At 48.2% G+C, this 57,671-nt stretch carries 53 protein-coding genes, 1 tRNA gene and 1 pseudogene (1 of these 55 running past the window's edge); 36 read left to right on the top strand and 19 right to left on the bottom strand.

What is annotated here, in order from left to right; all coding sequences use genetic code 11:
* The 8 genes from dnaJ to galU form a co-directional block, all read left to right on the top strand.
* Positions 1-133: the final stretch of a molecular chaperone DnaJ gene (dnaJ, locus tag AC4IFB_RS05875; RefSeq protein WP_490778266.1), read on the top strand. The gene continues 1,004 nt to the left of window position 1, outside the view; the window shows 133 of its 1,137 coding nt (coding positions 1,005-1,137); its start codon lies beyond the left edge, outside the window; its stop codon occupies positions 131-133.
* Between the two features lie 82 nt (positions 134-215).
* On the top strand, positions 216-1,019 hold the full coding sequence (gene dapB, locus AC4IFB_RS05870; RefSeq protein WP_490778267.1) for a 4-hydroxy-tetrahydrodipicolinate reductase: 804 nt from the start codon (positions 216-218) through the stop codon (positions 1,017-1,019).
* 33 nt (positions 1,020-1,052) lie between these two features.
* A complete protein-coding gene (locus AC4IFB_RS05865; protein WP_490779650.1) occupies positions 1,053-1,544 on the top strand; it encodes a hypothetical protein in 492 nt (163 codons plus the stop codon).
* 59 nt (positions 1,545-1,603) lie between these two features.
* A complete protein-coding gene (locus AC4IFB_RS05860) occupies positions 1,604-2,635 on the top strand; it encodes a flagellar hook-length control protein FliK (protein ID WP_490779649.1) in 1,032 nt (343 codons plus the stop codon).
* 423 nt (positions 2,636-3,058) lie between these two features.
* Positions 3,059-3,343 (top strand): LapA family protein, encoded by a 285-nt coding sequence (locus AC4IFB_RS05855; RefSeq protein WP_490778270.1) that lies wholly within the window; start codon positions 3,059-3,061, stop codon positions 3,341-3,343.
* A gap of 111 nt (positions 3,344-3,454) precedes the next feature.
* Positions 3,455-4,630 carry a lipopolysaccharide assembly protein LapB gene (lapB, locus tag AC4IFB_RS05850; protein ID WP_490778271.1) on the top strand — a complete coding sequence of 392 codons (1,176 nt, stop codon included), beginning with the start codon at positions 3,455-3,457 and terminating at the stop codon, positions 4,628-4,630.
* Between the two features lie 51 nt (positions 4,631-4,681).
* A complete protein-coding gene (pyrF, locus tag AC4IFB_RS05845) occupies positions 4,682-5,389 on the top strand; it encodes an orotidine-5'-phosphate decarboxylase (protein ID WP_490779648.1) in 708 nt (235 codons plus the stop codon).
* Positions 5,390-5,520: 131 nt separating this feature from the next.
* Entirely contained in the window at positions 5,521-6,405 is an 885-nt protein-coding gene (galU, locus tag AC4IFB_RS05840) for a UTP--glucose-1-phosphate uridylyltransferase GalU (protein ID WP_490778273.1), read from the top strand.
* Positions 6,406-6,451: 46 nt separating this feature from the next.
* Here galU and AC4IFB_RS05835 read toward each other — a convergent pair.
* Positions 6,452-6,526: transfer RNA gene (locus tag AC4IFB_RS05835), tRNA-Glu, on the bottom strand.
* A gap of 154 nt (positions 6,527-6,680) precedes the next feature.
* Between AC4IFB_RS05835 and pcnB the strand changes: the two genes are divergently transcribed.
* From pcnB to panD, 6 genes are all read left to right on the top strand, one after another.
* Entirely contained in the window at positions 6,681-7,991 is a 1,311-nt protein-coding gene (pcnB, locus tag AC4IFB_RS05830; RefSeq protein ID WP_490778279.1) for a polynucleotide adenylyltransferase PcnB, read from the top strand.
* Between the two features lie 7 nt (positions 7,992-7,998).
* Positions 7,999-8,481, top strand: coding sequence for a 2-amino-4-hydroxy-6-hydroxymethyldihydropteridine diphosphokinase (folK, locus tag AC4IFB_RS05825; protein WP_490779647.1), 483 nt, complete (start codon positions 7,999-8,001; stop codon positions 8,479-8,481).
* Positions 8,465-9,118: a deoxynucleoside kinase gene (locus AC4IFB_RS05820; RefSeq protein WP_490778275.1), complete on the top strand. Its 654-nt coding sequence runs from the start codon at positions 8,465-8,467 to the stop codon at positions 9,116-9,118. Before folK ends, AC4IFB_RS05820 begins: the two co-directional genes overlap by 17 nt.
* Positions 9,119-9,132: 14 nt before the next feature.
* A complete protein-coding gene (gene panB, locus AC4IFB_RS05815; RefSeq protein ID WP_490778276.1) occupies positions 9,133-9,933 on the top strand; it encodes a 3-methyl-2-oxobutanoate hydroxymethyltransferase in 801 nt (266 codons plus the stop codon).
* Complete coding sequence (gene panC / locus AC4IFB_RS05810) at positions 9,930-10,787, top strand: pantoate--beta-alanine ligase (protein WP_490779646.1); 858 nt, start codon at positions 9,930-9,932, stop codon at positions 10,785-10,787. Before panB ends, panC begins: the two co-directional genes overlap by 4 nt.
* Positions 10,788-11,119: 332 nt before the next feature.
* On the top strand, positions 11,120-11,500 hold the full coding sequence (gene panD, locus AC4IFB_RS05805) for an aspartate 1-decarboxylase (RefSeq protein WP_490778278.1): 381 nt from the start codon (positions 11,120-11,122) through the stop codon (positions 11,498-11,500).
* 215 nt (positions 11,501-11,715) lie between these two features.
* On the opposite strand, the gene glgA is transcribed toward panD, so the two are convergent.
* Positions 11,716-13,170: a glycogen synthase GlgA gene (gene glgA / locus AC4IFB_RS05800; protein WP_490779645.1), complete on the bottom strand. Its 1,455-nt coding sequence runs from the start codon at positions 13,168-13,170 to the stop codon at positions 11,716-11,718.
* A gap of 469 nt (positions 13,171-13,639) precedes the next feature.
* Here glgA and pgi point away from each other — a divergent pair, with 469 nt between their 5' ends.
* Positions 13,640-15,292: a glucose-6-phosphate isomerase gene (gene pgi, locus AC4IFB_RS05795; protein ID WP_490777481.1), complete on the top strand. Its 1,653-nt coding sequence runs from the start codon at positions 13,640-13,642 to the stop codon at positions 15,290-15,292.
* A 125-nt stretch (positions 15,293-15,417) separates the two neighbouring features.
* On the opposite strand, the gene glgB is transcribed toward pgi, so the two are convergent.
* The gene (glgB, locus tag AC4IFB_RS05790) at positions 15,418-17,589 is read right to left on the bottom strand and encodes a 1,4-alpha-glucan branching protein GlgB (RefSeq protein WP_490777482.1); all 2,172 of its coding nucleotides are present in this window, start codon (positions 17,587-17,589) and stop codon (positions 15,418-15,420) included.
* Between the two features lie 227 nt (positions 17,590-17,816).
* Here glgB and glgC point away from each other — a divergent pair, with 227 nt between their 5' ends.
* From glgC to malQ, 3 genes are read left to right on the top strand one after another with little or no spacing between them, the layout of a single operon-like run.
* Positions 17,817-19,082, top strand: a complete 1,266-nt coding sequence (gene glgC / locus AC4IFB_RS05785; RefSeq protein ID WP_490777483.1) for a glucose-1-phosphate adenylyltransferase — start codon at positions 17,817-17,819, stop codon at positions 19,080-19,082.
* A complete protein-coding gene (locus AC4IFB_RS05780) occupies positions 19,072-20,787 on the top strand; it encodes a glycoside hydrolase family 57 protein (RefSeq protein ID WP_490779644.1) in 1,716 nt (571 codons plus the stop codon). The genes glgC and AC4IFB_RS05780 overlap by 11 nt, the downstream gene beginning before the upstream one ends.
* A 43-nt stretch (positions 20,788-20,830) precedes the next feature.
* Complete coding sequence (gene malQ, locus AC4IFB_RS05775) at positions 20,831-22,324, top strand: 4-alpha-glucanotransferase (protein WP_490777485.1); 1,494 nt, start codon at positions 20,831-20,833, stop codon at positions 22,322-22,324.
* A 655-nt stretch (positions 22,325-22,979) separates the two neighbouring features.
* Here malQ and AC4IFB_RS05770 read toward each other — a convergent pair.
* A complete protein-coding gene (locus AC4IFB_RS05770; protein ID WP_490779643.1) occupies positions 22,980-23,189 on the bottom strand; it encodes a hypothetical protein in 210 nt (69 codons plus the stop codon).
* A gap of 35 nt (positions 23,190-23,224) precedes the next feature.
* Between AC4IFB_RS05770 and purL the strand changes: the two genes are divergently transcribed.
* Entirely contained in the window at positions 23,225-27,112 is a 3,888-nt protein-coding gene (gene purL / locus AC4IFB_RS05765) for a phosphoribosylformylglycinamidine synthase (protein ID WP_490779730.1), read from the top strand.
* A 238-nt stretch (positions 27,113-27,350) separates the two neighbouring features.
* Entirely contained in the window at positions 27,351-28,589 is a 1,239-nt protein-coding gene (locus tag AC4IFB_RS05760; protein ID WP_490779642.1) for an NAD(P)/FAD-dependent oxidoreductase, read from the top strand.
* A 60-nt stretch (positions 28,590-28,649) separates the two neighbouring features.
* Here AC4IFB_RS05760 and AC4IFB_RS05755 read toward each other — a convergent pair whose 3' ends face one another.
* The 14 genes from AC4IFB_RS05755 to AC4IFB_RS05690 all read right to left on the bottom strand — a co-directional run bounded on the left by AC4IFB_RS05755 (position 28,650) and on the right by AC4IFB_RS05690 (position 40,442).
* Complete coding sequence (locus tag AC4IFB_RS05755) at positions 28,650-29,321, bottom strand: YdcF family protein (protein WP_490777487.1); 672 nt, start codon at positions 29,319-29,321, stop codon at positions 28,650-28,652.
* Between the two features lie 67 nt (positions 29,322-29,388).
* Positions 29,389-29,787, bottom strand: coding sequence for a hypothetical protein (locus AC4IFB_RS05750; protein ID WP_490777488.1), 399 nt, complete (start codon positions 29,785-29,787; stop codon positions 29,389-29,391).
* Between the two features lie 87 nt (positions 29,788-29,874).
* Positions 29,875-30,621, bottom strand: coding sequence for a glycosyltransferase family 2 protein (locus AC4IFB_RS05745; RefSeq protein ID WP_490777489.1), 747 nt, complete (start codon positions 30,619-30,621; stop codon positions 29,875-29,877).
* A gap of 2 nt (positions 30,622-30,623) precedes the next feature.
* Positions 30,624-31,343 carry a 3-oxoacyl-ACP reductase FabG gene (fabG, locus tag AC4IFB_RS05740; RefSeq protein ID WP_490777490.1) on the bottom strand — a complete coding sequence of 240 codons (720 nt, stop codon included), beginning with the start codon at positions 31,341-31,343 and terminating at the stop codon, positions 30,624-30,626.
* Entirely contained in the window at positions 31,340-31,792 is a 453-nt protein-coding gene (locus AC4IFB_RS05735) for a hotdog family protein (RefSeq protein WP_490777491.1), read from the bottom strand. Before AC4IFB_RS05735 ends, fabG begins: the two co-directional genes overlap by 4 nt.
* A complete protein-coding gene (locus AC4IFB_RS05730; protein WP_490777492.1) occupies positions 31,786-32,574 on the bottom strand; it encodes a beta-ketoacyl synthase chain length factor in 789 nt (262 codons plus the stop codon). The genes AC4IFB_RS05735 and AC4IFB_RS05730 overlap by 7 nt, the downstream gene beginning before the upstream one ends.
* Positions 32,571-33,752: a beta-ketoacyl-[acyl-carrier-protein] synthase family protein gene (locus AC4IFB_RS05725; protein ID WP_490779729.1), complete on the bottom strand. Its 1,182-nt coding sequence runs from the start codon at positions 33,750-33,752 to the stop codon at positions 32,571-32,573. The genes AC4IFB_RS05730 and AC4IFB_RS05725 overlap by 4 nt, the downstream gene beginning before the upstream one ends.
* Positions 33,753-33,915: 163 nt before the next feature.
* Positions 33,916-35,268 (bottom strand): AMP-binding protein, encoded by a 1,353-nt coding sequence (locus AC4IFB_RS05720; RefSeq protein WP_490779641.1) that lies wholly within the window; start codon positions 35,266-35,268, stop codon positions 33,916-33,918.
* Positions 35,250-35,915, bottom strand: coding sequence for a COG4648 family protein (locus AC4IFB_RS05715; RefSeq protein WP_490777495.1), 666 nt, complete (start codon positions 35,913-35,915; stop codon positions 35,250-35,252). Before AC4IFB_RS05715 ends, AC4IFB_RS05720 begins: the two co-directional genes overlap by 19 nt.
* Before the next feature lie 70 nt (positions 35,916-35,985).
* Complete coding sequence (locus AC4IFB_RS05710) at positions 35,986-38,292, bottom strand: MMPL family transporter (protein ID WP_490779640.1); 2,307 nt, start codon at positions 38,290-38,292, stop codon at positions 35,986-35,988.
* A 93-nt stretch (positions 38,293-38,385) separates the two neighbouring features.
* The gene (locus tag AC4IFB_RS05705) at positions 38,386-38,982 is read right to left on the bottom strand and encodes a LolA family protein (RefSeq protein WP_490779639.1); all 597 of its coding nucleotides are present in this window, start codon (positions 38,980-38,982) and stop codon (positions 38,386-38,388) included.
* Positions 38,966-39,871, bottom strand: a complete 906-nt coding sequence (locus AC4IFB_RS05700; protein ID WP_490779638.1) for a lysophospholipid acyltransferase family protein — start codon at positions 39,869-39,871, stop codon at positions 38,966-38,968. The genes AC4IFB_RS05705 and AC4IFB_RS05700 overlap by 17 nt, the downstream gene beginning before the upstream one ends.
* Before the next feature lie 2 nt (positions 39,872-39,873).
* Positions 39,874-40,176, bottom strand: coding sequence for an ApeI family dehydratase (locus AC4IFB_RS05695; protein WP_490779637.1), 303 nt, complete (start codon positions 40,174-40,176; stop codon positions 39,874-39,876).
* A 2-nt stretch (positions 40,177-40,178) separates the two neighbouring features.
* Entirely contained in the window at positions 40,179-40,442 is a 264-nt protein-coding gene (locus tag AC4IFB_RS05690; RefSeq protein ID WP_490777500.1) for a phosphopantetheine-binding protein, read from the bottom strand.
* A gap of 528 nt (positions 40,443-40,970) precedes the next feature.
* Here AC4IFB_RS05690 and speB point away from each other — a divergent pair.
* Together speB and speA are read left to right on the top strand one after the other, a co-directional pair.
* Positions 40,971-41,879 (top strand): agmatinase, encoded by a 909-nt coding sequence (gene speB, locus AC4IFB_RS05685; protein ID WP_490779636.1) that lies wholly within the window; start codon positions 40,971-40,973, stop codon positions 41,877-41,879.
* A complete protein-coding gene (gene speA / locus AC4IFB_RS05680; protein WP_490779635.1) occupies positions 41,872-43,785 on the top strand; it encodes a biosynthetic arginine decarboxylase in 1,914 nt (637 codons plus the stop codon). Before speB ends, speA begins: the two co-directional genes overlap by 8 nt.
* A 27-nt stretch (positions 43,786-43,812) precedes the next feature.
* Here speA and AC4IFB_RS05675 read toward each other — a convergent pair whose 3' ends face one another.
* Positions 43,813-44,517, bottom strand: coding sequence for an endonuclease (locus AC4IFB_RS05675; protein ID WP_490779634.1), 705 nt, complete (start codon positions 44,515-44,517; stop codon positions 43,813-43,815).
* A 464-nt stretch (positions 44,518-44,981) separates the two neighbouring features.
* On the opposite strand from AC4IFB_RS05675, the gene AC4IFB_RS05670 reads away from it, so the two are divergent.
* The 14 genes and pseudogenes from AC4IFB_RS05670 to AC4IFB_RS05605 all read left to right on the top strand — a co-directional run.
* Positions 44,982-46,595, top strand: a complete 1,614-nt coding sequence (locus tag AC4IFB_RS05670) for an XrtA system polysaccharide chain length determinant (protein ID WP_490779633.1) — start codon at positions 44,982-44,984, stop codon at positions 46,593-46,595.
* A 379-nt stretch (positions 46,596-46,974) separates the two neighbouring features.
* A complete protein-coding gene (gene glyA / locus AC4IFB_RS05665) occupies positions 46,975-48,231 on the top strand; it encodes a serine hydroxymethyltransferase (RefSeq protein WP_490779632.1) in 1,257 nt (418 codons plus the stop codon).
* A gap of 68 nt (positions 48,232-48,299) precedes the next feature.
* On the top strand, positions 48,300-48,812 hold the full coding sequence (nrdR, locus tag AC4IFB_RS05660; protein ID WP_490777506.1) for a transcriptional regulator NrdR: 513 nt from the start codon (positions 48,300-48,302) through the stop codon (positions 48,810-48,812).
* Positions 48,809-49,936, top strand: coding sequence for a bifunctional diaminohydroxyphosphoribosylaminopyrimidine deaminase/5-amino-6-(5-phosphoribosylamino)uracil reductase RibD (gene ribD, locus AC4IFB_RS05655; RefSeq protein ID WP_490779631.1), 1,128 nt, complete (start codon positions 48,809-48,811; stop codon positions 49,934-49,936). Before nrdR ends, ribD begins: the two co-directional genes overlap by 4 nt.
* 3 nt (positions 49,937-49,939) lie before the next feature.
* Complete coding sequence (locus tag AC4IFB_RS05650) at positions 49,940-50,596, top strand: riboflavin synthase (protein ID WP_490779630.1); 657 nt, start codon at positions 49,940-49,942, stop codon at positions 50,594-50,596.
* Between the two features lie 353 nt (positions 50,597-50,949).
* Complete coding sequence (locus tag AC4IFB_RS05645) at positions 50,950-51,522, top strand: hypothetical protein (protein ID WP_490779629.1); 573 nt, start codon at positions 50,950-50,952, stop codon at positions 51,520-51,522.
* A gap of 67 nt (positions 51,523-51,589) precedes the next feature.
* Complete coding sequence (locus AC4IFB_RS05640; RefSeq protein ID WP_490779628.1) at positions 51,590-52,006, top strand: hypothetical protein; 417 nt, start codon at positions 51,590-51,592, stop codon at positions 52,004-52,006.
* Positions 52,007-52,102: 96 nt separating this feature from the next.
* On the top strand, positions 52,103-52,531 hold the full coding sequence (locus AC4IFB_RS05635) for a hypothetical protein (protein WP_490779627.1): 429 nt from the start codon (positions 52,103-52,105) through the stop codon (positions 52,529-52,531).
* An 80-nt stretch (positions 52,532-52,611) separates the two neighbouring features.
* Positions 52,612-53,625 carry a restriction endonuclease gene (locus AC4IFB_RS05630; RefSeq protein WP_490779626.1) on the top strand — a complete coding sequence of 338 codons (1,014 nt, stop codon included), beginning with the start codon at positions 52,612-52,614 and terminating at the stop codon, positions 53,623-53,625.
* A 30-nt stretch (positions 53,626-53,655) separates the two neighbouring features.
* Positions 53,656-53,973: a hypothetical protein gene (locus AC4IFB_RS05625; protein ID WP_490779625.1), complete on the top strand. Its 318-nt coding sequence runs from the start codon at positions 53,656-53,658 to the stop codon at positions 53,971-53,973.
* An 81-nt stretch (positions 53,974-54,054) separates the two neighbouring features.
* Complete coding sequence (locus AC4IFB_RS05620; RefSeq protein WP_490779624.1) at positions 54,055-54,549, top strand: hypothetical protein; 495 nt, start codon at positions 54,055-54,057, stop codon at positions 54,547-54,549.
* 499 nt (positions 54,550-55,048) lie between these two features.
* Positions 55,049-56,233 carry a TIR domain-containing protein gene (locus AC4IFB_RS05615; RefSeq protein WP_490779623.1) on the top strand — a complete coding sequence of 395 codons (1,185 nt, stop codon included), beginning with the start codon at positions 55,049-55,051 and terminating at the stop codon, positions 56,231-56,233.
* Positions 56,234-57,053: 820 nt separating this feature from the next.
* A complete protein-coding gene (locus AC4IFB_RS05610; protein ID WP_490779622.1) occupies positions 57,054-57,395 on the top strand; it encodes a hypothetical protein in 342 nt (113 codons plus the stop codon).
* 48 nt (positions 57,396-57,443) lie between these two features.
* Positions 57,444-57,671, top strand: a pseudogene (locus AC4IFB_RS05605) (alpha-amylase family glycosyl hydrolase); the annotation flags it as partial.

The following is a 57,671-nucleotide window of genomic DNA, read 5'->3' as shown; positions in this document are numbered from 1 at the left end:
ACTTACGACCGAACAGGAAGAGCTGTTGAAGCGATTCGATGAAACTATGAAACATGGTGGGGGGAAACACAGCCCCCATTCCACGAGTTGGGTAGATGGGGTGAAGAAATTCTTCGAGAACATGGGTTTCTAAGGTTTTTTACTCTTCAGAACCCTCTTTCAGTGGGATTTTTAATATAAAAAACGGATAACGGCTCCGGACGAGGGGTAAGCAGATGACAAGAATTGCAGTGGTTGGTGCCGGAGGCCGGATGGGGAGAACCCTGGTTCAGGCGGTTCATGAAGCTGAGGGCTTAACTCTGGGGGCTGCCACTGAGCGATCTGAGTCAGGTCTGGTTGGCCGGGATGCTGGAGAACTGGCGGGACTCAGCAGACTCGATTTGGCCATCTCATCTAGCTTGGATGAAGTCTTGGACAATTTTGATGTGGTTATCGACTTTACATCCCCCGCAGCAACGCTGAACCATCTACAGATCTGTCGCCAGGCAGGAAAACGTATGGTTATCGGAACAACCGGTCTAAGTGATGATGATAAAAAGGTGCTGCAAGAGGCATCTGATGAGATTGGCATAGTATTCGCTCCGAATATGAGTGTGGGTGTCAATCTCTGCTTTAAACTGTTGCAGCTGGCTTCTAAGGTTATGGGTGATGAAGCGGATATAGAGATTATCGAAGCTCACCATCGTCATAAAGTCGATGCCCCATCAGGTACAGCTTTGCGCATGGGTGAGGTAATTGCTGAAACCCTTGGGCGGGATCTACAAAGCTGTGCTGTATATGGTCGTGAGGGCAATACAGGAGCACGGGATAGGAAAACGATAGGATTTGAAACCATTCGTGCCGGTGATGTTGTTGGTGAGCATAGCGTCTGGTTTGCAATGGAAGGAGAACGGGTGGAGATCGCCCACAAGGCCTCGAGTCGAATGAATTTTGCCGGCGGGGCCGTCCGTGCTTGCAAATGGATCAGCAGCAAGCCAAATGGGCTTTTTGATATGCAGGATGTATTAAGTTTGCGGTAAACCAAATCCTTGAATTTTTACCCACAGCTCAATATGGCGATAACAGATTTCATGAGTGCTACATACAGATACTCTGCCATTGCTTTGATTGCCCTGGTTATCTTGGGTTGCAGCGATAGTGCAGTCTCTCCCGAAGCACAACTCCGCCAGACAATCAGCGAAGCTGAGACATCTATCAAAGCTCGGGATTTATCTGCATCCATGGCATTTATTGATGCAGGCTATCAGGATCAGAATGGATTTGAGCTTCGGCAGTTGAGGGCAATGCTGGCCGGCTATTTTTTACGTCATAAATCGATTTTTATGTTAACCAAAATCGAAAATCTCGAAATAGTAGACGAGGATAAAGCTAAAGTGCTGCTGTTTGCCGGTTTGGCCGGCTCTCCTCAAGAGAACGCCCCCTCCTTGGCAGCGTGGCGGGGTGACCTGATACGCCTCGAGCTCAAATTTATACAACAGGATGACGATTGGCTGTTAACTCAGGCTGATTGGCGCCGTGCAGGCCCGGAGGATTTTATTCACTGATCTTGGCCCGGAATCTGCTTGTTATCTGTCGACAGGAGACCACACTGACAGGTAACGCCATGGCACAAATACCTCTTATGCCCCAAATGACTGGTGGAAATTCATCTACTGCAATAACCAGTGAAAGCGAGTCAGAGCTATTCAGCCTCTCTGCAGAGGGTATGGTTATCGGTATTCCCTTCGATCGAGCATTACAGGAACTGCTCACCCCTCAGGATAGTGAAGGGGGGGTGCAACTGTTTGCTATGCAGATGCCGGTCGATGTGGAAAACCAGCCGCTGCCTATGCCTATGCCTATGCCTATGCTCACTCAGGATGGCAAGTTGTTGCCGCTGCCACAGCAGGCAGACGGCAAGCCATTGCCGCAAATCAGTGAACAACCTCTATTGACAATACAGGCAACTGAATTACCAGCGCCTGTCTCAGCAACACTTACTCAGAAGGTCCAAACAGAAGTTGCGGCACCAAAATTCGCCAATTTAGTTAATTATATCAACACTGAAAAACCTGTTGATCTGCTCCCCCTGATTTCTGCTGAGAGTAGCGATAGAGCTTCGCCAGAAGTCTCCCGAGGGAGTGATTCAGTATCTCCATTTTCCCTCAATGCATTATCTCAATCAGCCTCTTCTTCAGCTGTCAGTCGACCCGCCATTGCATTACCGCTGAATACCCCTGTGGGGCAACCAGGTTGGGACCAGGCTGTTGGTGAACGTGTCCAGTGGATGGTCAGCCAGAATGTACAGCAGGCTGAGATAAAGCTAACCCCCCCCAATCTTGGCCCGTTGGAGATCAGAATTTCGGTACATAATGATCAAACCAATGTCACATTCATCGCTGCACAGGCACCAACACGTGAAGCTTTGGAGTCTTCAATACCCCGTTTGCGTGAGATGTTCGGTGAGATAAATCTGAACTTGGCAAACGTGGATGTAGGTCAGCATCAGACTGGTGAGCCGGGCCGTGATGGTAGTGCGGAGGCTCAAGCTAGTGGTGTTGGGATTGACAGTGAGAGTTCAATGGAAGGCTGGTCATCTGATTCGAATTCCACACGGATTCAATCAGGCAATGGTTTGTTGGATACTTACGCTTGAATTGATCTTACTAACCAGGCCATAGATATTAATACACTCAGCCGTCGAGTGTTTGCTCACGGCAAGGCATCAAAACGCCGCTGTAGCCCTGAGTCTATTAATATCTATGGCCTGGTTAGTATATCACTACAGTTCAAGGGCCTCATTCTGAGGCCCATATTTAGAAAAACTCCCTGCAGCAGCCCATTTTTACCATTTGTTTATTCATTACGCTTAATGAAAGCTATTTAGAGGGTCATGAAAATGACCTATTTAGGTGCTGGATCAAAGGAATCTTGCCATAATTGCCTGGTTAATATTACTAACCAAGGTACCCTTGGTGCTTCTTAAAACATAAACTGTTGTCAAAATTTAATTTGTTTGGATGAAATATCCTGCACATTAAGCGAAAATGGGTAAAGTGATAGATATGCGGAATGGCAGATGCGATTCATAAAACTATTTATAGTGATTTTTATTATGATGTTCGGTGCTGTATTTGCCGTGCTCAATTCAGATTCTGTGCCTGTGAATTACTATTTTGGCAGCCGGGATCTTCCTCTCTCTCTGGTGTTGACCCTGGTGCTTGGGGCTGGAGTGATATTGGGCCTCATCTCCAGTATGGGGCGGATCGTCGGGCTTAAACGTGAAATACAGAGCCTCAAACGGCGTAGTGAGATGGTAAGCAAAGAGGTGAATAATCTCCGTGCATTGCCATTGAAAGAGTAACCTGTGTAGTGTTCATGGAACTGACTTTACTAATCTCAGCCTCAGGCATCTTCAATCGACACCTGTTTCTGACTGCTGATCGAGCGGGATTTGAACATCAGGGAGCTGTTGATGTATGAGGTGCTGTTACTACTACTGCCGGTTGCGGCCGCCTCTGGGTGGTATGCTGCAAGGCGTGGTATGGCAGTTAAAAGTCAGAAGAAGCCAGCGGAGATATCGCCTGTCTACTTCAAGGGCCTCAACTATCTGTTGAATGAGCAGCCAGACAAGGCTATCGATCTTTTCATAAAGCTGCTTGACGTTGATAGCGACACAGTAGAGACACATTTAGCCCTGGGTAACCTTTTTCGGCGCAGAGGAGAGGTTGAGCGGGCAATACGAATTCACCAGAATCTCATTGCACGACCAAGTCTGAGCAGAGAACAGCGAGCCCAGGCCCTGCTCGAACTGGGACAGGATTATATGCGTGCCGGTCTATTTGATCGGGCGGAAAACCTATTCATCGAATTGACTGAGCTGAAGCTCTACAATGAGCAGGCAAATGTCTTCCTGCTGGAGATCTACCAGCAAGAGAAGGATTGGAAACGTTGCCTTGAAGTAGCTGAAAAAATAACAGTCTCTCACTATCCGGCATTACCAAACTCGATTGCCCATTTCTACTGCGAACTGGCTGAACAACAGTTGCGTCAGCAGAACATGGCTGCGGCAGAGGGCTATCTCAAACGTGCCCAGCAGATGAAGCGCAGCAATGTCAGAGTATTAATGCTTCAGGCTGAGATAGAATATTCCAGGGGTGATTGTCGCTCGGTCATTCGATTGTTGAGACAGGTCGAAGGGAGTGATCCAGCCTATCTTTCCGATACCCTGCCGCGCCTGGTTGAGTGCTATAGGAAACTGAGCCAGCAGCAGGAGATGTATGACTACCTGCAACAGCTTTATCAGCGGCACCACTGTACTGAAGCGATGTTGATTCTTACAGATATGATTGCAGATACGGATGGGGAAGATGCAGCCGTTGAGGCTGTCCTCGACCATTTGGCCGAGACCCCTGATCTGAAGGGTTTGGAGCGTCTGGTCAGACTGAGTCTGCAGCGTAGTGAAGAGAGTCCAAGGGAGACATTGGATGTGTTATTGAGTTCCGTCTCTAAACTGCTTGACCAAGTGCCTGCGTATCAGTGCGAACACTGCGGTTTCACTGCGAAAAAAATTCACTGGCACTGCCCCAGTTGTAAGACCTGGGGCGCGATTAAGCCACTTCAATGTTTGGGTAGAAACATCAAAGGTTGATGCTGCCCGGCTACTCAACAGAATACTAACCCTGGTTAAGGAGTATTAACCATGAATGAAACAGGCTCTAGGGTCATTGTCGCGCTAGATTTTCCGCAACAGCAACAGGCCTTGGATCTGGTTGAACGCCTCGATCCATCACTTTGCAGGCTTAAGGTAGGCAAAGAGATGTTTACCCGATTGGGCCCTCCATTTGTCGAGCAGCTGAGAAAAAAGGGATATGATATTTTCCTGGATCTAAAATTTCATGATATCCCAAATACGGTAGCTGCAGCATGCGATGCCGCTGCTGATTTGGGGATATGGATGATGAATCTGCATGCATCTGGAGGACGAAGAATGATGGTGGCTGCCAGAGAACGCCTGGAGAGCCGTTCCAACAGACCTTTACTGGTTGCAGTAACCATTCTGACCAGTCTTGGCGCAGAGGATATCCACGAAATTGGTTTTACTGGTGAAGCTGCTGAGCATGTTGTGCGATTGGCAAAACTGACCGATGAAGCAGGGCTTGACGGCGTTGTCTGTTCGCCAAGAGAAGCGAGTGAGCTACGTCGTCATTTAAACCAGGATTTTCTGCTGGTTACACCAGGGGTTCGCCCCAGCAGTGCGGCTAAAGATGATCAGCGACGTGTGATGACCCCCGCTGAGGCGATTGGTGCAGGTTCAAGCTATCTGGTCGTGGGGCGTCCAATCACAGCGGCAGAAGATCCGATTCAAGCACTGAAATCAATTAATGCAGAGGTTGCGCAGAGCCTATAGAGAGTAGAGCTGATGCAGATAATCGGGTGTCATCTCAGAAACATCCATTGACAGTCTAAATCTGGCCCCATAGTCTTGTGCATCCATATTCTTATGTTCAGTTGAAACAGTTAGAAAATACAGGAGTTGTAATGGTTAAAAAGATTCGTAAAGCGGTATTCCCTGTTGCTGGATTGGGGACACGCTTTCTGCCGGCAACGAAGGCAAATCCAAAAGAGATGCTGCCGATTGTGGACAAACCTTTGATTCAATATGCAGCAGAGGAAGCTGAAGAGGCAGGGGTTACCTCGCTGGTTTTTGTGACTGGACGAAACAAGCGCTCAATTCCTGACCACTTCGATAAGGCCTATGAGTTGGAAAGTGAACTCAAAGAGGCGGGTAAAACGGCATTGCTGGAAAAGGTTCAGAATGTCTTACCGCCCGATGTCAGCTGTATCTATTTGCGCCAATCAGAGGCGTTGGGACTGGGGCATGCTGTGCTCTGCGCAGAACAGGTGGTTGCTGACGAACCCTTTGCAGTTATTCTTGCTGACGACCTTATTCAAGGGGATGACGGCATCGGCGCTATCGAGCAGATGGCAGAGATCTACGAACGCTATCAATGCAGTGTCATCCTGGTTGAAGAGGTGCCTTTTGAAGAGACCGGTAAATATGGCATCGTAGAGGTAGAGGATGATGATGGAGAGACCGCTACTATCACCTCTATCGTTGAAAAACCAAAGCCGGAAGATGCGCCATCCAATCTGGGGGTGGTAGGGCGTTATATTCTAACGCCACGAATTTTCTCACTGATCAAAGAGACTGGTCGTGGTGCCGGCGGTGAGATTCAGCTGACTGATGCGATCGCTGAGTTGATTAAATATGAAAAAGTCAGAGCTTATCGGGTGAAAGGGAAGCGCTATGATTGCGGCAGCAAGCTTGGTTATCTCGAAGCGACAGTCGAATTAGGATTGGCCCATGAGGAGTTGGGCGAAGGTTTTAAGAGCTATATCAAGGATCTAGCAGAAAAGCTGTAAAATGGATTAATATCAAAAAGGCCGCACTGTTGCGGCCTTTTTGGATTGGTACTCCCTAGGGGACTCGAACCCCTGTTACCGGCGTGAGAGGCCAGCGTCCTAACCACTAGACGAAGGGAGCAGCTTCTTACGAAAGGCGGTATTATACTGACTTGGTTGCCAGGCTCAATGACCTGGCGAAAATATCTTTGGTGAATCGACCCTTGAAACATGCTGCCAATTGGCTAAAAAAGACCTTTTCCAGATTGGTTAATGGCTCAGCCCAAACCTCTGGGCTGGATAATGGTGATCCTGCGTCAGTGTTATTGATACCCAGAGATGAGCATAATATTTCCCGCGCAAATATCAGTAAAAATGCGGTTAAGGTACTTTATCGTCTGAGTAAATCCGGTTATGAGGCCTATCTTGTCGGTGGTGGCGTTCGGGATCTGCTACTTGGCCGGGAGCCGAAAGATTTCGATGTGGCGACTAATGCTTTGCCGGAAGAGGTTAAGGAGGTCTTCAGTAACTGCCGCTTGATCGGCCGGCGTTTTCGTCTGGCTCATGTCCATTTTGGAAGGGAAATCATAGAAGTCGCCACATTTCGCAGTAACCTCAAAGACTCCGACGATGGTGGAGACCGTCGTATGGAAAATGGCAGGATATTGCGGGATAACGTCTATGGCACACTGGAAGAGGATGCGCAAAGGCGTGATTTGACCATTAATGCGCTTTACTACAGTGTGGATAACTTCTCTGTCGTCGATTTCGCAAACGGCATGTCAGATCTTCAGCAAGGGATTATCAGGCTGTTGGGCGATGTGGAGAGTCGCTATCGGGAGGATCCTGTAAGACTATTGAGAGTGATCAGGTTCGCTGCCAAGCTTGGATTTGTGATTGAACCACAAACCGAAGCGCCGATTATCAAACTCGCACCACTACTCAAGGATGTCCCCTCTTCGAGGCTCTATGAAGAGGTTTTGAAGCTGTTTCTGGGTGGTGCTGCCCTGGAAAGTTTTGAAAAGTTAAGACACTACGAGTTGTTTGGACAGCTTTTCCCAGCTACTGAAGAGGCTCTGTCCCACGAAGACCACGAGTTTCCGATCACCTTCGTCAGTCGAGGTATGGCGAATACCGATGAGCGATTAAGGCAGAACAAATCTGTCACACCGGCATTTCTTTTTGCCGTGTTGTTGTGGGAGCCGGTCAGGCTTAGGGCTGAAAGATTTCAGGCACAAGGGGCACATCCTGTGGAGGCGCTACAGAATGCTGCTTCTGATGTACTTTCTGAACAGTCACAGCATGTCTCGATTCCTAAACGTTTCAGCTATCCAATGCGCGATATCTGGCAACTTCAGGTTCGCTTTACGCAGCGTCAGGGTAATCGTCCTCAACGCTTGATGACCCATCCAAAATTCAGAGCCGCATATGACTTTCTGTTGTTGCGTGCAGAGTCTGGAGAGGTTGAACGAGAGTTGTCTGACTGGTGGACTCTCTATCAGGATGCAAACAGTCAGCAAAAGCTCTCTATGACAGAACAGGGAAACAGAGGCCGAGGTAAGCGGCGAAGAAGACGTCGTAAAAAGCCACAAACTATCGATGAGTAGTTGCTAAATGGTGGTTGCTTATATTGGCTTGGGTAGCAATCTGGATCTCCCAAGAAGACAGGTAGAACATGCGCTTGCAGAACTTGCCAGGCTGGATGGCGCTCATCTGGATGGCCACTCATCCCTCTATCGCAGTCAACCGGTTGGTCCACAGGATCAACCCGACTTCATCAATGCGGTCGCCCGGTTATCAACCACTTTAGAGGCTGAAATCCTATTGGATGCTCTACAGGCATTGGAACAGAGTCATCATAGAATCAGAGGGGAAAGATGGGGCCCTCGCAGTCTCGACCTGGATCTACTTTTATACGGCGACCAGGTTATCAAAACACCCCGCTTGAAAGTGCCTCATCCAGAAATTGCCAGGCGTAGTTTTGTCCTCTTGCCACTTAAGGAGATCGCACCAGAAGATCTCTATATACCCGGTGTGGGCACACTCCAGGACATTAAAATTGAAGAAGGGGAGGGAGAAGTTGAGCGACTCACCTGAGATGCCTCAATTTCTTGTTGTGGAGGGGCCAATTGGCGTGGGTAAGACCAGTCTGGTTCGTCGTCTGGCTGAACATTTCCAGAGTGAAACGCTTTTGGAAGGGGCAGAAGAGAACCCATTTCTACAGCGTTTTTACGAAAACCCTCGTGAAGCAGCACTGCCGGCTCAACTTTTTTTCCTGTTTCAGCGCAGCCGCCAATGGAATGGGCTTGTTCAGAACGATATGTTTCGGCAACGCCTGATTGCAGATTTTATGCTTGAGAAGGATCGTTTGTTTGCACAGATCAATCTGGACAGGGATGAGTTGGCACTCTATGAACAGGTCTATCAGCACCTGACTCTGCAAGCGCCACCACCTGATTTGGTGGTCTATTTGCAGGCACCGGTGGATACCCTGATGAAAAGGATAAAAAAACGCGCCAGACCTCAGGAGAAAACCATAGATGCGGACTACCTGAAGCGACTCTGCGATGCCTATACAGACTTTTTCTACTATTATGACCAATCCCCTTTATTGATAATCAATGCGGCGGAAATCAATCCCTTGGAGAGGCAGAAGGATTTTGATTTACTGGTTCGTCACATCAGTAGCGAGGGCGCTGACAGACGCTACCTGAATCCAACGCTATCTCTCTGAACGAGTAAAACAAAATGAGTAGAAAAAATATTACAATCAGAAGCTTACTGGATATGAAATCAAAGGGTGAGAAGATCTGCACACTCACCAGCTATGATGCCAGTTTTACCCGGCTTATTGAGTCAGCTGGCATTGAGGTAATTCTAGTGGGTGACTCTCTGGGTATGGTGATTCAAGGTCAGGAGAGCACTTTGCCCGTGACCCTCGAAGAGATGATATACCATACACGTAATGTGGCACGCGCCAGGCAAAGTGCTCTGCTGATCGCAGACATGCCGTTCATGAGCTACCGCTCCCCCGAATTGGCGCTGGAGTCAGCAGGTCTGTTGATGAAAGAGGGGGGGGCTCAGATGGTTAAACTGGAGGGGGGCGCTGTCCATTTAGAGACAATCAATCAGCTCTCCAGCCAAGGTATTCCTGTCTGTGGTCATTTGGGACTACTGCCTCAATCTGTACATAAACTTGGTGGTTATCGTGTTCAAGGACGCGGAGAGCAGGAGGCAGAGCGAATTCTGGATGATGCCATGGCTCTGCAGAAGGCCGGTATTGATCTGTTGGTGCTGGAGTGTGTGCCTGACAAGCTGGCAGCTAGGATCAGTCAGACATTGGCTGTGCCGGTTATCGGTATCGGTGCCGGAGTGGATTGCGATGGACAGGTATTGGTGCTGTATGACATGTTGGGAATCAACCCTCAACCTCCAAAGTTCGTTGAGAACTTCCTCCACTCTGGAAGAGATATCGAAGAGGCGATCAGGGCCTATGCAACTGCAGTCAAACAGGGTAGCTTTCCATCCAAAGAGCATAGTTTTACATGAATGACGATGTTTTAACTCTTTCCGAAATTAAAACCCTTCGCGATAGGGTTCGCGTATGGCGAAACAGCGGGGAGAAGATCGGTTTTGTGCCGACTATGGGTAATCTGCATGAAGGCCACCTGGCCCTTGTGAGGGAGGCGAAGAAGTGGTCACAACGCATTGTTGTCAGTATTTTTGTCAACCCTATGCAGTTTGGTGCTGGTGAAGATTTTGAAGACTACCCCCGCACCCTGGAGGCAGACCGACAGAAATTATCAGAAGCGGGTGTCGATCTTCTGTTTGCTCCGACAGCAGAAACAATCTATCCGGCGGGAAAAGAGGAGCAGACTCGGGTAGAAGTGCCAGGCATCTCCGATATCCTTTGTGGGGCTAGCCGTCCTGGCCATTTTGTTGGCGTGGCGACAGTGGTATGCAAACTTTTCAATATGGTGCAGCCAGATGTTGCTCTTTTTGGTGAAAAAGATTTCCAACAACTGATGGTAATTCGCCAGATGGTGGCTGATCTCGCTATGCCTGTGGAAATTGTAGGATTGAAAACGGTCAGGGAAGAGGATGGATTGGCGAAAAGTTCGCGTAATGGATACCTGACAGCTCAAGAGCGGGCGTCGGCGCCTAAGTTATTTGAGACGTTACAGCAAACAGCTCATGCGCTTTCGAATGGTGAGCGTGATTTTAAGCAACTCGAAACCGAGGCGCAGGAAATGCTGCTCTCCGCTGGATTCAGACCCGATTATTATGCCATTCGCAGCGCTGACCGGTTGGCACATCCCAGTCAAGATGACTCACGACTGGTTGTACTGGCTGCAGCATATCTGGGTAAAACAAGGTTGATAGATAATCTCATCTCTGAGTAAATGCTGGATTGTGATAAAATCGCAAAATAACTAGTAACATTATGTTTTTATAGTAAAAATTAGATCGTTTTGGTTAACTTGTTTAAGCTCGGATTCTGGGATCTAGCTTGAAAAACGAGTAACTGCAACCATATTGATAAATGGTAAAATTGGAAATAATAAAGAGACGATATTTGACTCGCATCGGCCAATTGCTGCATAGCAGCATTTTTTGATTGATAGCTGAGACGTTTTCACGGATAATTAACTGTAAATTTCAGTCTAAACTAGGGATCTATGGCCCGTTTAGGCAGGCAAGATAGTAATTTTCATCAATTTAAGGTCATGAATCCATGCAGCTGACAGTACTCAAGTGCAAGCTACACAGGGCATGTGTCACCCACTCCGAGGTGGATTATGAAGGCTCCTGTGCCATTGACGCCGAGCTTATGAAGCTGGCCGGTATTCATGAATATGAGCAGATTCAAATCTATAACGTGACCAATGGTGAGCGCTTTACCACTTATGCCATTCTGGCTGAGTCGGGTTCCCGTGTGATTTCGGTAAACGGTGCTGCAGCACATAAGGCTGAGCCAGGTGATCGCATTATTATTTGTGCCTATGCCGGACTGGATGAAGAGCAGATGCAGGGATTCAAGCCTGACCTCGTCTATTTGAACGAGGAGAACAAAGTTATTCGCACAGGTGACTCTATTCCTATCCAGGCTGCGTAATAGCGCTGTAAGTAGGCCTATAGACGATGGCACTTACTTAAGGGGATTTGTTACGTAGAACGAGAATTTTCTGAGGTAACCAAGCTATTTTGGTGGGGGCGGGGCCCCCCCAAACCCCGGAATTGTAAGGGTCGGGGGGGCCCCTGCCCCACCAAAACGGCTTAAGTAAGTGCCATTCGGCCTATAGACCATTTTGCTGGTTACTGACGGGGGAGTTAGAGTCCAGGGTCATCTATTGCTGTACGGTAGAGGTCAAGATAGTGTTGCGCACTGGCTTCCCAGCTCAAATCCTGTTCCATCCCGTTCATAGCTAAAATGTCCCAGTCACTGCCTGAGCGGCGATAGAAGTCGATTGCATTCTCAAAGGCCCCCCAAAGGCTGCTAGCGTCAGCATTATCAAATACAAAACCAGTGGCAGTGCCAGTTGCCAGTGTAGTTTGTGTCACGTTGATCACACTGTCGGCCAGTCCTCCAGTGCGCCGTACTATAGGTACTGTACCGTATCTCAGGCTGTACATCTGGTTTAACCCGCAGGGTTCGAAGCGGGATGGCATCAAGAAAGCGTCGCATCCTGCCTCAATACGATGAGAGAGGCCTTCATTGTAGCCAATGGTCACTCCAACACGACTGTGATAGCGATTGCTGATCTTCTCAAGTGCAGTTTGTAGTCCCTTATCACCTGAGCCCAACATGACCAACTGAGCACCTGAATCCATTATTCCTGGCAATATCTGCAGGATTAGGTCGACGCCCTTCTGATCGACCAGACGACCAATATAGCCAAAGAGTGGAATATGTTCGTCTTCCGGCAGGCCGAACTCACTCTGCAGTGCCAGTTTATTTCTCTGTTTTCTTAGAAAACTGTCGATTGAATAGGTCGTATCGATGTGGGGGTCGGACTGTGGATCCCATTCGTGGTAATCGATGCCATTGAGAATGCCGCTGAAATGACTCTCCCTGTGCTGTAATAATCCCTCCAATCCATAGCCGAATTCTGCAGTTTTAATCTCTTCAGCGTAGGTAGGGCTGACTGTATTAACCCGGTCAGATAGAGCGATGCCCCCTTTGATGAAAGAGAGTTGATCGTGGAACTCAAGTGCGTGATGGGTCCATAGAGAGTCGTCCAGACCCAATCGCAGGAAGGTGGCTTTATCAAATAGACCCTGGTAAGCCAGGTTATGGATTGTAAACAGTGTGGCTGGTCTGTTTGCATGTGGAGTCAGCAGTGGTGCGATCAACCCCGTCTGCCAATCATTGGCATGAACCAGATCAGGCTTCCAATCGAGTTTGGCATTGTCTAGAGCCACAGCAGCGGCAACGCGACAAAAAAGTGAGAATCGATCAGCATTGTCAGGCCAGCTGTAACCTTCCGGGGTGAGGTATGGATTGCCCTGACGATTAAACCAGTGGGGGGCGTCGACAATATAGATTGGAACCTGATGCAAGCCACAACGACCATAAAGCAGGCTGGCCTGGTCATCTCCCAGCTTTAAATCTGCAACCTTATTAATACCATCCGCTTTTTCAATTACCTCTGGATAGCCGGGTACAATCAGGCGACAGTCCATGCCAATATGGTTAAGCGCTGCAGGCAGGCTACCGGCTACATCTGCCAGACCACCAGTCTTGATCAGAGGTACCACTTCGCTGCTGGCATAGAGGATTTTCATTATTCTTCGTTATCCAAAAATTTTACTGCTTAAAAGTGCAATGTAATCACTTTTTCAATTCATTTCGCAACCATATTATCTCCTTGGCAGCCGAATAAGGCCAAATTTAAGTCGGCACGCTTCGGCTGAGAGTAAACTATTTGGTCGCCTGGTTATTACGATGCCATGTATTGGGTATTCATTACCAACACAGATTTTATCTGTTGGTAAGGGAGCCTTAAAATTAAAGTGTCATGATGGGAAGGGTTGAGTGATGAAACCAGAGCATTTACCCGAGATTAATCAGTTATCAGCTTCAACAGTATATCCAGTTGTCATTCCGGGTTAGTATGCGGGACTAAGCCAGCAAAGTGAGCCGTCGTTGGTGATTTTGCCGGCTCTTCCTTGATCTGTAGCGAGTATATTCTTACTATCCCGCAAATTCAGTGAGTATCATCGACCCCAATAAGACGATAAGAAAATAACGAACATGATAGAGATAGATCAAACGGACGAGTGGCAGGCTCTGCAAGCGCACTGGAAGGAGATGGAAGCAGTTCAGATGCGCGACCAGTTTCAACAGACACCTGAGCGCTCTGAGCAGATGTCGATCAGACAGTGCGGAATCCTGCTCGATTATTCCAAGAACCGGATTACCAAGCAGACCATGAACCTGTTGCTGGGACTGGCCAATTCGGTGGATCTGGATGGTTGGCGCAGACGTATGTTTTCTGGTGAGCGGATCAACATCACAGAAGACAGAGCAGTTCTTCATGTCGCACTCAGAAATCGTAGTAACCATCCAATCTGGTTCGATGCCGAAGATGTGATGCCCAGCGTAAACGCCATACTGGAGAAGATGGCAGGTTTTACTGAATCAGTGCGCTCCGGTTCCTGGAAAGGATACACAGGTCAAGCCATAACCGATGTGGTGAATATTGGCATTGGTGGCTCGAATCTCGGGCCCTTAATGGTATGTGAGGCATTGAAGTCGTATCAAAGCCCCGACTTACGGGTTCATTTTGTCTCGAATGTCGATGCCAGCCACATTCTCGATACCCTCAAAACTTTGAATCCAGAGACGACGCTGTTTGTTGTTGCATCCAAGACATTTACCACCCAAGAGACCTTGACCAATGCGCTGACTGCCAAGCAGTGGTTACTCGACAGGGTCAAGGATCCGGTTGCTGTAGCACGCCATTTCGTTGCTGTCTCAACCAATGCTGAAGCGGTTTCTGAATTTGGTATAGATACAGAAAATATGTTCGAGTTCTGGGATTGGGTTGGGGGTAGATATTCCCTCTGGTCAGCAATTGGACTACCCATTGCCCTGGCGATTGGAATGAAGCAATTCTATGAGCTTTTAGAGGGTGCACATGAGATGGATCAGCACTTTCTGCATGCTGATCTCTCCCAAAACATGCCGGTTATCATGGCCCTGTTAGGGGTTTGGTATGTCAACTTCGCTGACTTTCGCAGCCAAGCGATACTACCCTATGATCAATTTCTGAGATATCTACCTGATTATCTTCAACAGGCCGATATGGAGAGCAATGGTAAGCGGGTTACCCGCCTGGGGAGGCCTGTGGAGTATGCAACAGGGCCTGTCATCTGGGGCGCAGCGGGAACTGATGGGCAACACGCCTTCTACCAGCTTATCCATCAGGGAACTCAGGTTATCCCCTGTGATTTCATTATTCCGGTAAACAGTCAAAATGAATCAAGTGACCATCACCAAAAGCTGTTTGCCAACTGTCTCGCCCAGACTGAAGCCCTGATGAAGGGGAAGACCCGAGCTGAGGCTCGGCAGGAATTGGAACAGGCCGGTATGGAGGCTGAGAAGATTGTCGACCTGTTGCCGCATAAGATATTTCCTGGGAATCGCCCCAGTAATACTCTGCTGATCGACAAGATTACACCCTCACGTTTGGGATCATTAATCGCGCTTTATGAGCATAAGATTTTTGTTCAGGGCATGATCTGGCACGTCAACTCATTCGACCAATGGGGCGTTGAGCTGGGGAAACAGCTGGCTGGAGTGATTTTGCCCGAGTTAATGGAAGAGCAAAACGAATTGACCCATGACAGCTCAACCAATGGGTTGATCAACTACTTTCATCGCCATCGGCTGAAGAAGCCCTGAGCTTGGTTCTTGGTTAATAAGGTGCCGGGTTAATAACCAGAATATAGCCTTAACGACACCCAGGGTTAACCATGTAGATTAGAATGCTGTGTAATCCCCTGATGTTCAAGGGATTACTGTTGCTGTTATGGCATTCGTTTCAAAATAATGGCGCCCAAAGGGGGTAGGGTCAGGGTGATAGATTGATCTCGACCCATCCAGGGAGTATCTCCTGATACCAGAATTGATCCGTTACCCATGTTTGTCCCACCGTAGAATTCTGAGTCAGAATTCATTATCTCTTTGTATTCTCCTGCTTGATTGACACCAATTCGATAATCATCCCTGGGGACTGGTGTAAAGTTGAGCACGACAAGTATTTCATTGCCATCTCGATCTTTACGGATATAACTGAGAATGGATTGAGAACTGTCATGACAATCGATCCATTCGAATCCGGAAAATTCGAACTCAACCTGGTGCAGTGATGGGATCTCTTTGTAGAGCTTGTGAAGGTCAGTCAGTAAAGTACTGATACCTCCGTGCTGAGGGAGTTCCTGCAGATGCCAGTCAAGTGATTCATCGTCATTCCATTCACGCCCCTGTGCAAATTCACTACCCATGAAAAGTAGTTTTTTGCCAGGATAGGTAAACATATAGGTATAGAGCAGACGAAGATTGGCAAACCTTTGCCAGTCATCTCCAGGCATCTTGTCAATCATCGACCCCTTACCATGCACTACTTCGTCATGAGAAAAGGGCAACACGAAATTCTCTGTAAATGCGTAGAGTAGACCAAAGGTCAACAAGTCATGGTGGTAATGGCGGTATATCGGGTCCTGTGACATGTAGGAGAGGGTGTCGTGCATCCAGCCCATATTCCACTTCATGCTGAATCCCAATCCTCCCAGCCAAGTGGGTCGGGAGACCTGTGGCCAGGCTGTGGACTCTTCAGCGATCATCATGGTGCCAGGATGGAGATCATGGGTCACACTATTCAGTTCACGAAGGAAATCTACAGCTTCCAGGTTCTCTCTGCCGCCATACTGGTTGGGTAACCAGTCCCCTGGTTCACGAGAGTAGTCCAGGTAGAGCATGGAGGCTACGGCATCGACGCGCAAGCCATCGATATGAAACTCTTCAAGCCAGTAAATAGCGCTTGAAATAAGAAAATTACGAACTTCATTTCGACCAAAATTGAAAATCAATGTGCCCCAGTCACGATGCTCGCCTCTTCTTGGGTCTTCGTGTTCATAGAGTGCTGTGCCGTCAAATTCTGCTAGAGCATGTCGATCTTTTGGGAAGTGGGCCGGCACCCAGTCAAGCAGAACGCCAATTCCGTTTTTGTGCAGATGATCTACGAAATAGCGAAAATCATCCGGTGTGCCAAAGCGACTGGTGGGGGCAAAATAGCCGGTGGTCTGATAACCCCAGGAACCATCAAATGGATGTTCGGTAATTGGGAGCAGCTCAATGTGGGTAAAACCGATAGGTTTTACATGGTCGCATAGTTGATGGGCGAGTTCTCTGTAATTGAGAAAATTACCTTGCCCATCTCTACGCCAGGAGCCAAGGTGAATTTCGTATACAGACATGGGCTGCTGCTGCCAATTGGTTGTGGCTCGTGTTTGAATCCACGTTTCATCCTGCCAGTCATATTGGTCGTCAGAGATGACCACCGCAGCGGTCTCAGGACGTTGCTGGAAGAAATTGCCATAGGGATCTGTGCGCAGTGAAATATGACCCTCTTGGGTACGTACTTCAAATTTGTAGAAGCTGCCTGGCTCGAGTTCTGGGATGAACAACTCCCAAACGCCTGATCCTCCCCTGGATCGCATGCTATGTACGCGACCATCCCACTGGTTGAAATCTCCAACCACAGAGACCCGGGCTGCATTGGGTGCCCATACTGCGAAAAGAACCCCTTCGATATCATTGACTTTATGTGGATGTGAGCCAAATACCCGGTAGATGTGGCGATGCTTCCCTTCTTTAAAGAGGTGCAGGTCAAACTCAGGTAGTTGAGCTTCGAAGCTGTAGGGATCATGGGATTGGTGTGTTTGACCAAATTTATCCTGCCACTCCAGCAGATAGTTCTTTTCAACCTGGTTAGCTGGTAGAGACTCTAAAAAGAAATCTGTACCTTTCACCCGGGATATTTCCTGCTGTGTCCCTGCTAAACGGACCTGTTCAGCATGGGGCAAGAAGAGGCAAATCTGACAAACGCCATCTTTTACATGCTTGCCAAGTACCTCAAAAGGGTCATGATGACGCGCATCGTTAATACGTTTCATGGCTTCAGTGATTGTGTTTGTCATTTTGGTAGTCATCGTTGAGAAAACCTACTTCTTTCAGTACGCCTTGAAGGTAACATGATGTTACCATAGTCCAGGACTTGGCTTGTAAATTACATGATCCAGGTCGAGGTCTTTGCCTGTGATCACTTATTGGGTTGGTCAGGCTCAATCCATTGAGTGCTGGCGAATCTAAACGAACAGTTTTGGCATTAATAAAGTTGGCCAACCCGGCTATGGAGGAACACTCGATGATAGACCAGAGCCAGCGCTTTGTCAGTCGATTGACAAGAAACACTCTTGCGCTGATCTTAGCGGGGGGACGCGGTTCCAGGCTTAAGCACCTGACTAAATGGCGTTCTAAGCCTGCAGTTCCATTCGGCGGCAAATTTCGTATTGTTGATTTCCCACTATCCAATTGTATTAATTCGGGTATAAGACGGGTTGGTGTCTTAACCCAGTACAAGGCACATTCACTGCTGCTTCATATACAGCGAGGGTGGAATTTTCTGCGCGGCGAATTCGGCGAGTTCGTAGAACTACTCCCAGCTCAGCAGCGTATTGAGAGCAGTTGGTATGAGGGTACTGCTGATGCGGTCTATCAGAATCTGGATATTCTGCGTAGCCATAATCCCGATTATGTTCTGATTCTGGCGGGTGACCACATATACAAGATGGATTATGGCACCATGATTGCCGAACATGTTGAATCTGGTGCCGATATGACTGTAGGTTGTTTGACTGTTGACCTGGAGAGCGCCAAGGAGTTCGGTGTGATGACGGTGGACGAAGACAACTGGGTAAGTGAATTCGCTGAAAAACCAGCAGATCCAAAACCAATCCCCGGACACGACAATCTGGCGTTGGCCTCCATGGGTATCTATGTGTTCAACAGGAAGTTTCTCTTCGAGCAACTCATCCGGGATGCTGATACACCTCAATCTTCTCACGATTTTGGTAAAGACATCATTCCCAAGGTAATTGAAAAATATCGGGTATATGCTTATCCATTTACAGACTCAAGTAGTGGTAAGCAGGCCTATTGGCGGGATGTCGGTACCATTGACGCCTTCTGGACAGCGAATCTTGAATTGATCGGTGTCACTCCACCTCTGAATCTCTATGATCGCAGTTGGCCGATCTGGACCTATCAGGAGCAACTGCCTCCAGCTAAGTTTGTCTTCGATGACGAAGAGCGTCGTGGTATGGCGGTTGACTCGATGGTCTCCGGGGGGTGTGTAATATCCGGGGCTAAAGTGACCAATTCACTGCTGTTTTCAAATGTACGGGTCAACTCCTATAGCACAGTGAATGAGACCGTTGTTCTGCCTGATGTCAATATTGGGCGAAATTGTAGAATCAACAAGGCTGTAATCGACCGGGGTTGCGATATTCCAGAAGGCACGATTATCGGAGAAGATCCAGAGTCTGATGTTGAACGATTTTATGTAAGTGAAAAGGGTGTTGTATTGGTGACTCCGGAAATGCTGGGTCAGGTTTTACACCATGTCAGGTAGCAAGAAGCAGGACAATCGCCTGCAAATAGTCTTTTGTTGGCATATGCACCAGCCCTACTACAAAGGGCCAGAGGGTAGTGACTATCTTTTACCCTGGGTATACCTGCACGGATTAAAGGATTATTCCGACATGGCAGCGCATCTTGAGCATGTTCCTAATGCCAAGGCTGTGGTGAATTTCGCACCTGTATTACTTGAGCAGATTGACGATTACAGTGAACAGATTCAGGCTTGGTTAACACGGGGGCGTCTGATAAAAGACCCCTTGCTTGCTGCTTTGGCAGGCCCCGGACTTCCAGTTGATGATGAATCTCGCAAAGCACTGGCCAGTGCCTGTTTGAGGGCCAATGAGCAACGTTTAATTGGTCGTTTCAAACATTTCAATGAACTGGCGGATCTGGTTAAGCATACACTGGAAAATGACAAGATGGTTGGCTATCTGAATGACCAGTGCCTGATCGATCTTCTTGTCTGGTATCACTTGGCTTGGGTGGGGGAGTGCCAGCGGGTAAATGATATCCGTGTCAGATCACTGCAGGCAAAAGGGCATGGATACAATAATGACGATCGTCGACGCATGATGGAGTTGATAGGGGAAGTTCTGAAAGGGTTGCCTGGTCGCTATGCTGAACTAGCGAAAAGTGGCAATGTGGAACTTTCTGTGACCCCCTATGCTCATCCGATCATTCCTTTAATGATCGATATGGATGCAGCCAAAGAGGCTTTACCTTCCATACACATGCCCGAATTGGAGCAATACCCTGGTGGTGAGTCACGTGCACGATGGCATGTACGTAAGGGTTTGGAAGTATTTGAAAAGCATTTTGGCTTCAGACCAAATGGATGTTGGCCATCTGAGGGTGGTGTAAGTGAGGCGACTGTTAAAATGCTGGAAGAGGAGGGCTTCACCTGGGCTGCAACAGGTCAGCAGGTACTCAGTAACAGTCTGATGGCCGGAGGAGGGGACGCGCCCCTGCCCGATAACTGGGTTCACTCCCCATATCATGTGCAGGAAGGGCATCTCAATATGTTCTTTCGTGATGATGGACTATCAGACCTGATCGGTTTTACCTATGGTGAGTGGCATGCCGATGACGCAGTAGGGGATTTTATTAATCACCTGGTAAATATTGCGGATGCCTGTGAAGGTGACGAAGATGCTGTGGTCTCTATCATTATGGATGGTGAAAATGCCTGGGAGTACTATCCCTACAATGGCAGTTATTTCCTTAGTGCAATGTATAAGAGACTTTCTGAGCATCCCCGTTTAAATCTGACCACGTTTTCCGAGGTGTTGGAGCGACAGAAAAAGCTCTCCCCAAGATTATCGAAGGTCGTGGGAGGCAGCTGGGTCTATGGCACCTTTACAACCTGGATAGGCGATCGGGACAAGAACCGTGCCTGGGATATGTTGGGAGAAGCTAAAAAGACCTACGACGCAGTGTTGGAAAGTAAAACTTTTTCTGATGAACAGCTCCAGGAGATCGAAAAACAGCTGGCGATCTGCGAAGGCTCTGACTGGTTTTGGTGGTTTGGGGATTACAATCCTGAATCTACAGTGAGCGATTTTGAGCAGCTATTTCGAAGTCAGCTGTCACATCTTTTTGAGTTGTTGGGTGAGCCCATACCAGACTATCTCACCAAGGTTTTTGCAGTGGGCAATGGCGCACCAGTTCAGGGTGGAGTGATGAAAAAGAATGACTGAATCTTTGCTCAGAATCATAGGGGTATGTCGATGAGAAAATCGTATGAGTGAAGCCGAAGATCCGCAGCTTCAACCTGTTCATCGCTTGCTGACTTCCCGAAGAGCTGGTGTTCTGCTGCACATTACTTCTCTACCGGGACCGGGTCCTGTCGGTGATCTAGGGAGTAGTGCCTACTGTTTTGTCGACTTTCTAGTTGCATCCGGCATGACTGTTTGGCAGATATTGCCGATTGGTCCGACAATGCATGATAACTCGCCCTATCAAAGCAGTTCGGTCTATGCGGGAAATCCCAGATTGATCAGTTTGGAGATGCTTCTGGAACGGGGCTGGTTGAATGAAGCGCCAGGTGAAACGATTAGCGATGAAGACAAATCCGAGGCGATAAAAAAATCCTGCGACAGATTCAATGAGTGTGCCAGTGAGGAGGAGCGTCACGAATATCAACGTTTTATTGCTGAACACAAACATTGGTTAGAAGATTACGCACTTTTTCAGGCGTTGAGTCTGGAAGAGAAGGCTTGTTGGTGGGATTGGTACAAACCCCTGAGGGATCGTGAACCTCAAGCGCTTGCTATGGCAAGGGCTCGTTTGAAAGATGCCATCGAGTATGTGCGTTTCGAGCAGTATCTGTTCTATACACAGTGGATGTGTCTCAAACAGTATGCCAATGAACAAGGTGTGCTGTTATTCGGTGATGTACCGATTTTTGTTGCTCATGACAGTGCAGAGGTATGGGCTAATCGAGAGATTTTCGATCTCATGGAAGACGGACATCCAAGAGTTGTCGCAGGTGTTCCGCCCGACTATTTTTCTGCGACCGGGCAGCGCTGGGGAAATCCGCTCTATTGTTGGGAAAAGATGCAGCTGGATGACTTTAGTTTCTGGGTCGATCGACTCAAGGCCCAAGCTACTCTTTTTGATTTTTTAAGAATCGATCATTTTCGAGGTTTTGAAGCCTATTGGGAGATCCCTGCTGAGGAAGAGACAGCGGAAAATGGACATTGGGTGGAGGCGCCGGGAGATCTTTTTTTTGGTCTGCTTTTCGAGAAGCTACCTCATCTGGAGCTGGTTGCCGAGGATCTAGGCGTTATTACTCCACAGGTTGATGCCTTGCGCACGTCATATGGTATGCCTGGAATGAAAATTCTGCAGTTTGCCTTCTCTGGGGGGGCTGATAACCCTTATCTACCTTTCCACCACACAACAGACTCTGTTGTCTACACCGGCACCCATGATAACGACACGACGTTGGGCTGGTATAAAGCGTTGGACGACGCATCCCGGGAATTTGTTGATGACTACCTGGGTAAACCGAGGGAGGTAATGCCCTGGCCACTCATCAGATCGGCATTGGCTTCACGGGCCAATCTCGCAATCTTACCGTTTCAGGATATTCTGGGACTCGATGGTGAACACCGTATGAACACCCCGGGTACCACAGAGGGGAACTGGGGATGGCGGTTTGAGTGGGATATGATCAAGCCTGAAACCGAGATGCGTTTAAGGCATAGATTGCAAATGTATGGTCGTTTGTGAGCTGAAAGTGATCCGCTGATGGAGTCTCGCTGCTAAAGTGCTATTGGGCCTGGTTTGCGATATGAAGGTGGATAAAAAAAAACCGCTTCGTCATTTCGTCGAAGCGGCTATACCAAAGGAGGATGGAGGAGATAAGCCACCAGAAAAGAAGTGCTTTTCCAGCTGACTTGATCGTATTTCACCATTCCTGCATTTTGCTTTCATTGAGAATAGTCAATATGAGCCAGATAAGATTATCTGTGTGATCTATATCCCAATTCCTCAATGAGTGCTGTAGTTCTCAAAAGATCTCTATTTTTTGATCAAGTGCACAGTTTAAGAGCTTGAACTTATTCTGAACTGGAGTAGGCTAGCGGCTATCAACAGTGATGTTGAACATGGCGTTACGGATTTTTCAGGAAGAGGGACTTAAATCTGCCATTCAAAGGGAATTTGCCTCAGCTATTCTGCATGCAATCCCAATACGAATCACAATCAGTACTCACAGAGTATGGTTTCAGCGTCTGTTCCTGAGCACCATAAGGACTCTCTCTATGAGTTAATCTATTAGTTCACTTATATTCGATTCCCCATCGGAAAGTGCGACTTTTAAAGGACTAACATTGCGGAATTTCATTTCGCTCCTCGAAATATTTCTTGAGTGATGCGATTGATTTTATCCGTTTCTACAGATCTCTATGGAGGAGAACTTTTCGGCATATGCCGAATCATGGTAGTCCATTGTTTCGTTTGTGAGGTGATGGACTACCTTTTTTTTGCCTGGAATATAGTCAATCAGGCGACCCTTTCCCTGCTCGAGGGTATTAACAGCATCCTCAAAACAGTCCAATAGAGTCTGTGGGTAAGGGCCTTTTTCGAGTATCATTAGCCACTTCCTGAATTTTAGATAAAGGCATGACGATGTTGATTCTCCGTGGCGCCCCTGCACTTTCCGATTTCCGTCTTCAGAAACTTTCCAACCGCCTCACGGAGCAACTGCAGATATCTGTGGATGTGGCGTCTGAATATCTTCATTTTGCCAATCTGGAACAGACACTCGAGCCAACTGAAGAGCAGGTTCTGCAGACGATACTGCGCTATGGTCCAGCACTGCCGAGTAGAGAGCCCACTGGGACGCTACTGCTGGTGGTTCCACGGCCTGGAACCCTCTCCCCATGGTCATCCAAAGCAACGGATATCGCTCATCACTGCGGATTGGCAAAGGTGCAGAGACTTGAACGTGGGATTGCCTACTATCTCAGTGCCGAGGGGCAGCCGCTGGATGCCGAGCGTGTTGTTAAGGCTGCAGCAGTGCTGCATGATCGTATGACTGAGATTGTGCTCTCTGATGCAGAAGATGCCAGCTGTCTGTTTAGACAGGCGCAACCCGCGCCATACAACCAAGTCGATGTGCTGGATGGTGGGTTGGATGCTTTGGAGAAAGCAAACAGTGACTTGGGCCTGGCACTTTCTGATGACGAAATTGAGTATCTGGTGGATAGCTTTCAATCACTGCAACGCAATCCAAGCGATGTGGAACTTATGATGTTTGCTCAGGCCAATTCCGAGCATTGTCGTCATAAGATTTTCAATGCTGACTGGATTATTGATGGTGAGGAGCAGGCCCACTCTCTTTTTAAGATGATTCGTAATACCACTGAGGTCTCTCCTGAAGATGTGCTCTCTGCTTACAAGGACAATGCAGCGGTCATTCAGGGGCCAGCTGCAGAGCGCTTCGTTCTCGACCCAGAGACGGTGACTTATGGCTATGGCCGGGAAGAGATCAATATTCTGATCAAGGTGGAAACTCATAACCACCCTACTGCGATATCTCCTGACCCAGGTGCAGCAACGGGTTCCGGGGGGGAGATCCGTGATGAAGGCGCGACAGGTAAGGGGTCTAAACCCAAAGCTGGATTATGCGGATTTTCAGTCTCTAACCTGCGTATCCCCAATGGCGAAATGCCCTGGGAGTTTGATTTTGGTAAGCCTGGCCGGATCGTCTCCGCCCTGGATATCATGCTTGAGGGGCCAATTGGTGCCGCCTCATTCAATAATGAGTTCGGGCGTCCGAATCTGTGCGGCTATTTTCGCACCTATGAAGCTGAAGTACCTGGTCCCGATGGTCGGGAGATTCGTGGCTACCACAAGCCAATCATGCTGGCCGGTGGGCTGGGCAACATCCGCCGGGAACATATCGAAAAGAGCACCTTTCCAAAGGGTTCACCGCTGGTTGTGTTGGGTGGTCCGGCAATGTTAATCGGTCTGGGAGGTGGCGCAGCCTCAAGTATGGCCAGTGGCACCTCGGCTGAGGATCTCGATTTTGCCTCGGTACAGCGCTCCAATCCGGAAATGCAGCGTCGATGTCAGGAAGTAATAGATGCCTGCTGGACTCGTGGAGATGGCAATCCAGTGCTCTTTATTCACGATGTGGGTGCAGGTGGGCTGTCAAATGCACTGCCTGAACTGGTACATGATGCAGGACTGGGTGGCCATTTCGAATTGCGGGCTGTACCCAATGACGATCTGGGCATGTCGCCCATGGAGATTTGGTGCAATGAGTCCCAGGAGCGCTATGTAATGGCTGTCGATGCGGCCAAACTGGAGGAGTTTAAAGCGATCTGTGAGCGGGAACGCTGTCCCTATGCGGTTGTGGGAGAAGCGGTGGATGAGCAGCAACTCATATTGGGTGATGCCCATTTTGATAATAACCCCATCGATATTCCGATGAATCTGCTATTTGGCAAGCCGCCACGCATGCTCAAAGATGTACGGCGAAAGACCTTTAAAAAACAAGAACTCGATTTTACAAATATCGATATCAAAGAGGCTGCACTGAGGGTTCTGAAACTACCCACAGTGGCCAATAAGACCTTTTTGATAACCATAGGTGATCGCTCTATCACCGGTATGGTGGTGCGGGATCAAATGGTTGGTCCCTGGCAGGTGCCTGTGGCTGATGTGGCGGTGACTGCTTCAGGATTGATGGGGCACACCGGTGAAGCCATGGCGCTTGGTGAACGAACCCCGTTGGCCCTGTTGGATGCGCCGGCTTCAGGACGAATGGCGATCGGTGAGGCGATCACCAATATCGCTGCCTCTTCCATCGAAAAGCTCTCGGATATCAAGCTCTCTGCCAACTGGATGGCGCCTGCCGGTCATGCCGGGGAGGATGCAAAACTCTATGATACGGTAAAGGCTGTAGGTCTGGAGCTCTGTCCGACACTGGGTATTGCCATACCCGTTGGCAAAGATTCAATGTCTATGAAAACCGTATGGCAAGAACAGGGTGAAGAGCGTGCTGTGACAGCACCAATCTCCCTGATCATATCTGCATTTGCGCCAGTTTCTGATGTCAGGCGGACTTTAACACCTCAGTTGCGCAGCGACCTGGGGGATTCTGACCTGATTCTCATCGATCTCGGTAAAGGCATGAATCGCTTGGGTGCAACGGCACTCGCCCAGGTCTACGCAGAGATTGGTCACCACGGTGCTGATCTTGATGATCCGGAGGCATTGAAACGCTTTTTCAGCCTGTTGCAGGAGTTGAATCAAAACGATCTATTGCTGGCCTACCATGACCGCTCTGATGGTGGTCTTTTTGCTCTATTGTGCGAAATGGCGTTTGCAGGTCATTGCGGCATTACCATCGACATCGATGATTTAGGAGATGAGGATCTACCGATCCTTTTCAGCGAAGAGCTGGGCGCGGTTATACAGGTTCGTCACAACGATACTGATGATGTTTTGAAGTTGCTCAGTGATGCTGGTCTGGGACGTTGCAGTCATGTGATAGGAACGCTGAATAGCGATGACCAAATTATTTTCAATCGGGCGGGCAGTGCTGTATTGGCAGAGGATCGTAAGGTCTTTCAACAGGCATGGTCTGAAACCAGTCGACAGATGCAGTCTCTACGTGACAACCCGCAATGTGCCGATGAGGAGTATCAGCGGCTTGAGGAGGCAGATCCAGGGGTGCAGGTCAGTCTGAGTTTTGATCCTGATGAGGATGTTACTGCACCGATGATCTCCACAGGCGTCAAACCTGCAATAGCGATTCTCAGAGAGCAGGGGGTCAACGGGCAACTTGAAATGGCGGCAGCATTCCATAGAGCCGGGTTTGAATCTGTTGATGTACATATGTCGGATATCATCGAAGGTCGAACCAGTCTCGATCAGTTTAAAGGTTTGGTGGCTTGTGGTGGCTTCTCCTATGGTGATGTGCTCGGCGCAGGTGAGGGTTGGGCCAAATCAGTGCTTTTCAATCAACGGGCCAGAGAGGCCTTTCACGCCTTCTTCAACCGTACAGACAGCTTTGCGCTGGGAGTCTGTAACGGTTGTCAGATGCTTTCCAATCTACATGATCTAATTCCGGGTAGTGAGCACTGGCCGCACTTTGTGCGTAACCGCTCCGAACAATTTGAAGCAAGATTTGTCACAGTAGAAGTCACCGAGTCACCCTCTATTTTACTGGCTGGTATGCAGGGCTCCCGGTTACCGATTGTGGTGGCCCATGGAGAGGGACGGGCTGAATTCCGTAACCCGGAACAGATGAATCAAGCCCAGGGTTTGATGACTTTGCGCTATCTGGAAAATAGTGGCCAGGTGGCTAGTCGTTATCCGGCAAACCCCAATGGTTCACCGGAGGGAATGACCGGTTTTTGTAACAGCGACGGTCGTGTCACCATCATGATGCCACATCCTGAACGGGTGATTCGAACTGTTCAACACTCCTGGCACCCGGATGGATGGGGAGAGGATGCACCTTGGTTACGCCTGTTCAGAAATGCTCGTGTCTGGGTTGATTGAGGTTTTATGAAGAGTGAAAATAGAGTGCAATATTTTACCGAGGCTATTCTCTACTGGCACTGGTAAGTTGTTCATAAACAAAGTAAAGTAGCATGGCTTGGTGCTTGAGTTCTGAGTGGTATCAGTCAGATTGAACTGTCAGGGATGGCATGATTCGTTCATCAGGATGAAGAAGTATTCCTGGTATGGCCTCAGATTCCAGTAGCCTGGCCCAAGAGTCAACAATCGAAGGAAAATCATGAAGACATATGAAACTGATGTGCTGATTATAGGTGCCGGACCTGCAGGTTCCACGGCTGCTGCCCTGATTCAGAAGGCCGGCTTCGATTGTATGCTGGTTGAAAAGCAGCGTTTTCCCCGTTTCGTGATTGGAGAGAGTTTATTGCCTCGCTGTATGGATCTGTTGGAAGAGGCGGATCTGCTCAGTGCCATTCAGGAGCAAAAATTCATGGTCAAGGATGGTGCAGTCTTTAAACGGGGTGACGAGACCTGCACATTCCAATTCTCTCAGCAATTCACCAAAGGGTGGAAGTATACCTATCAGGTACCTCGTGAGGATTTCGATAAGGTATTGGCTGAAACTGTGGAGGCCCGCGGGGTGCCGATTCTTTGGGGGCACGGTGTCACTGATGTGAAATTTGCAGATGATGGCAGTTCTACATCGATGCTGAAAGATGAGAATGGCGAGGAAGCCACTGTGAGTGCTCGTTTTATTCTGGATGGCAGCGGTTATGGTCGAGTATTGCCTCGTCTGTTGGACCTTGATGAAAGCTCCATGCTCCCTCTTCGTGAGTCCTACTTTACCCATGTGACCGGAGACATTCGTCCCGAAGGTGAAGCAGAAGGGCGGATATGGATCTGCTCCCTTAATGATCCGGACAATGCCTGGATGTGGATAATCCCATTTTCAAACGGAAAGACTTCGGTAGGGGTGGTAGCGAAACCAGATTTTCTTGCTCGTTATCCTGCCGATCCAGATGAAAAATTGCGGGCTATTATCGACGATAATCCAAATACTCAAGCTCGCCTGAAGGATGCGGAGTTTACCTTCTCTGTACGCCGTATAAATGGTTACTCCATATCGGCGAAAAAGTTGTTTGGTGATGGCTTTGCACTGATGGGGAATGCGACTGAATTCCTCGATCCCGTATTCTCCTCTGGGGTGACTTTAGCATTGGAATCATCAAATCGCGCGGCAAAAACCCTGATACGTCAACTGCAGGGTGAGTCACTGGATTGGCAGACAGAGTATGCTGACCACCTGATGATGGGTGTGGATGCTTTCAGAACCTTTGTGACAGCCTGGTATGACAATCGTCTGCCGACTATCTTTTTCAGCGCAGTAAAGCCAGATGAGATGCAGCAGCAGATCTGCTCTGTACTTGCAGGATATGTCTGGGATAGTGACAATCCATGTGTTCGGGATCATGAGCGGACAGTCGATATTGTTGCTCAAGCTTGTGAACAATACGGGTAGCCGCGCCTTTCTGCTTTCTTACCTCATTCCTGGGCATCTCCACGACTGCCCGGAATGGATTCAAGTAATGCGGTTTATCATCCGTTTACTTCGAATCAAATGGGACCAGGTTTTGCCCGTATTAAACCAAAGTACATACCAGCCTTCGATGATCAAGCGAGGGATTAGAATCGGGCTGAACTGAAGAGTCGATTCACTGGCACAGAGTTGATGGGGTAGGCTCAAACTGGAGGCGATGGTAGCGATTCGTGCTAAGTGGTAGCGGTTGCTGATGAGTGCCACAGGATAGGCATCATTCTGAGCGAGCATGGATCTGGCGTGTCGTAGATTTTCCAAGGTATTCTGGGATTCCTGCTCCAGAGTGAGACGATTCTGATCAATTCCCTGTTCGATCAGATAGTCACGACCTGCCTGAGCTTCACTGATATCATCTCCGGGCGCGATACCACCGACCAAAAGTAATTTAGATCCGGGGAGGGCTTGCATGAGGCTGAAAGTTTTTTCCAGTCTTCTTCGGTAATCCTCATCGATCCCCTGTTTTGTCAATCTTTTCCCGAATACCAACAGGCTTTCGCATTGGCACTGGCTCTCTGTAACTTTTGCGATTCGGTAGACATAGGCCAGGCTGATCAATAATGGAATACCTAGACCAAAAAATACCAGCAGAAGGGTGAGGGCAAAAGTCCACAGGCCATCCCAATCGACAGCACCTCGTTCGGGGTCAAACTGCATGGCTTGGTTTTAGGTATTCTATCTGGAAATCTACTCCGCGCCGGTAAAGGCACGGAGTAGAGATAAACTACATGGCAATCAGACGTGATTGAATGGCATTGTCCAGGTTCACGATCCACTTGTTGTACTGCTTGTTGATCTTGGAACCGTCATATTTCAGACCATTACTGCTTTTGTAAACAATACTATAGGTCTTTTTGCTATATGGGATATCGACAGCAGCAGTGGTGCCACGTTTCATAATGGTTGCTACGATATGACCTGGTTTCACCTCCTTCATGCGCCATCCCAGGCCGGCACCAGCAGACATAATAGCTTTCTTGATACTCGTGGAAGAGGTTTTGCCTATGGTATTGACTGGCGACTCTTCAACGTTGTAAACCGCTTCTGTACGACACCCCATCAAGCCCAGGGTAAACGCCAGCACAGCGACGAACAGCAGGTTTCTAAAAGAGACTAATTTCATATCGGGACTCCCTTGCAATAGTAGTTTCTATAAATAAATTCTTTGTACCATATTATTATATCGAGGATTGCATCTCATAGATTGGCACTATGTAGCATGCTTGCGTGGGTCAGCCAAAATGCCGAGACTTCGAAATAGGCCTTGGAGATAGAGTCCTCTACGGATCAATCGCCAGGCAATCATTCGTACGATACGCCAAGTATCTGTCCATGGTTTATAGTGGCTCTGACGCCTTCCTGCGTGATATATCGACTCGACAGGTACAGATACACTATAAAAGCTGTGGCTTGCCGCTTCAATCACAATTTCACTTTCAAAAACAAAGCCTTTTTCTTTTGAGGTATTTATGTGTACCTCCTGAAGCAGAGCCAGAGGATAGAGGCGAAAGCCTGATTGGGAGTCCGTCACGGGATAACCGGAAGCCCAAGAGACCCAGAAGTCTGCGAATTGATTTGCAAAAAGGCGCAATTTGGGGGCGTTGTGGCGCTGTTTGAGGCGAGCAGCAATGATAATGCAGCGAGGGTTTTCCTGCGCCGCCTGGATCAGGTTGGGAATCTCGCCAGGGCTGTGCTGTCCATCGCCATCAAGGGTGATAACCGCATCTACTTTCAGTTTCACTGCCTGATCAAATCCACTCTGCAGAGCAGTGGCTTTTCCCTGGTTCTGCTCATGGCGCACAATATGAACATTAAGATCATCCAGCTGCTTATGGGTTTCATCCACTGAGCCATCATCGACAACAATGACATCGTCTGTCTGCTTCAATGCTGCAGAAACCACTTCCCGTATGGTGGCGGATTCATTGTAGACTGGAATAACGACTGCGGTTCGCATCTTTAGGCCATTGCGCCGTTGATTGAGATAATCTGTCCCGAGATATAGGCCGCCTCATCAGAGGCAAGAAAGGCCACCAGGGAGGCTACTTCGTCCGGGGTGCCAGGGCGTTTCATCGGTACTATCTGTTTGATCGTCTCTTTATCGAAAGTTGAGGAGGCCATACTGCCTTCAATAATACCCGGTGCAATTGTATTTGCCGTCACACTGCGTGAGGCAAGTTCCAGTGCGAGAGACTTGACTGCGCCATGCAGACCCGCCTTGGCGGCTGCATAGTTGCTTTGACCTCGGTTGCCCATCACCCCGGCAATGGATGATAGGGCGATAACCCTTCCCCAACGGGTCGACAGCATGGGCAGCATCAGAGGCTGGGCTACGTTATAAAAACCATTCAGGGAGACATCGATGACCCGGTTCCACTGCTCCGGCTGCATTCCGGCTAGCGGGGCATCATCATGAATACCTGCATTGTGAACCAGAATTTGTATTGGTCCTGACTCAAGAATCTTCTCCAGGGCCTTTTCTGCCGCTACTCTCTCCGTGATATCAAAAACAGAGGTTTCAGCGCTGCCTCCGGATTGCCGAATCTCTTCAGCCACGGCTTCAGCTCTATCGGGATTGCTGTTCGCATGCACGATAATGTGGTTTTCAGATGAACTCAGGCGTCGACAGATTGCAGAGCCGATATCACCACTGCCACCTGTGATTAATGCACGTTTCACTGACTCTTCTCCGAATGTACAATCACAGCTGCTCTTCCTTCTGCTACAGGGGTACGCTCTGTTCTGAGGGCGAAATCATATAGCATGTTTCCTGAATCGGCCAGGAGTTGTTTTGCCTCAACGATCAGCGGGCCATCGAGTATGTCTAGTCGCTGAGTGTGGAGTTTCACACCACGCAAACTGACAAGATAGCCACCAGGTTGGGTTTCACCGGACTTCCGGGCAAGTAGCCCACCATGCAGCGCCATCGCCTGAGCACCATATTCAGCGGCATGCACTGCCGAGAGCTGGTTGTTGCTTCGAAGAGGATTGCTTTGCATCAAATGGGTTTGGGTTCGACAGTCGATCTCACGCTCACTCCAATCGACAACTTTTTCGATGAGGCGCATCTCTCCGGAGTGGGGGAGTAGGGTATAAAGTTCCTCTCCTTCAATTGGATGAATTAGCATGGTGCTGTTTCCGCATGCAGCTTCAGACCTGGGAGATAGGGCAAAACAATTTTCGATGTTGCTTGTTTCGAAATCATCTCAAGCAATGGAAGACTTCGCGCTGCAGGGGCTGAACTACGCAACCCTTCCATAACTGGCTCTGACATTCGGCTCTCTTCGCCATCCGGAGTCAATTCCAAGTTCAATTTTGAGATTGCGCCACCGCTCTCAGGTGTCAGCAGCAAGGCCACGGCGAATGGCGCACTAATGGGCATGAATGGTTCCAGTAGGGATGGCGGAGGCTGGTCATAGCTGACCATCAGCACACTTCGTCTCTCCATTGCACACTGCACGGCGGCTTCCATCAGGCCAGTGGCAAAACTGCCTTCTAGTCCCCCCAGGCTGGTTGAGCCCTGATGGGATCCAGAGCCGATAGACCAGTAGCCAGCCGGGGCGTTATGTACAGAGTTGTGGAACTGAGTGGGAGATACCGGGCGATCCTCCTGGGACAAGGCAAGGCAGATCTGATCAATGATATCGAGATCACCCTCAGATGAGCTGAATACAGAGAGAACGCCTTCACTATCGGAATAGTCGCGCAATGCCTCTTCTGCAGCCTGGAGTGCAATCTTAATTGTCTTGGTCGTACGGCGACGCTCATTCGGTTTCAGCATGGAGGGCTTTAGAAGAGGTAACTCTCCCCCGGCATAATCTGCCTCACCTCTCAGTAGACGGGTTGCTTCCTGCCAGTCGTTAATACCCTGGGCAACAAGGCCGATATTTTGAACGCCTACACTGATCATGAAGATGCTCCAAAAATCAGGCTGCAGTTATTGCCGCCAAAACCAAAGGAGTTACTGAGCACATGCCTGAGAGGAGCCTCTGCGCTACTTAAAAGTATGTTTGCCTGTAGCGCTTCATCCTTTTGCTCGGTTTGTAAATTTTGAGGCAGCAAGCCCTTTTCCAGGCAGAGCAGGGCGAATATCGCCTCAGTGATGCCCGCTGCGCCAAGCGTATGGCCGGTAAAACCCTTGGTTGAGCTGCAACGGGTCTGATCGCCAAATAGCCTGCAGACCGCTCTATCCTCAGAAGCATCATTACTGCGGGTGGCTGTACCGTGAAGATTGATATAGTCGATATCTTCTGCTTTCAGCCCTGCTTGCTGCAGGGCCTGTTGCATGGCATAGAGTGCACCATCTCCGTCAGGGTGCGGTGTTGACATATGGTGTGCGTCAGAGCTTTCTCCATACCCCAGCAGCATCGGGCCGGATGGGGCGTCAGAGGTTTTTTCCAACAGCGCAAAACCGGCAGCCTCACCGATATTGATGCCATTGCGTTGAGCATCCCAGGGTCGGCATGGTTCGGGTGAGACCAGATCGAGCGCATTAAATCCATAGAGGGTGGTCAGACAGAGTGAATCGACGCCGCCAACGATTGCGGCATCACAGACGCCTGCGGAAATGTAGCGATATGCAGCGGCAAAAACCTTGGCGCTTGATGAACAGGCGGTGGAGATGGTGATAGCCGGTCCATTGATACCCAGATATTGACGGATGAAGAAGCTTGAAGAGGCTATGTTATGGGTACTTTTAGGATTGTAATCGGCTGGTAGGCACTCATTTCTACGTTGCCGATAGGCATCTTCTGTAGCTGCTATGCCTGATGTACTGGTACCCATGAATAGGCCGATGCGGTCTGCGCCATATCGGCCGGTGGCATCATTGACTGCAGCGAGGAAATCATCCTGATGCAGTCCAAGTTGAGCGAGACGATTATTGCGGCAATCAAACTCGGTGGATAGGCCATCCAGGGCCATATCCTCCAGACCCGGGACGCGACCAATCCAGGTCGATAGATCAACGTTATCCAAGTCACATGGCCTCAAGCCGCTATATCCAGCAGCTAGTGCTTCAATAGAAGCCTGTCTACCGCGTCCGAGTGCGTTGGTCAGGGTGTAGTGAGAAATAGTTAAGGGGGTCATATGTTTTCGGGTAGCACTCTGCCTGGGTACCTTGAGTTGAAGCCGGATATTATGCGAGTCGTAGCTGAATATGACAATGTTAAACACTTCCTGTGTTTATGGGTAATTCGGCAGGAATATGATTCCTGTCGAATTTACTTTTTATAGCCTATGTTCCAAGCTGCTATTTTAACCCTTTAATAAACGATATGAGTTGTTCGCGAGGCAGCTTGCCGGTGGAATTACGTGGCAGTGACTCAACGAAATAGAGTGGTCTGGGCAGAAAAGCAGCATCAATGGATTGAGATAGTGTAGTGAGAATATGCTGTTTTGTAAGTGAGGGCGCCACGACCAAGGCGGTCAATCGCTGTTTCTCATTGTTGTGATCTGCAGGTGGAACAAAAACTGCGTCAATAATGCCGGGAATCTCAAGAAGTTTTTGATTCAGATCGCCGATGGAAGCGCGCTTGCCAGCAATTTTCAACATATCATTGTCACGTCCACGCAGAAGAAAACGCTTTTTGCCGAGTATCTCGATGTTATCGTTCAAAGGGACTGGTTGGGGTAGATGTCCCCCCTTGGCAAAGGTCTGATTTTCATCCTCAATCAGACTAATCCCTTCATACAGTTTCCAGATATCCTCTTTCAGGGTACGTCTACTGGCAATCGAGCCGGTCTCTGTAGAGCCGTAGATCTCATAAACCTCTGTTTGAAGTTGTTGCTCGACCTCAGCGGCCAGTTCCCTGGTGAGTGGAGCAGTTGCAGATATGATGAAAGATATTTCTGGCCAGCTGATACCCGCATCCAGGCAGGCCCGCAGGTGCAATGGGGTGGTGATGAGTGCTCTTGGGGCACTGGTCAATGCCAGGGCTGATGCAATATCTGCTGGGAAGAGTGGGCGTCCGGTATGTACCGCTATTCCTCCCTGCCAGGGAAAAAATATTGAAGTAGCGAGTCCGTACATATGCTGGGCAGGTACTGTTGCAACCAGTGAAGAGACTGAACGGGATAAGAACGGAAAACGCGCCAATGCACTATCCGCCTCGCTTTTCAGTTCGCCCCAGGTCTTAGGGTTGGCCTTGGGGACACCGGTTGTTCCTGAGGTGAACAGTACTGCAACCTGTTGGCCTGGATCGATTTGTTGAGGCAGAGGCAGTGAGCTATCACTCTCAAGTTGAAGCAGATCGTTAAATAAAAGCTGTTTGGCTTGAATGCTGTTTTGGTACTGATCTGTGAGGCAATAGCTGTCACCCCAATCTTGCAACAGGCTGTTTACTGCACCTGGTGTGTTATTGGAGGGCATCAGGGTAATCTGTTGACGCACGATAGCCGCTGCAAAACTGACAGCAAAGTGGTACCTGTCATCACAAAGATTGATGACCTGTTTCATCTCAGGTAGCTGTGCTGCCAGTTTTGCCACATCCTGAAAGAACTGATCGGCAGAAACTCCTCTCCCATGGTGCCAGGCAGCGATTTGCTGTGGATGATGCACCAACATGCTGCACTGTATTGAGCTGTTTAAAGCAGGCTCCGCCATTCAATTCTCCGAACCAAGCGAACAAAATTCAAAAAACCGGGGTGCTCCAAGTGTGGCAGTTTCACTTCCCGAATACGATATTCTATGAGTAACCCCATGATAACCAAAAGATAGTTTATAAAGTTAGTAAATAGAGACCAGGTTTCTGTCGAGGCATAGTGGGCTAAGAGTGCACTTTCTATGGTCAGAAAAGCGAACATCAGCGACCAGAATAGCGTGACTCGGCGGGTATATTGACGCTCGTAGTCATTCAAGTCACGCTCATCTTTATGCATCAACTCCGCAAAGCGTGTTATCAGTGGTGTCTGTCCGGGTAACAGTGTCATTGTAAATAACGTAAACAGGCTACCATTGATGATTATCGGCGGTAGCTGTAGAAGCTTGACTGTATCTGGCCTGTAAATTAACAGCCAAGCCGCGCCAAAAGCGGCGAATAGAATGATCAGCCATCCGCTAAGACGGCCTTTTAACAGCTCGAGAACACCCCAGACCGCAAGAAGCATAAGCAGAATAAGGCTTGGAGCAAGCAGGCTTTTATTGACAACCCCTGCATGTAAAGCCAGAGGATAGGCGAGTGCCAGCAAAAACAGGCAAATATGGGCCAGTCTGCGTAGTCGGCTGCTTGATTCGGATTGGACTCCGTTCATTTCTATTTTTTAGCTAAGCTCAGGCTGCGTAATCAATCATCTTCAAGAGTCTGAGCTTGATCCTTTAAGTCTATGAAATTCTTCGTGACAGGGCATAGGTGGCAAGATAACTCATTGCTACACCGATAGCGACTGTCTGGCCTATAGCGTGTAACACAGGAATCGAAGAACTGGCCAGGATCGCAAACACGCCAGCAGTGCTCAATGCACAAACACTTAAGGCATGCAGCGTCAATAAAGTCTCTCCCTGCTGCTGCTCACGGCGCCGGAAGAAGAGGCTGTAGTCCATTCCGATACCCAGTACGAGCATCAGCGAGATCAGATGAAACAGATTGAGGGACTCTCCTGATAAATTTAACAGGCCAACTGTAGTCAAAATAGCCGCAGCAATCGGTATCAGTGTGTTAAACGCGGCTTTTAATGAACCCAGACCGTACCAAAGCAGCAACAGCATAAGCAGGCTACCGAAAGCGATTCGTTGCAGAATCTGCTCTCTGAAGTCTCCCACGAGACTACTGATTTCTGATCTCATATTGAGATAGCGAACTTCAGGAGAGGCGTTGTTGAGATAGTTTGCAATTGATTCGGAATCGCCATCCGTGTGTAACGGAATCAATGCAAACCAGTCAGATGGTCCCTGCCTGATCATGCTTTGCAGGCGTGGTTTTAGATCAGTCTCCAATGCCTGGGCATAGCTCAAAGGCGAATATCTTCTGCTCTCCTGGATCTCCTTGATGAAGGGCTTGAAAGCCGTTTCCCGAAAAGGTGTTCCCTTCAGCCCCTGTTGAAGGTTTGCAGATAATTGCTCCGAATCAGGCAGGGCGCGTTGTCTGAGCCTCTGTTTATGCTCACTGGGAAGATAATCACTGGGTAGTTTTATGTCATTGAGAATCTGCCCTTCAGGGTCAGTTTTCAGACGCTCACGCAACGCTTCACTGGTCTGCAGTATCGATTCCGGATCATCACCCCTGATAAGCATTAGCTGGTTGGGTTCTGCGCTAAGCAGCTGCTGGCGTAATTGCCGATCCTGTTTCAGAAGTGCCTGGGGTAGTGGAGAGAGGGTGGCGATGTCATCCTGCCAGAGCGTGTCGTATGAAATGAGCAGGCTTGCCAGACTGATAATCGCTGCAGTAGAAAGCACCAATACCGGCCACCTGCGCTGACCGAGTAACCTGCTCAATAGTGATATTCCCCTGGGTTTTGGTGGCATAAAAGCTACGGGAAAAAGTTGCGGCAGTATAAAACGGCTTGTCAATGCAGCAGTCAGCAGGCCGGTCAGTGTAAAAAGACCCAATTGGCGTAAGCCGGAAAAATCGGTGGTCAATAGAACCAGATAGGCGATACAGGTGGTGTAGACACCTAAACGCATAGTATTCCAGATCTGCAGCATACTTTTTTTAACTGATTGCTCTTTTCGGAGATGACTGAACAGGTGGATAGGGTAATCCAGTGTCACCCCAAGTAGGGTGATTCCAAATGCGAGGGTGATGCCATGCAGCTCGCCGAAAAAAAGTTGGCAGACTATCGCCGCAGCCAGTAGGGCACTGGCTAGAGGCAGAGCGGCTATCAATAGATAGGGTAGAAATCGATAAGCACTGAACAGCAGGAGTGCAATCAATATTGAGGCGATGATGCTCAGGCTTTGACTCTCATTGTGAATAATATTTCTCGATTCAACGCCAAAGGTGCCAGGGCCACTCACAATCAGTTCGTAGGGTTGGCCACTACTGAGACGGACAAATTCAGTCTTGATGAAGGAAAGCACCAGTTGCTGTTGATCGAGATCCATACCTCCCGCCTTGGTCTGAGCCAGAAGCAGAGCCATCTCACCATCCTTTGAGTGCCATACCCCCTGTTCACTGTTGATGTTATGTTCAGCTAACCAGCTGCCCAACATCGACTGATAGGTGCCCAGTGGATCAGCAGGTAATAGATCTTTGAAAGGTGTGGGAAAGGGTGATTTCAGCTCCTCTAATCGCTGCACCAGGGCTGCATTGAGCCTCTCTGCAGAGTAGTTATCGGGTCTGTCATCAGTTGAAATCAGGTATCGGTACTTAAAAAGAAGAGGATCGATCACCAGGGTAGTGGGGGTGCCATTTTCCACCCGCTCGAAAAAGGGGCTGTTACGAAGCTGAGTCGCAAATTGCTGACTGATCTGGGCTCTTCCCGCCGAATCTCCCTGCTTGATCGCTATCATCAGCAATCGGTTGGCCTCTCCCTGATTTATTTCGTTGAGCAACAGTTTTTGATCTGCTGCGGTGCCTTCAGGAAGAAACAGGCTCATGTCGGTGCGCACTTCGATTTGGCTGAATGCCCACCAGCTGCAGAGGAGCAGTGCAGATAACCAAAGCACCAGGGTGTTATATCTGATCTTCATTCTCAGAAACCACTCAATCACAATTACCAATAGAGTGAGTTTTACTGACATGATCCATTTTGAAATGGATGGATCTCAGAAGATGCTTCGGACTCATTTTTGAATAGGTGCGAGGTGGGTGATGATCTGATCGCCGTTGGTTTCAATCACCCGGTAGCGATCTATTTCCAGTTCCCGGCCCTCTATCTCAATTTGAGTTATTTTAGCGGCCAGTTCTTTCTGCTTGGGCTCAAGGGTCAGGATCCAGCCCTTTTTGTCTCCGGACAACTTTGGCGTGAAAAAGGAATTCAATGTTTCAAGATCTCCCCCCAGGACTGATCGGAAGGAGGCACTGAAGGCAAGCAGTTCAGGTAGGTTGTCCAATAACAGGGTCTGTTGTTTCTCTCCCTGCCAAAGAATTAACCGGTTGCCCTCGATCTCGTAGCGGGTATCACTTGGGGGGGCGAGGGTTCTTATCAGCCGATCAGGTGGCTGAAACACCAAGGTTCCTCTCTGCTCTATAGGCTGATCGAGTAGAGCCAGTTCACGAACTTCAGTAAACCGGGCATGTCGATCTCCGCTCGATTGCCACTGTTTCATCATATATTCCAGTGACCAGTCTGACTCTTCGGCCACAGAGATTGGTGCAAGGGTAATCAAAAACAGCCCAAGTAACAGGCGATAGATCAGATTACTATTCTGAAGTCTCATCCTGCCCCCAGAAATCGTAAAAATTGAACCAGTTGTATGGTGACATACGCGCATAATATTCCATTCTGTCCGCGTAGCGTTGTGTCCATGCCTGGAGTGCCTCGTTGCGACGCCCCCTCTCCAACTCAATAACATCAGCAAAATGTTCAATACGTATTTGGTATCTGTTTCCACCCAGGTAGAGACCAAAAAACAGAAATACCGGACATTTCAGAATCGAAGCGAGCAGCATCGGGCCTTGTGGCAGCAGAGTCTCTCTGCCAAGAAAATTACATTTAGCTGATTTCGCACTATCTGTAACGCGGTCACCCAATAGACCAATGATTCCGCCCTGGTCGACGACCTCCTGGGCACGTATCAAGGTGTCAGGCTTACCCAGCTCGATAATACTGTCGCTGAGCGCAGGATTTAGCTCAGAGAATACCCGCATCATCATTTCGTTGTGCTGAGGATACATCAGTATCTTCAGGGGTAACTCCCGCTTTACAATCGCCGTGGCCCTCAGGATTTCAAAGCTGCCCAGGTGAGAACCGAGCAGAATACAACCCCGATTGGCCTGCAGATGCTCCGCAATCATCTTGTGATTGTGGATCTCCAGCTCGAAATAGTCATACCGGTCAGCCATCAGGAATACCCGATCCAGAATGGTAGCTGAGAAGGTGTGGATATGTTTGGCTGTGTCGAGCAGGGTCGGTGGGCGGTCGAGAACCAGATTCAGATAATCTTTCGAGGCACGTCTTTGGGCGCTAGCCGTAACCAGGAAGTAGAGGGTGATCGGGTAGAGCAGGGAACGGGCGGCAAATCTCCCTAGATTCAATGCAATCCAGAGAATCAGACGAAGTGCCCCTGAAGTGCCTCTCTCCCCCTGTCCTTTCCAGCGACTACTCAAGGTTATGACCCGGTCTTGGTCAAGGCCAACTTGCCTGTAACTATGGTGATGTTGCCAACGACACATTTGAAAATGATCAAATCACCTTTTTCCTCAGCGGATAGATCGAAGTCCTGTCCAGGCATCAACGGCTGCATGAACTTAACATTCACTATCTCGTTCACTCTGTGCTCTGCATAGCGCTTGGCAAGCAGCTCTATCACACGCTCAAGAATCAGGGTGCCAGGAACGATTGGGTTGCCAGGGAAATGCCCTGCCAGGCAGGGGTGGTCATCTGCTACGGCTTTAGCCCTTTCGCTCCACACAACTAGAGATTATCCAAAATGTAGCGAGTTAACTTAGATAGAGATGAGAAGATTTCTGTCAGATTCTCGTCATCAGCCTTCAATTGAATGCCGTACTTCTGTTTGATGCCTAACGAAAGTTCCAGTGCATCAATTGAGTCGAGGCCCAAACCGTCTCGAAATAAGGGGGCGTCAGATTCGATCTCATCAGCTGTTACGTCTTCCAGATTAAGGGTCTCAACGATCAACTGAGCAACTTCGAGTTCGGTGGGTAATGCGCTTTCCATCTATTTGTCTATCCAGTGAATTTAGCAAAAACGGTTGGTTTAAAGGAGCGGCTTCTACCGCCTGTTTAATATCTGTCTCTGTATCTTACCGAAAAATACCCGGATACAACCACTATTCTTTAAACCTCTCAAACTGTTGAGTCAGCTCTGACAGGTTCATTTGACACCACTGGAGTGCTTCTCTTACCAGGATCAGGTATCAGTGGCCTCTACCTGTACTGCAGCATCTGAATTATTAGCGCTACGGATCATCATGGCGACTAAGTATGTTGTCTTCAGCCGAAGCGTGCCTGCCTGCGGGGCGCGAGCCGCGCCTTGATCAAGTGCAGGCTTGAAACCCTGAAGACAACATACTTAGTCGCCGGGTTAATAATAACCTCATCCCATCGGGTTGCAGCTGTAAAAGATGACGCTCTGGATTGCGCTCTGGCAGTTTTGCATCACTAAACTCTACTCTTTATGGCCTGAATCGTCTGAGGTTGATCCAGAGGTTCCCTCGATAGCACCATTTCTGGCACACTTCGCGGCATGAAATACCTTGATCTACCCAATAGCAGTATCGATGCAGCAGATGTAGTGATACTACCTGTTCCCTATGAGCGGACAGTGACCTTTCAGGGGGGAACTGGACTTGGGCCTGAAGCTATTCTGACCGCCAGCAGTCAACTGGAGTTCTATGAGGAGGATGGTGGATGGTGTCCCAGTGAATATATGAAATCCACAGTACTTAAGCCGCTATCCACATCGGCTGAAACTGAGGAGAGATTTCATCAGCAACTTTTTGAAACGGTTGCTGATTTACCCGTAGATAATCTACTCATCGCACTCGGTGGTGAACACTCAATAACCCCGGAAATGGTATTTGCCCGCATGCCTTCGGGGGGAACGGTGGTTCAGATTGATGCTCATGCCGATCTTAGATCCAGCTACCAGGGTTCGATCTACAATCATGCCTGCCCGATGTACCGGATCTGGCAGAAAGGCTACCAACTGATTCAAATAGGTATACGCTCCCTGCACGCTGAGGAGGCGAAAATAATCCGCAATGAAACTTCGATTACGACCTATTTCGACCGGCAGCTTCAGCAAGCTGAGTATATGCAATCGATGCTCCATCATCTGGCCTCCCTCAAAGGGCCGGTCTGGTTGACCATCGATCTGGATGGATTCGACCCCGGTGTGGTTTCTGGCGTCGGCACGCCACAGCCCGGTGGTTTGAGTTGGCACCAAGGGGTAAACATCGTTGAAACCCTGTTGAGAAACAGCGCCATTGAATTGGCTGGATTGGACATTGTTGAGCTGGTACCTGAGGCAAACAAGGTTTCCGATATGCTGGCAGCCAAGCTGATGCAAAAGTCTATCTCCTTCTGGGGCAAGTCCCAGGGTTTTAACCATAAGTCCGCTACAGGTTCTCAAATTGGAGTAGTCGATGAGTAGTGATGTAGATTGGGATGTTCATCGAGCAGAGAAGCTCTATCAGGTTGCTCAATGGGGTGGTGGCTATTTTTCGATTAATGACCTGGGTCATGTAGAGGCCATTACCGATGGTATCCGCCGTATCGACCTGAAGGTGTTATGCGAAGAACTTGCCGAGCAACAGTTGAAGCCGCCACTGCTTTTGCGCTTTTCCGACATGCTGAAACGTCGCATGGCCCAGATCAGTAAACGGTTCAGCGTGGCTATTGATCAGGCTGAATACAGGGGTAACTACTTTGGTGTCTACCCGATCAAGGTTAATCAACAGCGTCAGGTCATTGAAGAGATCGTTGAGTTTGGTACTGATTATCACTGGGGGCTGGAAGCAGGCTCGAAGCCTGAATTGCATGCAACCCTGGCAATGCTCGAGGATGTGGATGGTTTGATTCTGTGCAACGGCTATAAGGATCAGGAGTTTGTCGACCTCGCCATGATTGGCATAAAGATGGGTAAACAGGTCTTTGTCGTGGTGGAAAAACTCAATGAACTCGAACTGATACTCGATGCTGCTGAACGACTGAATGTGGAACCTCTCATTGGTCTGCGCTGCCGCATGGCCACCACGAGTAATGGCATGTGGCAGGATTCCGGAGGGGATAACTCAAAATTCGGTCTCTCACCTTCGGAGTTGTTACAGGCCGTGAGTAAACTGAAACAGGTGGCTAAGCTGGAATCTCTCAGATTGCTGCATTTCCACATCGGCAGTCAGGTGCCTCAAATCAGATACATCAAAGAGGCGATGCAGGAGGCGGCACGCTATTACGTCGAAATAAGACAGCTGGGAGCACCAATTGAATTTATGGATGTTGGTGGTGGTCTTGGGGTTAACTATGAGGGGAGTGTTTCTGCAAGCAACTCCTCTGTTGACTATAGTCTGCAAGAGTATGCCAATGACATAGTCTGGGCCTTGAAAAGGATTTGTGACGAGGCGTCTCTGCCTCATCCACATATCATTTCCGAATCGGGAAGGGCGCTGGTTGCTCATCATGCTGTGCTGATTGTCGATGTGATTGGCACAACTCGGCGGACAACTGAGGTTGCGCCAGTGGAGCCCGACCAGGAAAGCCCGCTTCAATTGCGTCAACTATGGGATACCCTGGTCGATTTCGATAATCTGACGCCCAGAGAGGCACTACATGATGTCACTGCCTTTCGGGAGGATATCAATAAGCTCTTTACCCTGGGCCATGCGACCCTTTCTGATCGGGCCCATGCTGATGATCTCTACTGGCGTCTGATCAACAGGATTAGCGGGTGTATGGATGAGACTGAACTGAGTCAGCTTGAACCTGAGCTCTCATCCAAGACCGCCGATCGCTATTTTTGTAATTTCTCAGTATTTCAATCTCTGCCTGATAGTTGGGCGATCAATCAGGTCTTTCCAGTGATGCCAATCCACAGGCTGGGTGAATCCCCCGACAGGCAGGGTATCCTGGTCGATATCACCTGTGATTCAGATGGCAAGATTGAGAGATTTCCTCTACAGAATGGCACATCAAAAACCTTGCCTCTGCATAAGGAACGACCTGGAGAACCCTATCTGCTCGGTATCTTCTTAACCGGTGCCTACCAGGAGATTTTAGGTGACCTGCACAACCTGTTTGGGGATACCCATGCTGTACATGTTCGAATGGATGGTGACCACTATGAACTAGAGCAGGTTGTGGCAGGGGAGTCGGTTTCTGAGGTGCTGGATTATGTCCAGTTTAATGAAAAGGTGTTGCTTGACCGGATGCGTCGTCAGTTGCAGCAGGCGCGTATTCAAGGCCGGATTTCAGCGCGGGAAGCCAACAGCTTCCTGCGCTTTTATCAACTGGGTTTGGATGGTTACACCTATCTGGAAGAGGAGTCGCCCGGGGTGCTCTGAGAGTTACTGGACTTAACCCTCGGCCCACTAGTAAATTTCATAGGTTGAGTGAAGGTGCGGCTGCCGATTGTTTAAACGACTCAGCCGAGCCTGTTCATTTTCAAGTTGTTTCGCTGCTTTATGGGTCAAACCAGGGTGATTTTTTAGCTGATACCCAGCAAAATGGAGTTGAATAACCGTCTCCTGGAGCGTGTTGCGAAGGGAAGAGTTGCTTGAATCCAGATGTTGCGCCAGTTCTTTCAGGGGAATCTCAACATGATGCCCCCTTACAGCCGTCGGGAGTTTCAGCCTGGCAGCTAAATTTAAAAATGGATCGAGCGGTTCCACTTTGGGGGGCTCAGAGTGGTGGGCTTTGCCAGAGTAGACCAGCTCCACATTCTCAGGGATGATTTTCAACTGATCCTGGTAGTGATCGGTAAGTTCATGACTGACCGACTCCTCGCCATTGATAACCCCACGAACAATCTGAGTAATATCACGCGCTGAGCGACAATCTGGTCTGTTTGCCAGTATGGCTGCCATCAGGCGCCGCTGCCCAGTGCTTAATCTGGTTGCCTGGTAACCCGACATATTGAATTGCCGCTGATCTGTCAGATTGCGCAAAAAGGCCTCTGCATATGCGAAATAGCGGGAGGTATAGTGAAACAGCTCTTCCGCGCAGCCACCCCAACCAGGGTGACACTCCGGATAGTACAAGCCATCGACATATTTAGCATGGTGATTCAGATTCATAAGAAAATACCTCTGTTGGAAATATGACCCAGGAGGTACAGCGGTTTCTACATCAAGGATAGATCTAAATTAAGAACAGTAGGCCGGGGAGATAGGTATTTCACATTTTGGCTGAAAAGTGATGCAGTGACATTGTGCACTCAATTGTAATTACCTTGAGCTGCTTTACTTTATATGTCAGAGCAAGTAATTTATTTAACTACATGAAAGATATGAAAAAATAATTTAAGTATGGCTGGGCTGCTGGTGAGGAGATGTGGCTGAGGGGTAGGAAAAATGGAAGGATTCAATTGTTCCATGGTCTAACAGTCAGGCTCAATTTCTTGCGATGTGAATATTAGGCTACTTTACTGATTAGATCTCCTTTAGAATGCGTATCCAAAGTCAGATAACCTTAATAGATCCAGGATATTACAAGGGGACCGGTTTTTGTTTGCACTACAAACCGCAGTAAGCAGAATTAGATGAACGATATCATTTTCAAAATTAAAAACTATATTCGTTCAGCCTGGCGATTTCGTTGGCTGGCGATCTCAATCTCCTGGGCTGTTGCCGTAATGGGTTGGGGCGTGGTGTTTGTATTGCCGGATAAATTTGAGTCCGAGGCCAAGGTGTATGTCGACACCGAGAGTGTGCTTCGACCTCTGCTCCAGGGGTTGGCTGTACAGAATGATATGAATCAGCGCCTGCATCTGATGACGCGCACACTTCTGAGCCATGAGAATCTCAAAAAGCTGCTGATGCTGACTGATCTGGATCACAAAGCGACCTCACGTGAAGAGGAGGAGCAGCTGATTAACTGGTTGAGAAAGACCATAGTCGTTGATGTCAATCGCCGTCCGATTCCAGGTAGCCGTGAAACAGAAAACTTCTACACCATCGCTTTTGAATATGACGACCGTTTCATGGCGCAAAGGGTGGTCAAGGTTCTGCTGGATATCTTTGTGGAAAGTGCCTTGGGTGATACCCGTATAGAGTCTGATGCTGCTCAAGAATTCCTGCAAAAACAGATCGTTGAATATGAAAGCCGTCTCCTGGAGGCGGAGAACAAACTGACAGACTTCAAACGCAAAAATGTTGATACCCTGCCGAGAGAGAATGGCGGTATCTTCACTCGATTGGAGAGTGCCCGGACAGATCTTGAAGAGGTTCAGTTAGAGCTTAAAGAGGCCCGCATAAGGCGTGATGAGCTGAAACGTCAATACACCACAACCCTGGCTGAAGAGCAGAGTCGTAGTGACAGTCTCGGCCTGTCAGCCGCTTCAAACTCGCCAATGGCGCAGCGTCTGTTGGCGATGCAGACAAGACTGGATGATTTACTGCTTCGATATACGGATCAACACCCGGATGTACAGGAGTTAAGATCCAAAATCGAAGAGTTGAGAAAGCAGGCTGCCAACGCACCCAGCAGGCCACCAAGCCCTATCGCTTCAAGTGCACCTGGGGTTTCCAGTGCATTGGAAGAGCTTAAATTGGCCTATCGTCAGTCAGAAGTTAATTTGCGAGCCATTCGCTTGCGTGCCAATGAGTACCAAAGCCGGGTCGATGAGACCAAGAAGAAGCTTGATACCCTGCCTAAGGTCGAAGCAGAGCTGACACGGTTGAATCGTGACTACAACATAAACAAAGAGAATTATCAGGAGCTGGTGCAGAGGCTGGAGTCCGCAAAAATGTCAGAGCGGGCGGATGAGGCTGGCGATAATCTGAAATTCAGAGTGGTCGAGCCACCGACTGTACCCCTGTTCCCTGTCGGGCCAAAACGCCTTCTTCTAACCATCGGGGTATTGATTGTGGCACTGGGTATCGGTGGTGGTATCGCCTTTCTGTTGTCTCAACTCAGGCCGGTCTATTTTGATATGCGTACCCTGGGTACGGAATTGGAATTTCCAGTATTGGGCCAGGTCTCGAGGGTAATGACAGACGAAGTCAAAATGAAAAGACGCATGGCGATCAGCGGCTTCATCACCATGTTTCTACTGCTGATGCTGCTCTTTATAGGCATTGCTGCGATCTACGTTATTGGTTTGAGGGAAGATATCCTGATGATAGCCAAGCAGACAGGGTTGCTTGGCGGCTGAAAGCGCTAAGCCATAGAGACTTTCCAGGGGTGGCTTGCCTCACCCTGGAAAGCTGAGAGCAGCAGATTATTTCCCTGAACAGCTATTAACAAAGTCGAGATCTGACGCTTCAGCTCTTCCATATCATCCTCCGGGTAAATTGAGCCATTATCAGGCAGGATTCAGAACTGAATATTTGATATATTTCGCCCTTGTTTCACGGGTCTGGATGTTTCGTCCGTGAATGTAACTATCGATAGGCGCTAGTTCCTCGAAATCATGGCCGCTGACATGCTGTGACGCATTGATAGTCATTTGCAGGAAATATACTAGAGATCCACAACCATTAATTGAAGATTCAACTGCCCGGGTTACTCCGGTGTGGTGCCGGAGAGGCGATATGTTCCAGAAGAGTATGCAGATTCAAGGTTATGATGACGAGCTGTGGGCGGCGATTCAGGCTGAAGAGCGTCGTCAGGAAGAGCACATCGAACTGATAGCGTCAGAGAATTACACCAGCCCCAGAGTGATGCAGGCGCAGGGCGGGGTGATGACCAACAAGTATGCCGAAGGTTATCCCAATAAGCGCTATTACGGTGGTTGTGAGAATGTTGATGTCGCAGAGCAACTCGCCATCGATCGCGCCAAAGCCCTGTTCGGCGCAGACTACGCCAATGTACAGCCCCATTCCGGGTCACAGGCCAACGCCGCTGTCTACATGGCCCTTTGCCAGCCAGGGGATACGATTCTTGGAATGAGTCTCGCTCATGGTGGACATCTGACCCACGGCGCCAAGCCAAATTTTTCCGGCAAAATCTACAATGCAGTCCAGTATGGACTCAATCCCGAGACCGGTGAGATCGACTACGACGAAGTTGAGCGTCTGGCAAAAGAGCACAAGCCAAAGATGATCGTAGCGGGCTTCTCTGCCTACTCAAGAGTTGTGGATTGGCAGCGTTTTCGTGATATCGCCGACGAAGTGGGTGCCTTTCTGTTCGTCGATATGGCCCATGTTGCGGGTCTGATCGCCGCTGGTCACTATCCCAGTCCAGTTCAGATCGCAGATGTCACCACCACCACCACCCACAAAACCCTGCGCGGTCCTCGCGGTGGCTTGATACTGGCCAAGTCCAATCCTGAGATTGAAAAGAAACTCAACTCACTGGTTTTTCCCGGTATTCAGGGTGGCCCACTGATGCATGTCATCGCCGCCAAAGCAGTGGCCTTCAAGGAGGCAATGGAGCCAGAGTACAAAGATTACCAACAGAAGGTGATCGACAATGCACGGGCGATGGCCAAGGTGTTCATGGATAGAGGCTACGATGTGGTCTCAAAAGGGACTGACGATCATCTTTTTCTGGTGAGCTTCATCGAAGCCGGCCTGACCGGTAAAGATGTGGACGCCTGGTTGGGTGCTGCCAACATCACCGTGAACAAGAATGCCGTACCCAACGATCCCCAATCACCTTTTGTTACTTCCGGCATTCGGGTTGGGACTCCCGCGGTCACCACTCGTGGTTTTGATGAAGTTGAGTGTGTCGAGCTGGCAGGATGGATGTGCGATGTCATCGATGGACGGGGTGACAGTGCAATCATTGAGTCAGTCAAGGCGAAGGTATTGGACATCTGTGCCAAGCATCCTGTCTATGCCAACTGATATCTGCCCAAAAGAGTACCGGGGTGCGGAAGCGCACTGCCGATACAGCAACAGATAGCAGCTGAATAATGCGCTGTCCATTTTGTGGAGCCCAGGATACCAAGGTCATCGACTCCCGCCTGGCGGGAGAGGGTGACCAGATCCGCAGACGGCGTGAGTGTACGGTCTGCAAAGAGCGTTTCACCACCTACGAAACCGCAGAACTCAACCTCCCGTGGGTCGTCAAGCAGGATGGCAGTCGTGTCCATTTTGATGGCCGCAAACTCCGAGCAGGGATGACCCGAGCCTTGGAGAAAAGACCGGTCAGTGCCGAACTGGTCGATGCTGCGATCAACCACATCACCCGAAAACTGATGGCGGGAGGGGAGAGAGAGATTAACTCACTCGCTATTGGTGAGTTGGTGATGGAAGAGCTGAAACGACTCGACCAGGTCGCCTATGTTCGGTTTGCGTCAGTCTACCGCAAGTTCGAAGACGTCAACGCCTTTCGGGAAGAGATAGAGCGTCTAGAACAGCAGCCAAGTCCTGAAGCCAGACGTCGCCAACTGGATCTCCTGAAAGAAGAGGAAAAAAAATCTTGAGCAGTGATCTCGACCATCGATTTATGGGGCGTGCGATTCAACTGGCCAAACAGGGATGGTATACCACCCAGCCAAACCCGAGAGTCGGCTGTCTCCTGGTCAAAGATGGAGAGATCGTTGGTGAGGGCTATCACCGCAGAGCGGGTGAACTCCATGCTGAGCGCAATGCATTGGCCGATGCAGGAGCGGCAGCAAAGGGTGCGACTGCTTATGTCACCTTGGAGCCCTGTTGTCACCAGGGAAGAACACCACCATGTACTGAAGGCCTCATTGAGGCCGGAGTGAAAAGAGTGGTTGCAGCCATGGCTGACCCCAATCCAAAGGTGGCAGGTCAGGGATTTGAACGACTTAAGCAGGCGGGTATTGAGGTTCTCTCCGGCGTGATGAAGACCCAGGCAGAGGCACTCAATCCCGGTTTCATCAAACGCATGACTCAGGGGTTACCCTTTGTGCGTTGTAAAATGGCCATGAGCCTGGATGGACGCACTGCCATGGCCAATGGAGAGAGCCAGTGGATAACCTCCCCGGATGCGAGGAGGGATGTACACCGGCTGAGAGCCGCCAGTCACGCCATAATGACCGGTATTGGCACCTTGGTTGCCGATGACCCCTCAATGAATGTACGTCTTACCCATCAAGAGCTGGGCATAGATGAGGATCTTCCGATACCCCACCCAGTGCGGGTGGTGTTGGATCCAAATCTCGATGCCCCGGTAACAGCCAAAATGTTTAATCAGCCAGGGCCTACACTGGTGGTCTGCAGCGACGAAAATCCAACCCATGGTGCCGCACTCGAAGCAGCGGGTGCCCAGGTGATTACTCTGCCGGGTGATCAAAAGAGTCTCGACCTGAATGAAGTTCTCCAGTTCCTGGCGAGTCAGGAGATCAATGAAGTGATGCTGGAGTCTGGAGCAACCCTCGCCGGGGCCATGCTGGAGCAGGGCCTGATTGATGAGCTGATAATCTATCAGGCGCCTCACCTGATGGGCAATTCAGCGAGAGGCTTATTCACAATACCGGGACTGGAACAGATGTCGCAACGCATCGCCCTGCAGATAACCGACCTCAGACAGATTGGCCCCGATATACGGATAACCGCTAACCCAATTCAGAGTGAGGATTGACCCATGTTTACCGGTATTATTCAGGCAGTCGGTCAATTGGCTTCAGTTGAAGCAAGAGGAGGGGATCAGCGTCTGACCATCAACAGCGGTGATCTGGATCTTAGTGATGTCGCCCTCGGTGACAGCATTGCCAGCAACGGCATCTGTCTAACAGTAATTGAGCTGACCGGCAAAGGCTTTAAAGCCGATGTCTCGAGAGAAACCCTGGGATTGACCACCCTGCACAAGCTCAAATCAGGAGCCCCACTCAATCTCGAAAAAGCCCTGACCCTGAATACCCGACTGGGCGGCCATCTGGTCAGTGGTCACGTGGATGGTGTCGGCCATATCGTGGAGCGAAGGGACGATGCCCGTTCCATCCGATTTACAGTTGCAGCCCCCCGGGAGCTAGCCCGCTATATCGCACTGAAGGGATCGATCTGTGTTGATGGCGTGAGTCTCACCGTAAATGGTGTCAACGGCGCCCAGTTCGAACTGAACCTGGTCCCCCATACCCTGCAGGAGACCATCATGGATGGTTACCGTGCCGGAACTGAGGTTAACCTGGAAGTTGACCTGATTGCCCGCTACCTGGAACGACTGATGTTGGGGGATCAAGCGGCCAAGACGACAGGTTCAGGATTAACTGAGGCCCTGTTGAGAGAGCAGGGTTTTATCTGAGTCAGGTTGTATCTTCCGATAAATGGATTTGTCGTTAGCGTGATGCTTTTACTGATGCTTTGAGCATTAGATCATCCATTAATCCATGCAAAGACATGGAGGTTTTTCTGTTGAAATCCAATTTGAAGAATCTAGCTGGCAGATAGCTATGTGCTGTGGTGCCGTTTGGTTTGCTATGCGCTCCATAATTTATTGAGCGTTGTTTATTAGGAATGTGGTTTCTAGTATCGGACGGTTTTGTGGTTTTGAGCGAACATTAGCAGTAGATTGGTCTGCATAAGACATTAAATGTGCCGGCGTCATAAGTCATTTTATGAGCCGTCCACATAATCCACTGTTAGTGGTAAAAGCATATGAGCTACGAATGGATGAGAACTGATGAAAGAGAAGACATCATCTCTTCATTGAGATTGTTTATTGATGCATTAATACAAGCTAAATCTGATTCATCGTATTTTAAATGGGCAACTATTTCGCTTCATAGCGCAACCCAAAGCATCATGGCGTTCCATCTTGGCTTCGGCAATGACTTATTAGTTATGTCACAAAAGGATGCTGAGGCATGGTTAGCCGCACACGATGCTAATACAGAATATCCTGAAACCCAGATGGATAGTTTTCTTAATCTTTATAAGAAAGTTAAAAAGCATGAAATACGAGGGTTTAAATTTACACCTCAGGGTCAAGAGGGTAGCTCTATCAAAAAGCTAAATACCCTCAGAAATGAGTTTATCCATTTCATGCCAAAGGGCTGGTCTATAGAGGTCGCATATATGCTAGGTATCTTTTCTGACTGTATTAGTGTATTAAAAAATATCGGTGAAGGGTCAATTGCAGGGAGATGGGAAGATGAAAAGCAACAAGAAGAATTTAATAATTTAGTCATAAAAGCTGCACAGCAAGTGCATGAATGTGCAAACCACTAACCAAGGGCTACAGTGGACGCTCGCTATCGCTCGCCCCACTGAGCCCGGTCGTTATATGAGAAAGAATATGATCAGATATTTGGTAGTGATTTCTGCCCTATTTCTACCTGTTAAGGTTTTACTTGCATGTGATGGAGCATTAGTAAGCACGAAAACAGATGATGGAAAAAGGATAGCTCTGAAAGTTTCGGAGGAAGAAATGCTAGGTGCACCAAAATGGGAAATCAGTGATGGTGATCCACCACTATCTATCACTCAGGCATATCAAGCTGCAATGGAATGGGCAAAAGATAAGTACAAACGGTATGACAGTGTCAAGGTCAGGAGTTTAGAGCTTAAAGGCTACAATTGTTCCACCCACCGCGACAGATGGTTATATGTTGTCGAATTCCAGCCAATTATTGACGGTAATCGATTATTTGGTTCTGGTAATTGGGCTGCCATTTTAATGGATGGTAAGGTAATTGGTCCTGTTAAAGAATAATCATATAACAATGCGCTGCACCCGACGCTCCAGTCATTACCGCTCCTTCCGCTCGGGTGAGCGCAGGCGTTATGTTTCAAAAATAAAGGATATCTGATGAAGGATAAACTCGTATGGATCGGAAAAAATATATTATTTGGGTTTTTGTTTGGCTTAGGAGTATTTGTGGCTGTTACTACCGCAGATAAAATAAAAAGAACTAATTGGAATGAGCATTCGAAATGCCAGGCATATAATCAAGAGTCAAACGAAATTGAGATATTAGGATACATTCCAATACTTGATCAAAAGGAGTTTAAGTATTCTTATAAAATAAAAAACAACACTGGTCAGTTGTATAAAAATGTACGAGTAGAATTAGATGTGTACAAAAATGATTATCTTGTCGAAGAATGCAGTAGCACTGTTCAAAATCTAAATGCTAGTGAAGAGCGAAATATAGTAAATAGATGTTACGATATAATTCCAGAAAATGTCACTGAAGAATACAAGTTTGAAATTAAGGTATCTACTTATCAAATTTAAACATAACCATCAGCTCCAGTGGATACTCACTTTCGTTCGTCCCACTGAGCTGAGCCGTTATGCGTAAAAAAGGAATATAAGTGCACGTTTGGTCACCTAGACAACATCTGATTGACAACTTAATTGATCTCGTAAGCATCAAGGCTGGTCTGACTCTTTCGGAAAGTAAGGCTGTTGAGTTTCTGGATGATTTAACCGAAGGCTGGTGGCTAGGTGATAAGGAAGAAATCATCCGAATTGATATGCTCGATTTTGAACAAGCATTCATTCATTTGATGTATAAAGTTGGCGCATTAAATGATGAGGATGATTTAAGCCAAGTAGTTATAAAGTTTGTTGAATGTAATCTTGATCGACTTGAAGTCGATGAAAAAGACGTCATGGCAAAGGTTAAAGCAGTATCAATTCTACAACACCACCTTGTCGAGAATGCTTTAGATAAGAAAGATCTACCTGAGGAATATTTAGCTATTCCATTGATTGATAAGCTTGAAAGAGATTTTAAAGATAGGTATGTATTTCATAACGAAATACCTGAGTCCGTTGATTGGGATAGGTCTTTGCCCTTAGATGCACTGTTTGATACAGAAGAAATCACGAACTCAAATAATCCAGATTGCTATTTTGATCAACGTTACATTGATTACCTTGATCGCCAAAAAAACGAAATTGGTGATATCCATTGGCGACAATTTGAGTATTTGACAGGCGAATATTTCAGAAAAAATGGCTATGAGGTTGAAGTAACAACTGGGCGCGGAGATGGTGGAATTGACGTAATTGCAAAAAAAGACGACCCAATGTCAGGGCCACAGATGATTTTAGTCCAATGTAAAAAATACGCAGACCATAATCCCGTGCAGGTAGATTCTGTTCGTGCATTTTGGGCAACTGTAGACGATGCAGGTGCAACCAAAGGAATTGTGGCAACCACAAGCAGACTAACCAGTGGAGCCCATGACTACTGTAAAGCAAAACTCTATAGATTAGATTCTGCTGAGAAGTCGAAAATTGAAAAATGGGTTCAAACTATGAGCTCATCGCATAACAAGGCCTTCCAGCGGACGCAGTCGCTAACGCGCCCGCTCCGCTGAAGGCAGCGTTAAATGCATACAGGAAAGAGTATGGAAATCATAGAAAATCAAAAAATATTCGATCAAAAGCAAGAAGAATTTACAGAAGAATTAGTCCGTTCAATAAAGCATGTCCTAGTTGAATATGGATTGAAAGAACAAGCTGTCTACGACTTAACTGACACACTTGTCTTTAATGTTGCAGCTTTAATTGATGGGAGTTCCACCGGCGGTGAAGTTGATAATCCAGCAGTCTCATATCTAGCGTTTAGGGAGAGTGAAGATAACTATAATTCGATTGTCATTTCACCAGTTGGATCCTATATCCATGAAATAGCTGTCGGGTTCGTTGAAGATGCGTTTGAGTAAAGCATTTAACCATAGGCTCCAGTGGAAACTCGCTATCGCTCGCCCCACTGAGCCAGGTCGTTATGCCTTTAAGGAATCACGATGACTGACAAAAAATGGGAGTCATACGAAGAGGTTGCTGTATACCTTCTAAATGAATTTGCAAAAGAATTTAGCTTGGATGGAGTCGAGAATAAGCAAAGCATTGAAGGTAAGAAATCAGGAACAAATTGGGAAATTGATGGTAAAGGGTTCAAGAAGAATAATGAAGGTTTTGTAATTGTTGAATGCAGGAGATATACAACATCAAAACAAAATCAAGAAAAAATGGGTGCTTTGGCGTACAGAATATATGACTCAGGCGCAGAAGGTGGAATTATAGTCAGCCCGTTAGGCTTGCAATCAGGAGCAGAACTCATTTCCGATGCTGAGAATATCGTTTCTGTAAAATTGACACCAGACAGCACTACAAAAAATTACATGATGTCATTTTTGAATAAAGTTATGGTTGGAATCTCCGAACAGGTTTCTGTTTCCGACAGTGTTCATATCCAAGTTATCAGGAATGGCAAGGTAATAGATGAAAGAAAGGCATAACAAGACAAATTTACTCGGACTGCCAAAAGCTGCGCCGCTCGTACCTCGCTCTGCAGCTTTTACCATCCGGTGATTTGCGGCGTTAAGTGCCGCAAGGTTTGATAAATGGAGTTCCTTTCAAGGTGAGTCAAAAACGCACTTCGTATCATTCAGAGGCATTCCAGCAAAATGGCTTTCTCTCGCTGCCCGAACACCGTTGTGCCGCAAATAGCTTCACCCCTTTACGTGCCACCACGCTGGGGAAGCACTCTTCTGGCATCTTGCAGGCTCGAATGTGTGTAGCTCTTTTCAACGTAGCACCTGGTGAGCTTGGCAATTATAATAAAGCATCACGCGTCCGCTCATTCAGCAGCGTACGCTGTAGCAGGCCTTGGCACCTAACCAATGGCTGGTACGGACGCCGGGGACAGCGCGGCGTGTTTCCTGAAACAGCGGCAGCTGGCGCCGGACAGCCACACCGTTATGCGCGTACAAATTTAGCAATAGGATGTATTGAATAATGTCAAAATCGTATTTTATTAGTTACAACAAAAACGATATAGCCTGGGCTGAATGGATTGCTTGGATTGTTGAAGACTTAGGATGTCAAGCGATCATCCAGGCATGGGACTTTGTCCCAGGAAAAAGCTGGACTCAGGAAATGAACGCCGCAATAAAAAACGCGGACACAACCATCTGCATTCTGACTGAAGATTTTCTAAGTTCAGGATTTACAGCTGCTGAGTGGCAGTCAGCATTTGCGGATGACCCTGTAGGAGAGAAACAAAAGGTGATCCCAATAAGAGTTAGGCCCTGTGAACCTGATGGATTGCTGAAGGTGAGAATCTATGCCGACCTAGTTGGTAAAAACAGAGATGAAGCTAAAGGTATAGTTAAAGGGATTATTTTAGGTGGAAGGAGAAAGCCCACTTCAGAACCGCAATTTCCACCTGATCATGGAAAAGAACCAGAGTTTCCAAAAACAAAAGTAAAGTATTCACTTGTTCTTGATGCTGAGTTTGATGAATCTAGTAAAGATAAAGTAGATGCATTGATTAAACATTTACAAAAAAAGCTAAAAGATCCAACAGTCACCATAACAGAAATATCAGAGGGTTCTGTGATACTACAAATAGAATCAACTTTTGAATCGTTTAGTAGGATTCAGAAAGAATATCTAAAAAATGAAAAATTTGAGATCAATGGAAACAGCGTTGTTGGTATTTGGAGAATAAATGAAAAAGCAACTGATCCGGTCAGCGAGAGGCTTGAATTTTATAGAAAGACACTAATTAAATTCTTCCAATCAAAAGGCGCTGATAAGGAAACTTCAAAAGACCTTGCTCAGGATGTGATTGTAAGCTTGTACTCAGACGAAAATAAATATAAGTATTTATCCAGTACATCGTTAGCAATAAATTTAGCACGAATTGCTTTTTCTAAGTGCGTTCAGGAAAAAGATCAAGATGCAATAGCACGAAGAGGTTACGTGAATCCAACAGGCGAAGTAGATTGGGATGAAGTGTATAGAGCATCAATGAAAGTTTTAGATAAACTTTCGCCCGAAGATCAGTTTGTATTGGAACAGTACTGGGAATCCAAGTTCGCGGAAGGGAAGTTTGATCATTTGCATGACAACGATCAAGCCCAAAAAATTGATGAATCCGTAGAACACGATATCTATACGAATTTTGTTGACGAATAATCTGGTGGGTTGGCGCATAACAAACCAATGCACGCGGAGCCAGCTACGTTGCGCAATATTTTGTGGTGTCGCTACACTCCTTTATACCACAAAAATTGCTCCACTCCGCCGGCCCGGTGATTGGGGCGTTAGAGCGCCAAGCTAAGCTTGGTGTACCTTGCAGGGTGAAAGTCCCTGTCCGGTAAGGTCTAGCCAACCACCGGTATCGAGTGTTGCGTCTGAGGCGGAGTGGCTGAAATGCTGCGAACAAACCAGACGAAGCGTACACAGAGAATCTTGTAGGCCGTAGGGGTAACCGTATACCCTGAGAGTTGGTACAGCTTCGAAATGCAAGTTGAGGTTGGCGAGGGTTTTAACGCACTCGAAGCCAAAATGAAGCATCCGAGAAATGGCTAGGATGTGGAGGGCCTCCGGAGTCCACAGGCTGTGGCATGCAAGAAGAGGTATACTCGAGAACTTGGGAAGCCTCATATATTGTCTTAGAGTTGTTGGTGAACATTGTTAGCGTTAGTAAAATAAAGGACACCCGAAAAAAATATTGCATCATTTCCAAAGTGATTGCATTATTTTAAAATTGGGGTGTTCTCAATATTGATCGATATTTACCTTACAACTCTATTGTATAGTCCATAATATCGAAAAGATTATGAATTACGGAAAGATAGCAACTTAAAGAAGCCAATTATTAATAAATAGCTTTGTTTGTCGAAGTAGTTTAGATATTAAAGGATACTAAAATAATGTTGAACATTAATCTTACTGAAGAAAATGAACTGCCACTTTTTTGTGTTTTCTACAGCCTCGTTAGGACATGAATGAAATGCAAGTAAGACCAAGTATTGGATTAGGAGGAATTTATCTATTTGGCTTTATCGTTATCGCATTTAATTTTGCATATAGTTATTTTGGTGGTATCCCAGCATTGTTTTGTGTTCTAACTCTGCTAATTCTGTTTTTTTATTTTAGATGGCCAAAATTAATATACATCAATGATGAGGGGGTAAAATTTGAGTTTTATAGTGGAAAACTTGTTCAGTTAAGCTTTAATACTATCCATAAAATTACCAACACTGGCCTATTTAAATGGAGAGTAATATTCAAGAATGGTGGTTGGTCAGATATAAACCAGGACAGGCATCATTTGAAAAGAACATTCAGGTGAGTTAAAGTCAGACGGTACAAGGAATGTAAGCAAGCCAAGGAACCGGCCATGACAATATCGCGCAAGCAACAGATCTGTCTTGAAGAAACCCCCTATTACCACTGCATATCGCGCTGTGTCCGCCGCGCCTACCTGTGCGGAGAGGATGAGTTAACCGGCCGTAGCTACGCACACCGTAGAGACTGGATAGTAGAAAAGCTCAAGCAGCTGGATGGGATATTCTCAATCTCCATCTGCGCTTATGCGGTGATGCACAACCACACCCACAGCGTGCTG

This window comes from Candidatus Thiodiazotropha sp. AKIB8, assembly GCF_058244675.1.
The sequence above is the reverse complement of the archived record's forward strand: the minus strand, read 5'-3'. Positions and strand labels throughout refer to the sequence as shown.

Coding starts and splice junctions, on each gene's coding strand:
- speB (WP_490779636.1), top strand. CDS start 40,971: ATGAAATACCTTGATCTACCCAATAGCAGTATCGATGCAGCAGATGTA.
- AC4IFB_RS05865 (WP_490779650.1), top strand. CDS start 1,053: ATGGCGATAACAGATTTCATGAGTGCTACATACAGATACTCTGCCATT.
- AC4IFB_RS05855 (WP_490778270.1), top strand. CDS start 3,059: ATGCGATTCATAAAACTATTTATAGTGATTTTTATTATGATGTTCGGT.
- galU (WP_490778273.1), top strand. CDS start 5,521: ATGGTTAAAAAGATTCGTAAAGCGGTATTCCCTGTTGCTGGATTGGGG.
- glgC (WP_490777483.1), top strand. CDS start 17,817: ATGATAGACCAGAGCCAGCGCTTTGTCAGTCGATTGACAAGAAACACT.
- AC4IFB_RS05610 (WP_490779622.1), top strand. CDS start 57,054: ATGCAAGTAAGACCAAGTATTGGATTAGGAGGAATTTATCTATTTGGC.
- AC4IFB_RS05755 (WP_490777487.1), bottom strand. CDS start 29,321: ATGCAGTTTGACCCCGAACGAGGTGCTGTCGATTGGGATGGCCTGTGG.
- AC4IFB_RS05635 (WP_490779627.1), top strand. CDS start 52,103: ATGAAGGATAAACTCGTATGGATCGGAAAAAATATATTATTTGGGTTT.
- glgA (WP_490779645.1), bottom strand. CDS start 13,170: ATGAAAATCCTCTATGCCAGCAGCGAAGTGGTACCTCTGATCAAGACT.
- AC4IFB_RS05860 (WP_490779649.1), top strand. CDS start 1,604: ATGGCACAAATACCTCTTATGCCCCAAATGACTGGTGGAAATTCATCT.
- AC4IFB_RS05625 (WP_490779625.1), top strand. CDS start 53,656: ATGGAAATCATAGAAAATCAAAAAATATTCGATCAAAAGCAAGAAGAA.
- dapB (WP_490778267.1), top strand. CDS start 216: ATGACAAGAATTGCAGTGGTTGGTGCCGGAGGCCGGATGGGGAGAACC.
- AC4IFB_RS05750 (WP_490777488.1), bottom strand. CDS start 29,787: ATGAAATTAGTCTCTTTTAGAAACCTGCTGTTCGTCGCTGTGCTGGCG.
- AC4IFB_RS05705 (WP_490779639.1), bottom strand. CDS start 38,982: ATGAGACTTCAGAATAGTAATCTGATCTATCGCCTGTTACTTGGGCTG.
- AC4IFB_RS05670 (WP_490779633.1), top strand. CDS start 44,982: ATGAACGATATCATTTTCAAAATTAAAAACTATATTCGTTCAGCCTGG.
- speA (WP_490779635.1), top strand. CDS start 41,872: ATGAGTAGTGATGTAGATTGGGATGTTCATCGAGCAGAGAAGCTCTAT.
- AC4IFB_RS05760 (WP_490779642.1), top strand. CDS start 27,351: ATGAAGACATATGAAACTGATGTGCTGATTATAGGTGCCGGACCTGCA.
- AC4IFB_RS05710 (WP_490779640.1), bottom strand. CDS start 38,292: ATGAAGATCAGATATAACACCCTGGTGCTTTGGTTATCTGCACTGCTC.
- AC4IFB_RS05715 (WP_490777495.1), bottom strand. CDS start 35,915: ATGAACGGAGTCCAATCCGAATCAAGCAGCCGACTACGCAGACTGGCC.
- panD (WP_490778278.1), top strand. CDS start 11,120: ATGCAGCTGACAGTACTCAAGTGCAAGCTACACAGGGCATGTGTCACC.
- AC4IFB_RS05780 (WP_490779644.1), top strand. CDS start 19,072: ATGTCAGGTAGCAAGAAGCAGGACAATCGCCTGCAAATAGTCTTTTGT.
- purL (WP_490779730.1), top strand. CDS start 23,225: ATGTTGATTCTCCGTGGCGCCCCTGCACTTTCCGATTTCCGTCTTCAG.
- folK (WP_490779647.1), top strand. CDS start 7,999: ATGGTGGTTGCTTATATTGGCTTGGGTAGCAATCTGGATCTCCCAAGA.
- AC4IFB_RS05720 (WP_490779641.1), bottom strand. CDS start 35,268: ATGGCGGAGCCTGCTTTAAACAGCTCAATACAGTGCAGCATGTTGGTG.
- glyA (WP_490779632.1), top strand. CDS start 46,975: ATGTTCCAGAAGAGTATGCAGATTCAAGGTTATGATGACGAGCTGTGG.
- glgB (WP_490777482.1), bottom strand. CDS start 17,589: ATGACAAACACAATCACTGAAGCCATGAAACGTATTAACGATGCGCGT.
- AC4IFB_RS05770 (WP_490779643.1), bottom strand. CDS start 23,189: ATGATACTCGAAAAAGGCCCTTACCCACAGACTCTATTGGACTGTTTT.
- AC4IFB_RS05735 (WP_490777491.1), bottom strand. CDS start 31,792: ATGCTAATTCATCCAATTGAAGGAGAGGAACTTTATACCCTACTCCCC.
- panB (WP_490778276.1), top strand. CDS start 9,133: ATGAGTAGAAAAAATATTACAATCAGAAGCTTACTGGATATGAAATCA.
- nrdR (WP_490777506.1), top strand. CDS start 48,300: ATGCGCTGTCCATTTTGTGGAGCCCAGGATACCAAGGTCATCGACTCC.
- pyrF (WP_490779648.1), top strand. CDS start 4,682: ATGAATGAAACAGGCTCTAGGGTCATTGTCGCGCTAGATTTTCCGCAA.
- malQ (WP_490777485.1), top strand. CDS start 20,831: ATGAGTGAAGCCGAAGATCCGCAGCTTCAACCTGTTCATCGCTTGCTG.
- AC4IFB_RS05675 (WP_490779634.1), bottom strand. CDS start 44,517: ATGAATCTGAATCACCATGCTAAATATGTCGATGGCTTGTACTATCCG.
- AC4IFB_RS05620 (WP_490779624.1), top strand. CDS start 54,055: ATGACTGACAAAAAATGGGAGTCATACGAAGAGGTTGCTGTATACCTT.
- AC4IFB_RS05650 (WP_490779630.1), top strand. CDS start 49,940: ATGTTTACCGGTATTATTCAGGCAGTCGGTCAATTGGCTTCAGTTGAA.
- lapB (WP_490778271.1), top strand. CDS start 3,455: ATGTATGAGGTGCTGTTACTACTACTGCCGGTTGCGGCCGCCTCTGGG.
- AC4IFB_RS05645 (WP_490779629.1), top strand. CDS start 50,950: ATGAGCTACGAATGGATGAGAACTGATGAAAGAGAAGACATCATCTCT.
- AC4IFB_RS05725 (WP_490779729.1), bottom strand. CDS start 33,752: ATGACCCCCTTAACTATTTCTCACTACACCCTGACCAACGCACTCGGA.
- pgi (WP_490777481.1), top strand. CDS start 13,640: ATGATAGAGATAGATCAAACGGACGAGTGGCAGGCTCTGCAAGCGCAC.
- AC4IFB_RS05730 (WP_490777492.1), bottom strand. CDS start 32,574: ATGATCAGTGTAGGCGTTCAAAATATCGGCCTTGTTGCCCAGGGTATT.
- AC4IFB_RS05745 (WP_490777489.1), bottom strand. CDS start 30,621: ATGCGAACCGCAGTCGTTATTCCAGTCTACAATGAATCCGCCACCATA.
- AC4IFB_RS05690 (WP_490777500.1), bottom strand. CDS start 40,442: ATGGAAAGCGCATTACCCACCGAACTCGAAGTTGCTCAGTTGATCGTT.
- panC (WP_490779646.1), top strand. CDS start 9,930: ATGAATGACGATGTTTTAACTCTTTCCGAAATTAAAACCCTTCGCGAT.
- AC4IFB_RS05615 (WP_490779623.1), top strand. CDS start 55,049: ATGTCAAAATCGTATTTTATTAGTTACAACAAAAACGATATAGCCTGG.
- AC4IFB_RS05640 (WP_490779628.1), top strand. CDS start 51,590: ATGATCAGATATTTGGTAGTGATTTCTGCCCTATTTCTACCTGTTAAG.